The 53,617-nt window shown below is 70.5% G+C and carries 44 protein-coding genes and 2 pseudogenes; 23 read left to right on the top strand and 23 right to left on the bottom strand.

What is annotated here, in order from left to right:
* Positions 1 to 136: 136 nt before the first annotated feature.
* Complete coding sequence (locus ADK57_RS39795) at positions 137 to 937, bottom strand: EI24 domain-containing protein (protein ID WP_053754596.1); 801 nt, start codon at positions 935 to 937, stop codon at positions 137 to 139.
* A 45-nt stretch (positions 938 to 982) separates the two neighbouring features.
* A complete protein-coding gene (locus ADK57_RS39790) occupies positions 983 to 1,846 on the bottom strand; it encodes a hypothetical protein (protein WP_053754595.1) in 864 nt (287 codons plus the stop codon).
* A gap of 191 nt (positions 1,847 to 2,037) precedes the next feature.
* Between ADK57_RS39790 and ADK57_RS39785 the strand changes: the two genes are divergently transcribed.
* Together ADK57_RS39785 and ADK57_RS39780 are read left to right on the top strand one after the other, a co-directional pair.
* Positions 2,038 to 4,599 carry a M14 family zinc carboxypeptidase gene (locus tag ADK57_RS39785; protein ID WP_053754594.1) on the top strand — a complete coding sequence of 854 codons (2,562 nt, stop codon included), beginning with the start codon at positions 2,038 to 2,040 and terminating at the stop codon, positions 4,597 to 4,599.
* The gene (locus ADK57_RS39780) at positions 4,596 to 5,747 is read left to right on the top strand and encodes a serine hydrolase domain-containing protein (RefSeq protein ID WP_053754593.1); all 1,152 of its coding nucleotides are present in this window, start codon (positions 4,596 to 4,598) and stop codon (positions 5,745 to 5,747) included. Before ADK57_RS39785 ends, ADK57_RS39780 begins: the two co-directional genes overlap by 4 nt.
* A 203-nt stretch (positions 5,748 to 5,950) precedes the next feature.
* Here the strand turns inward: ADK57_RS39780 and ADK57_RS39775 are convergent, their stop codons facing one another.
* Positions 5,951 to 6,379, bottom strand: coding sequence for an organic hydroperoxide resistance protein (locus ADK57_RS39775; RefSeq protein ID WP_053754592.1), 429 nt, complete (start codon positions 6,377 to 6,379; stop codon positions 5,951 to 5,953).
* Between the two features lie 105 nt (positions 6,380 to 6,484).
* Positions 6,485 to 7,507, bottom strand: a complete 1,023-nt coding sequence (locus ADK57_RS39770; protein WP_053754591.1) for an NADP-dependent oxidoreductase — start codon at positions 7,505 to 7,507, stop codon at positions 6,485 to 6,487.
* A gap of 92 nt (positions 7,508 to 7,599) precedes the next feature.
* Between ADK57_RS39770 and ADK57_RS39765 the strand changes: the two genes are divergently transcribed.
* Entirely contained in the window at positions 7,600 to 8,043 is a 444-nt protein-coding gene (locus ADK57_RS39765; RefSeq protein WP_053754590.1) for a MarR family winged helix-turn-helix transcriptional regulator, read from the top strand.
* Between the two features lie 135 nt (positions 8,044 to 8,178).
* Here the strand turns inward: ADK57_RS39765 and ADK57_RS48405 are convergent, their stop codons facing one another.
* Entirely contained in the window at positions 8,179 to 9,261 is a 1,083-nt protein-coding gene (locus tag ADK57_RS48405) for an SCO2400 family protein (RefSeq protein ID WP_053754589.1), read from the bottom strand.
* Between the two features lie 342 nt (positions 9,262 to 9,603).
* Here ADK57_RS48405 and ADK57_RS39755 point away from each other — a divergent pair, with 342 nt between their 5' ends.
* The 8 genes and pseudogenes from ADK57_RS39755 (at position 9,604) to ADK57_RS39720 (ending at position 19,842) form a co-directional block, all read left to right on the top strand.
* A complete protein-coding gene (locus tag ADK57_RS39755) occupies positions 9,604 to 10,761 on the top strand; it encodes a mandelate racemase/muconate lactonizing enzyme family protein (RefSeq protein ID WP_053754588.1) in 1,158 nt (385 codons plus the stop codon).
* The gene (locus ADK57_RS39750) at positions 10,758 to 11,762 is read left to right on the top strand and encodes a zinc-dependent alcohol dehydrogenase (protein ID WP_053754587.1); all 1,005 of its coding nucleotides are present in this window, start codon (positions 10,758 to 10,760) and stop codon (positions 11,760 to 11,762) included. The genes ADK57_RS39755 and ADK57_RS39750 overlap by 4 nt, the downstream gene beginning before the upstream one ends.
* A 109-nt stretch (positions 11,763 to 11,871) precedes the next feature.
* A complete protein-coding gene (locus ADK57_RS39745) occupies positions 11,872 to 12,840 on the top strand; it encodes a hypothetical protein (protein ID WP_053754586.1) in 969 nt (322 codons plus the stop codon).
* A gap of 144 nt (positions 12,841 to 12,984) precedes the next feature.
* The gene (chvE, locus tag ADK57_RS39740; protein WP_420711962.1) at positions 12,985 to 14,097 is read left to right on the top strand and encodes a multiple monosaccharide ABC transporter substrate-binding protein; all 1,113 of its coding nucleotides are present in this window, start codon (positions 12,985 to 12,987) and stop codon (positions 14,095 to 14,097) included.
* 33 nt (positions 14,098 to 14,130) lie between these two features.
* A complete protein-coding gene (gene mmsA / locus ADK57_RS39735) occupies positions 14,131 to 15,681 on the top strand; it encodes a multiple monosaccharide ABC transporter ATP-binding protein (RefSeq protein ID WP_053754603.1) in 1,551 nt (516 codons plus the stop codon).
* Positions 15,678 to 16,922 (top strand): multiple monosaccharide ABC transporter permease, encoded by a 1,245-nt coding sequence (gene mmsB, locus ADK57_RS39730; RefSeq protein WP_053754584.1) that lies wholly within the window; start codon positions 15,678 to 15,680, stop codon positions 16,920 to 16,922. Before mmsA ends, mmsB begins: the two co-directional genes overlap by 4 nt.
* A gap of 52 nt (positions 16,923 to 16,974) precedes the next feature.
* Positions 16,975 to 18,039: pseudogene (locus ADK57_RS39725) on the top strand (aldose epimerase family protein); the annotation flags it as partial.
* A 162-nt stretch (positions 18,040 to 18,201) separates the two neighbouring features.
* Complete coding sequence (locus ADK57_RS39720) at positions 18,202 to 19,842, top strand: pyridoxal phosphate-dependent aminotransferase (RefSeq protein ID WP_053754582.1); 1,641 nt, start codon at positions 18,202 to 18,204, stop codon at positions 19,840 to 19,842.
* 69 nt (positions 19,843 to 19,911) lie between these two features.
* Here the strand turns inward: ADK57_RS39720 and ADK57_RS39715 are convergent, their stop codons facing one another.
* From ADK57_RS39715 to ADK57_RS39700, 4 genes are all read right to left on the bottom strand, one after another.
* Positions 19,912 to 21,345, bottom strand: coding sequence for a family 43 glycosylhydrolase (locus tag ADK57_RS39715; RefSeq protein ID WP_053754581.1), 1,434 nt, complete (start codon positions 21,343 to 21,345; stop codon positions 19,912 to 19,914).
* Positions 21,327 to 22,340 carry an arabinan endo-1,5-alpha-L-arabinosidase gene (locus ADK57_RS39710; RefSeq protein ID WP_053754580.1) on the bottom strand — a complete coding sequence of 338 codons (1,014 nt, stop codon included), beginning with the start codon at positions 22,338 to 22,340 and terminating at the stop codon, positions 21,327 to 21,329. Before ADK57_RS39710 ends, ADK57_RS39715 begins: the two co-directional genes overlap by 19 nt.
* Positions 22,341 to 22,461: 121 nt before the next feature.
* Positions 22,462 to 23,784, bottom strand: coding sequence for a DUF3500 domain-containing protein (locus tag ADK57_RS39705; RefSeq protein ID WP_063786084.1), 1,323 nt, complete (start codon positions 23,782 to 23,784; stop codon positions 22,462 to 22,464).
* A gap of 201 nt (positions 23,785 to 23,985) precedes the next feature.
* Positions 23,986 to 24,282: a hypothetical protein gene (locus ADK57_RS39700; RefSeq protein ID WP_053754578.1), complete on the bottom strand. Its 297-nt coding sequence runs from the start codon at positions 24,280 to 24,282 to the stop codon at positions 23,986 to 23,988.
* Between the two features lie 183 nt (positions 24,283 to 24,465).
* On the opposite strand from ADK57_RS39700, the gene ADK57_RS39695 reads away from it, so the two are divergent.
* The gene (locus tag ADK57_RS39695; protein WP_053754577.1) at positions 24,466 to 25,248 is read left to right on the top strand and encodes an intradiol ring-cleavage dioxygenase; all 783 of its coding nucleotides are present in this window, start codon (positions 24,466 to 24,468) and stop codon (positions 25,246 to 25,248) included.
* Between the two features lie 42 nt (positions 25,249 to 25,290).
* On the opposite strand, the gene ADK57_RS39690 is transcribed toward ADK57_RS39695, so the two are convergent.
* Positions 25,291 to 25,779: an ATP-binding protein gene (locus ADK57_RS39690; RefSeq protein WP_053754576.1), complete on the bottom strand. Its 489-nt coding sequence runs from the start codon at positions 25,777 to 25,779 to the stop codon at positions 25,291 to 25,293.
* Positions 25,780 to 25,909: 130 nt separating this feature from the next.
* Here ADK57_RS39690 and ADK57_RS39685 point away from each other — a divergent pair, with 130 nt between their 5' ends.
* Entirely contained in the window at positions 25,910 to 26,749 is an 840-nt protein-coding gene (locus ADK57_RS39685; protein ID WP_053754602.1) for a helix-turn-helix domain-containing protein, read from the top strand.
* On the top strand, positions 26,746 to 26,988 hold the full coding sequence (locus tag ADK57_RS39680) for a DUF397 domain-containing protein (protein WP_053754575.1): 243 nt from the start codon (positions 26,746 to 26,748) through the stop codon (positions 26,986 to 26,988). Before ADK57_RS39685 ends, ADK57_RS39680 begins: the two co-directional genes overlap by 4 nt.
* Positions 26,989 to 27,033: 45 nt before the next feature.
* Here ADK57_RS39680 and ADK57_RS39675 read toward each other — a convergent pair whose 3' ends face one another.
* From ADK57_RS39675 to ADK57_RS39665, 3 genes are all read right to left on the bottom strand, one after another.
* The gene (locus tag ADK57_RS39675) at positions 27,034 to 27,687 is read right to left on the bottom strand and encodes a DUF4360 domain-containing protein (RefSeq protein ID WP_053754574.1); all 654 of its coding nucleotides are present in this window, start codon (positions 27,685 to 27,687) and stop codon (positions 27,034 to 27,036) included.
* 226 nt (positions 27,688 to 27,913) lie between these two features.
* Entirely contained in the window at positions 27,914 to 28,825 is a 912-nt protein-coding gene (locus tag ADK57_RS39670) for a sulfite exporter TauE/SafE family protein (protein ID WP_053754573.1), read from the bottom strand.
* A 115-nt stretch (positions 28,826 to 28,940) separates the two neighbouring features.
* On the bottom strand, positions 28,941 to 29,399 hold the full coding sequence (locus ADK57_RS39665) for an RrF2 family transcriptional regulator (RefSeq protein ID WP_053754572.1): 459 nt from the start codon (positions 29,397 to 29,399) through the stop codon (positions 28,941 to 28,943).
* 82 nt (positions 29,400 to 29,481) lie between these two features.
* Here ADK57_RS39665 and ADK57_RS39660 point away from each other — a divergent pair, with 82 nt between their 5' ends.
* A complete protein-coding gene (locus ADK57_RS39660; protein WP_053754571.1) occupies positions 29,482 to 32,499 on the top strand; it encodes a glycoside hydrolase family 35 protein in 3,018 nt (1,005 codons plus the stop codon).
* 18 nt (positions 32,500 to 32,517) lie between these two features.
* Here ADK57_RS39660 and ADK57_RS39655 read toward each other — a convergent pair whose 3' ends face one another.
* The 5 genes from ADK57_RS39655 to ADK57_RS39635 all read right to left on the bottom strand — a co-directional run bounded on the left by ADK57_RS39655 (position 32,518) and on the right by ADK57_RS39635 (position 38,258).
* Positions 32,518 to 34,029 carry an alpha-N-arabinofuranosidase gene (locus ADK57_RS39655; protein WP_053754570.1) on the bottom strand — a complete coding sequence of 504 codons (1,512 nt, stop codon included), beginning with the start codon at positions 34,027 to 34,029 and terminating at the stop codon, positions 32,518 to 32,520.
* A gap of 93 nt (positions 34,030 to 34,122) precedes the next feature.
* Positions 34,123 to 35,091: an arabinan endo-1,5-alpha-L-arabinosidase gene (locus tag ADK57_RS39650; protein ID WP_053754569.1), complete on the bottom strand. Its 969-nt coding sequence runs from the start codon at positions 35,089 to 35,091 to the stop codon at positions 34,123 to 34,125.
* A gap of 22 nt (positions 35,092 to 35,113) precedes the next feature.
* The gene (locus ADK57_RS39645; RefSeq protein WP_053754568.1) at positions 35,114 to 35,974 is read right to left on the bottom strand and encodes a carbohydrate ABC transporter permease; all 861 of its coding nucleotides are present in this window, start codon (positions 35,972 to 35,974) and stop codon (positions 35,114 to 35,116) included.
* Complete coding sequence (locus ADK57_RS39640) at positions 35,971 to 36,912, bottom strand: carbohydrate ABC transporter permease (protein WP_107091761.1); 942 nt, start codon at positions 36,910 to 36,912, stop codon at positions 35,971 to 35,973. The genes ADK57_RS39645 and ADK57_RS39640 overlap by 4 nt, the downstream gene beginning before the upstream one ends.
* Positions 36,909 to 38,258 carry an extracellular solute-binding protein gene (locus tag ADK57_RS39635; protein ID WP_053754567.1) on the bottom strand — a complete coding sequence of 450 codons (1,350 nt, stop codon included), beginning with the start codon at positions 38,256 to 38,258 and terminating at the stop codon, positions 36,909 to 36,911. Before ADK57_RS39635 ends, ADK57_RS39640 begins: the two co-directional genes overlap by 4 nt.
* Positions 38,259 to 38,507: 249 nt before the next feature.
* Here ADK57_RS39635 and ADK57_RS39630 point away from each other — a divergent pair, with 249 nt between their 5' ends.
* The 3 genes from ADK57_RS39630 to ADK57_RS39620 are packed head-to-tail and all read left to right on the top strand — an operon-like array spanning position 38,508 to position 41,807.
* A complete protein-coding gene (locus ADK57_RS39630) occupies positions 38,508 to 39,116 on the top strand; it encodes a toxin-antitoxin system, toxin component family protein (protein ID WP_199830783.1) in 609 nt (202 codons plus the stop codon).
* Between the two features lie 38 nt (positions 39,117 to 39,154).
* The gene (locus ADK57_RS39625; RefSeq protein ID WP_053754599.1) at positions 39,155 to 40,411 is read left to right on the top strand and encodes an MAB_1171c family putative transporter; all 1,257 of its coding nucleotides are present in this window, start codon (positions 39,155 to 39,157) and stop codon (positions 40,409 to 40,411) included.
* Positions 40,404 to 41,807 carry an NAD(P)/FAD-dependent oxidoreductase gene (locus ADK57_RS39620; RefSeq protein WP_107091760.1) on the top strand — a complete coding sequence of 468 codons (1,404 nt, stop codon included), beginning with the start codon at positions 40,404 to 40,406 and terminating at the stop codon, positions 41,805 to 41,807. The genes ADK57_RS39625 and ADK57_RS39620 overlap by 8 nt, the downstream gene beginning before the upstream one ends.
* A 114-nt stretch (positions 41,808 to 41,921) precedes the next feature.
* On the opposite strand, the gene ADK57_RS39615 is transcribed toward ADK57_RS39620, so the two are convergent.
* The 5 genes from ADK57_RS39615 to ADK57_RS50695 form a co-directional block, all read right to left on the bottom strand.
* Entirely contained in the window at positions 41,922 to 42,770 is an 849-nt protein-coding gene (locus tag ADK57_RS39615; protein ID WP_053754566.1) for an SMP-30/gluconolactonase/LRE family protein, read from the bottom strand.
* On the bottom strand, positions 42,767 to 43,540 hold the full coding sequence (locus tag ADK57_RS39610; RefSeq protein WP_053754565.1) for an IclR family transcriptional regulator: 774 nt from the start codon (positions 43,538 to 43,540) through the stop codon (positions 42,767 to 42,769). Before ADK57_RS39610 ends, ADK57_RS39615 begins: the two co-directional genes overlap by 4 nt.
* Positions 43,541 to 43,671: 131 nt before the next feature.
* Positions 43,672 to 43,881 carry a hypothetical protein gene (locus ADK57_RS39605; protein ID WP_053754564.1) on the bottom strand — a complete coding sequence of 70 codons (210 nt, stop codon included), beginning with the start codon at positions 43,879 to 43,881 and terminating at the stop codon, positions 43,672 to 43,674.
* Positions 43,882 to 43,904: 23 nt separating this feature from the next.
* Positions 43,905 to 45,155 carry a PucR family transcriptional regulator gene (locus tag ADK57_RS39600; protein WP_053754563.1) on the bottom strand — a complete coding sequence of 417 codons (1,251 nt, stop codon included), beginning with the start codon at positions 45,153 to 45,155 and terminating at the stop codon, positions 43,905 to 43,907.
* Between the two features lie 3 nt (positions 45,156 to 45,158).
* The gene (locus ADK57_RS50695) at positions 45,159 to 45,311 is read right to left on the bottom strand and encodes a hypothetical protein (protein ID WP_199830782.1); all 153 of its coding nucleotides are present in this window, start codon (positions 45,309 to 45,311) and stop codon (positions 45,159 to 45,161) included.
* A gap of 189 nt (positions 45,312 to 45,500) precedes the next feature.
* Between ADK57_RS50695 and ADK57_RS39595 the strand changes: the two genes are divergently transcribed.
* The 5 genes and pseudogenes from ADK57_RS39595 to ADK57_RS39575 form a co-directional block, all read left to right on the top strand.
* On the top strand, positions 45,501 to 46,487 hold the full coding sequence (locus ADK57_RS39595) for a DUF3068 domain-containing protein (protein ID WP_053754562.1): 987 nt from the start codon (positions 45,501 to 45,503) through the stop codon (positions 46,485 to 46,487).
* A 200-nt stretch (positions 46,488 to 46,687) separates the two neighbouring features.
* Positions 46,688 to 47,842 (top strand): glycosyltransferase family 4 protein, encoded by a 1,155-nt coding sequence (locus tag ADK57_RS39590; protein ID WP_053754561.1) that lies wholly within the window; start codon positions 46,688 to 46,690, stop codon positions 47,840 to 47,842.
* Positions 47,839 to 48,582, top strand: coding sequence for a class I SAM-dependent methyltransferase (locus tag ADK57_RS39585; protein ID WP_234390553.1), 744 nt, complete (start codon positions 47,839 to 47,841; stop codon positions 48,580 to 48,582). Before ADK57_RS39590 ends, ADK57_RS39585 begins: the two co-directional genes overlap by 4 nt.
* Positions 48,579 to 52,844: a DUF3367 domain-containing protein gene (locus ADK57_RS39580; RefSeq protein ID WP_053754560.1), complete on the top strand. Its 4,266-nt coding sequence runs from the start codon at positions 48,579 to 48,581 to the stop codon at positions 52,842 to 52,844. Before ADK57_RS39585 ends, ADK57_RS39580 begins: the two co-directional genes overlap by 4 nt.
* Positions 52,841 to 53,617, top strand: a pseudogene (locus ADK57_RS39575) (hypothetical protein); the annotation flags it as partial. The gene ADK57_RS39580 and the pseudogene ADK57_RS39575, both read left to right, overlap by 4 nt.

Here is a 53,617-nt window from a genome sequence, read left to right as displayed (position 1 = left end):
CCCCTGCACCCCTGCACCCCTGCACCCCTGCACCCCGCTGAGGCTGCGCCCCCCGACCCCGGTTCGGCTCGGAGGGGCTCGTGCTCGAGTGCCGGGCAGGCTGGGACAGGGGGCCGGTGTCTGCGGGTGTGGGTTCTCAGACGCCGTACGGGCTGGGGTTGTCCGCGTCCTCTGTGGTCTCCTCCTCGGTGGTCTCCTCGCCGAGGAGGTCCCTTGCCATGAGTGTCGCGCCCGCGACCGCGCCCGGCATCAGGAAGACCGCGACGAAGGGGATCAGGAAGGACACGGCGAGGGGGGTGCCGAAGCCCCAGACCAGGGTCTTGCGCGAGCGCAGGAGGGTGAGGCGGTCGCGGAGTTCGACGCGGCGGCGTTGCAGGGCGACGGAGGTGAGTTCCTGGGTGAGGAAGAAGCCGGTGACGAGGAAGCCGATCGCCGGGACGGCCGTCTGGCCGACGACCGGGATGAAGCCGAGCGCGAAGAGGAGGACTCCCCAGAGCGCGGCGCGCACGAGGATGCGGAGGCTGTCACGGGCCGAGATCCACAGCTCGCGCCCGAGCGACAGGCCGGACTCGGGGGCGGTGCCGTCGGGCGAGACGTCCCGGTCGACCTTCTCGGAGAGGTTCTCGTAGAAGGGCTGGCCGATCAGGAGGGTGACCGCCGTGAAGGTGATGACGGAGAGGAGGAGTGCCAGGGCGAACAGCACGACGGTGAGGAAGCCGCGGAAGAGGCCGAGCCACGGGCTCGTCCAGTCGTCGGCGAACGGAGTCGCCCACGCCACGAAGTCCTCGCCCCACAGCGCGAGGGCGACGAGTGCCGCCGCGTAGAGGACGAGGGTTATCAGGCCCGGGAGAAGGCCGAAACCGAACTGCTTGCCGTGCCGGGCCACCCAACGTTGGCCCCTCATGAGGTACTTGAATCCCGCCCCGAGATCGCGCATGGGGAAACTCTATCCGGGAGCCTTTTCGGGGCTCCGGCACCCCGCTCACGCTGGAGACACGGCCACCACAACACCCCGCTCCGCCGCGGGCGACACCGCCGCCGACACCCGCACCGCCGCGTCCCGCGCGAAGCGCCCCGCGCGGGACGCGGTCGTCAGGAGGAGCGGCTGGAGGTGTTCGAGGCCGGAGACGAGGAGTTCCTCGCCGGCGATCAGGACCGGGCGGGCCGCCTTGGTGGTCGCCGCTGCCGCCTCCGTGAGGTCGGCCAGCGGGGCGAGCGTCGTCCGGGCCACGTTGGCGCCGGCCTCGGCCGCGCGTTCCGCGAGGGCCACCTGGAGCGGCATCAGCGGGGCCAGCGCGGCCGTCAGGGCGTCGGCGATGCGGCGGAGTTCGGGGGACGAGTCGCGCAACACCTCCGCCGCCACCCGGATCACGGGGGTGAGGGCGAGCAACGTCCCCGCGGCCAGGCCCGCTGCCGCCGGCAGCAAGGGTGACGTCGCCTCGACCAGGTCGCCGAGCGCCGCCGCGAACTCCTCCACGGCCGGCTCCACCGCGTCCAGGACGGGGAGGAGGCTGTCGCCCAGGGCCGTCAGCAGCGCCTGGGCCGGTTCGCTCACGGGGTGCACGGCCAGCGGCGCCCCGGACGTCCCGAGGCGCATCAGGGTGTCGACGATCCGGTAGAACGCCTCCTGGGCCTGCGGGGACGCGCTCGCCTCGGCCAGTTCCGCGGTGGTCTCGCGCAGCACGCGCAGCGCCTCGCTGCCCGAACCGTCACGCGGGTCGAAGGTGTTGATGGCGATTCTGGTGATGTTCCCGGCCGTGTCGAGGAGTTGACCGGTGATGTCGCTGGTGTTGCGGGCCATGCGCAGTACGTCGTCCCTGCTGGGGAGCGAAGGGATCGTTGCCATGGGCTCTCTCCTCGCCTCACACGCCGGCGCCGGCGCCGAACTCCTGGGTGTTCCGCCCTCAGCATGCCCACTCCGCACCCCTCGGGATGCGCCATCCGGGGCATCCGCGACACCGACTCCCTCTTGTTGCGGTTGAGTCGAACAGGTACACCTCGCCGTACCGATCTCAGGAAGCCCCGGAGGAGGTACGCGTGCGCACCACGAGAACCGTTCCTGCGAGACCTGTTCTGATCACCGCCCTCGCCGTCACCACGGCGGGCTCGCTCCTGCTCACCCCCCACACCGCCGCCGCGGAGCCGAAACCCCCCGTCACCCGCGAGGGCCCCGCCGTCGACGAGTACGCCGCCCGCGCCCCCGAGAGCGCCGCCGAGCGGGCGCTGACCGATCGGGCCGCCCCGACGGCCGACACCGAGCACGGTTATCCGCGCGAGCAGGTCCTCGCCCCCGACCCGGAGAACCCGGCCGACAAGTCCGTCAAGCTCGGCCTCACGCCGTACCACGCGATCGCCCCGAAGCTGAACGCGATCCAGCAGCTCGGCGACCGGGTGAGCGTCGAGGTCGCGGGCAGGTCGGCCGGCGGGCACCGGCTGTACCTCGTGACGGTCACCGCGCCGGAGAGCGCCCGCCAGGCCAGGGCCCAGGAGCGGATGCGGGAGCTGATCGAGAACGCACCGGGCAGGGCCGCCAAGGACCCGTCGATCAGGGCGGGTTACAAGGCACCCGTCTTCTTCAACAACAACATCCACGGCAACGAGTGGGAGGGCACCGACGCCTCCCTGAAGCTCATCGAGCAGCTCGCGACCGCGAACGACGCGAAGACGAAGGACCTCCTCGGGCACAGCCGCCTCTACTTCAACATCACGGCCAACCCGGACGGCCGTATCGCCGGCACCCGCGCCAACGCCAACGGCTTCGACATGAACCGGGACTTCGTCACCGCCTCGCAGCCCGAGGTGCGGGCGATGCGCCAGATCGAGATCGACAAGCAGCCGGCCGTCATGCTCGACCTGCACGGCTACGTCAACGGCACGCTCATCGAGCCCACCACTCCCCCGCACGGCGAGAACTACGAGTACGACCTCTTCCTGAAGAACACCTACGCCAACGCCCTCGGCATGGAGTCCGCCGTCAACGGCCTCGGCTACACGCCCGCGAAGGACGGCGTGCAGCCGGCGCAGATCCCCTTCCGGGACCAGGAGGAGGGCTGGGACGACTGGCCGCCGATCTTCACCCCGCAGTACGCGGCCTTCCACGGCACGGTCGCCGCGCACACCGTGGAGATCCCGCTGGCGGTGAACAACGCGGCCTACGACAACCTGCCGGAGAGCGAACTGCGCCGCCGGTCCGCGATCAACGTGGACGTGGCCGGTGCCGCCATCCGGGCCACTCTCGACTTCGTTCGCAGGCACCGCGCTTCGCTCGTCGCCGACCAGATCGAGGTCTTCCGGCGCGGGGCTGCGGGCGCGGCACAGGTGCCGGTCTCGGAGGAGACGGTGCCGGGCGTTCCGGGCATCGGTCCGGAGGACGTCTACACCACGAACTTCCCGCGCGCCTATGTCATCCCCGGCGGGTCCACCGCCGCCGCCCGCCTCGTCGACCACCTCCTCGCCAACGACATCCGGGTCACCCGCGCCGCCCACGCCTTCCGGCTCGCCGGACGGTCGTACGCGAAGGGCTCGTACGTCGTCGACATGCACCAGCCCAAGCGGGGGCTCGCGAACGTGCTGCTCGCCGACGGGACGGACATCAGCGACAAGGTCTCGGTGATGTACGACATCTCGGGCTGGAGCCTGGGCCGCCTGTGGGGCGCCGAGGTCGAGCCGGTGACGTCCGGCGGTCTGACGGGCGTAGCGCTGCGTGCCGTCGACGAGGCCGCGCCGGTCGGTTACGTCGCCCCGCGCGGCGACCTGCGGCTGCGCCTCGACGACCCGCAGGAGGTCGCGGCCCTCAACTCCCTTCTCCAGCAAGGCGTTTCGGTGCGACGGTCCACGGACGGCAGCGCGATCGTGCCGGCGTCGGCGCGGGCGAAGGCGGCGGCTGCCGCACGGACGTACGACGTCGTCTTCGACGCGACGAAGGTGACCGGCACGACCGAGCTGCGCCGGCTGCGGGTGGCCGCGGCCGTCACGCCGGGCGAGCTGTTCGCGTTGCGGGAGATGAACTTCGAGGTCACGCCGGTCTCGACGGCCGTGCTGAACTCGGGCTTCGACTGGTCGGCTGCGGACGTGCTGTTCGTGTCGGCGGGGCTGGACCGCGGCGCCCTCGACGCGGCTGCCCGCACGGCGCTCGACGCGTTCCTCGCTTCCGGTCACGGGCTCGTCGGGCGCGGTGTCACCGGAGCCGACCTCGGCACCGCCACCGGGCTGGTGGCCGCGAAACCCGTCGAGGGCAACGGGGACGCCAACGGCGTGGTGCGGGTAGTGAATTCGGGACCGGTGACGGCCGGTGCGCCGGACCACGGGTTCGTGTACGCGCCCGTCTGGTTCACCGACCTCGGGCCGGACGTCCGGGTGGAGCAGAGGTACGCGACCGGGAACCCGCTCGTCTCCGGACACTGGCGGGCACTGGAGGACGGCTTCGGCGGTCCCGCACAAGCGGCCGGGCAGGCCTCGGTCGTCAGCAGCTCGGGGGCCGTTCTGTTCGGCACCGAACCCCTCTTCCGGGACCATCCGAAGGGGGAATTCGCGCAGGTCGCACGCGCGCTGTTCACAGTGGCCAACGCGCGCGGCGGTACAGGTGAGGAGAGCGGATGACGCAGGAGATCCACGGCATCGTCGCGGAGGGATTCGAGGCGGTGCACGAGGAGTTCACCGCGTTCGTGTCGGGGGAACGGCCCGACTACGAAGGGCAGTTGTGCGCATATGTGCACGGCCGCAAGGTCGTCGACCTGTGGACGGGGGACGGCGCCGACGCCGGGTCCCTCTACGGCGTGTACTCCTCCACCAAGGGTGCCGCCCACCTCGTGGTGGCGCTCCTCGTGCAGGACGGCACGCTCGAACTGGACCGCAAAGTGACGTATTACTGGCCGGAGTTCAGCGCCGAGGGCAAGGGTGCGCTGACCCTGCGCGACCTGGTCTCCCACCGCGCGGGCCTGGTCGGGCTCGACGCCGGGTTCTCCCCGCAGGAGCTGGCCGACGACCGGGCGGTCGCCGAACGGCTCGCCGACCAGCGGCCGTTCTGGCGGCCGGGCACGGCCTTCGGCTATCACGCGCTCGTCATCGGCGCGCTCACCGGCGAGGTCGTACGGCGCGCCACCGGTCGTACGCTCCAGGAGGTGTACGAGGAGCGGATCCGCGCCCCGTACGGGCTCGACTTCTTTCTGGGGCTGCCCGAGGCGCTGGAACCCCGCTACCGCCCGGTCCAGCCGATGACCCCCACGGCGACGCAACAAGCCCTGCTCGACTCGATGCCGACCGGCCCGCACACGCTCTCCGCGATCGCCTTCAACCAGCACGTCCCGGACTCGGGTGACCTGGTGGACTACGCCAACTCCCGTGCCGTACGCGCCAAGGGACCGGCGTCGGCGGGCGGGGTCGCCGCCGCGCGCGGGCTCGCCGGGATGTACGCGGCGGCGATCAGCGAGGTGGACGGGCGACCGCCGCTGCTGAAGCCGGACACGGTCGCCGAGGTGGGGCAGATCCATTCGGCCGGGTACGACCTGGTGGCCCGGGCGCACAAGTCCTACGGGCTCGGCTTCCAGGCGACGGCCGACATGTGGCATCCGTTCCTGGGCGCCGGGACGTTCGGGCACAGCGGCGCGGGCGGTTCGCAGGCCTTCGCCGATCCGCGCAGCGGGCTGGCGTACGGCTACACGCGCCGGCGGATGGCCTTCCCGGGCGGGGCGGCGCCGGAGAACGACCGGCTGGTGAGCGCGGTGCACAGCGCAGCGCTGGCGAGCTGATCGGAGGCAACAGCAGTCGGCGGGGGCGCGCGCCGACGCCCGCTGTCCCCACGCGCCGGCCGCGAGAGAGCCGTGGGGGCGCGCCGGTGCCGAGAGCCCGAACACGCGGAGGCCCGATCGCGCGAAGGCCCGAAGGGCCGGGCACGATCGGGCTCTCGACACCGGCCGAGGCGCCCCGTGGGCGAACGAGCCGTCAGCACGGCTCAGCCGAGCGTCACCGTGATGTTCCCGCGGGTCGCCTTCGAGTAGGGGCAGACCTGGTGGGCCTTCTCGATGAGGTCGCGGGCGGTCCGCGGGTCCACGTTCGGGATGGCGGCCGAGATCTCGACGATGATGCCGAACCCGTCGCCGTTCTTGCCGAGGCCGACCTTCGCGGTGACGGTCGAGCCGGAGATGTCGGCCTTCTCCTGGCGGGCGACGACGCCGAGGGCGCCCTGGAAGCAGGCGCTGTAGCCGGCGGCGAAGAGCTGCTCCGGGTTGGTGCCGGAGCCGGAGCCGCCCAGTTCCTCGGGCGGGTTGACGACGAGGTCGAGCGTGCCGTCGTCGGTGGCGACCCGGCCGTCGCGACCGTTCTCGGCGGTGGCGACGGCGGTGTACAGGACGTCAGAACGTCGGATGGCGCTGCTGGGCATGCGGTTGTCCTCCTCCTCGGTCCGCCGGGGCTCGCGCCCACGACCCCGACGGATTTCGGAAAGAAGTTACCGCATGCCGAAAACAGCAGGGAAGATGCGGGAGGCTTACAGCTTGACGATCATCTTCCCGGTGTTGTCCCCGCGCAGGACGCCGAGGAAGGCCTCAAGGTTGTTTTCGATGCCCTCGACGACGGTCTCGCGGTACTTGAGCGCGCCCGAGGCGACCCAGGGGCCGACCTCCTGGACGAACTGCGACTGGAGGTCGTAGTGGTCGCCCACCAGGAAGCCCTGGATGCGGCCGCGGGTCTGGATCAGGCGCGCGAGGTTCTTGGGGCCGGGGACGGGCTCGGTGCTGTTGTAGACCGAGATCATTCCGCAGACCGCGATCCGGCCGTCGCGGTTCAGCCGCCCGATGGCGGCCTCCAGGTGGTCCCCGCCGACGTTGTCGAAGTAGACGTCGACGCCGTCCGGCGCGGCCTCGCGGAGCTGCTCGGCGACCGAGCCGTTCTTGTAGTTGAACGCCGCGTCGAAGCCGTACTCCTCGACGAGGAGCTTGACCTTCTCGTCGGAACCGGCCGAGCCGATGACCCGGGAGGCGCCCTTGAGCTTGGCGATCTGGCCGACCTGGCTGCCGACGGCACCGGCCGCGCCGGAGACGAAGACCGAGTCGCCCTCCTTGAAGGCGGCGGTGCGCAGGAGGCCCGCGTAGGCGGTGAGGCCGGTCATGCCGAGGACGCCGAGGTACGTGGAGAGCGGGGCGGCCTCGGGGTCGACCTTGACGGCCTGCTGGGCGTCGAAGGTGGCGTACTCGCGCCAGCCGCCGAAGTGCAGGACGTGATCGCCGGCCGAGATGCCGTCGGCGTTGGAGGCGACGACCTCGCCGACCGCGCCTCCCTGCATGGCCTTGCCCAGCTCGAAGGGGGCCACATAGGACTTGGCGGCGCTCATCCGGCCACGCATGTACGGGTCGACGGAGAGGTACGCGTTGCGCACGAGCACCTGGCCGGGACCGGGCTGCCGGATCTCCGCCTCGGCCAGCTCGAAGTCCTCGGGCTTGGGCCAGCCGACGGGGCGGCTGAGCAGGCGCCATTCGCGGCTTACGGAGGGGAGCGTGGGAGTGTCGGACATGGAACCGGGCCTTCCTCAAAATACTTCAGTGCCTGAAACAACCATGCGCCTGAATATTTCAGGATGTCAAGTAACCGGGTACCCTGGATTCCATGGCCACACCCGAGAAGACCCGCCGACCCGACGCACTGACCATGGAGGTGGTCGAGCTCATCGGTGACGTCGTGGCGCGCTTCTACGAGGACTACGAGGAGGCGGCCGCGGAACACGCGCTGACCGGAGCGCAGGCGCGGCTACTGAGCCTGCTGTCGCTGGAACCCCTGCCGATGCGGAAGCTGGCCCAGAAGCTGAAGTGTGAGCCGTCCAACGTCACGGGCATCGTCGACCGACTGGAGGCCCGGGGACTGGTGGAGCGCCGGCCGGACCCGGCGGACCGCCGGGTGAAGGTGGCCGCCGCGACGGAGGAGGGGCGGCAGGTGGCCCGGGGGCTGCGGGAGGGACTGCGCTTCGCGCGGGAGCCGCTGGCCGGACTCTCGGACGAGGAGCGGCTGGCTTTGCGTGATTTGCTGCGGAGAATGCTGGAACAGGGCGCCTGAGGGCGCGTCCCCACAGAGCGGCACCGCGCTCGCCCGGCGGCCGAGATCCGCGGCGGTCCGGAACGACGCGTCACGCCTAAGGAGTTCCGGAACAACCCGGAACGCCTCAGGGGTTCCGGAACAACCCGGAACACCTCAGCTGCACCACCACAAGACCCGGTTGCATGTTTCCGACGGCGACGGGTCGGGAGTGGGGTCCGACGTCGTCGGGTCCGACGTGGGGGCCGGGGACTGGGCCGGGGGCGTCGGGTCCGAGGTCGTCGGGGACGTGTCGGGGGCCGTGCCCGCCGTCGCGGACTGCCCCTCAGTGTCGGGTTCGCCGTCCTTCGACTTGTCGTCCTTCGAGGACTCCGAGGCCGACGGGGAGGCCGACGCGTCCGGGGAGGCGGAGTGCGATGCGCCCGTCCCCGCTCCTGCCGCACCGGTCGACGGCCGGGCCGACTCGCCCGCCTCCGACGACGCCCCGCCCTCCGCCGACTCTCCGCCGGCCGCCGCGGGCTCGGGCTTGGAGCCCGGCGCGTCCATGCCGAGTTCCGCGAGGCTCAGTCCGCCGGCCGCCAGCACGAAGCCCGCGACGATCAGCAGGGCCCGGCGTCGGCGGCGCCGGTGCGCGGCCGCTTTGCGATCGCGTCGACTCGATCCGCCCACGGGACCGTCGTCGCTCTCGGAGTCGTCCTCCTCGCGGTCATGGCGGTCGTCATACCCCTCGGGGTCCTCGGAAGCCGCCGCGCCCCGGCCGCCGCGCCCCCGGGCCCGGCGGCGTGCCGCCCGGCCGCCCGACGGTTCCGTCACCGCCTCCGCCCGGTCGGCGGCCGCCTCGGCCTCCACCGGACCGGTGTCGCCGTCGCCGCTCTCGCCGGCCTCCCCGTACGAGGCGCCTCCGTGGCCGTCTCCGTACTCCGTGGCGGCCTGGCCGCCCCCGTAGGCATCGGCCGGGTCCGCGCTCCCGTAGGCACCCGTACGGCCGTTCTCCGCGTAGCCGCCGCCATACGTCCCGGCGTCATACGTCCCAGCGTCATACGTCCCGGCGCCGTACGCCCCGGCACCGTGCGCCGCGTCGGCTCCGTACTCCTGGTACGCCCCGCCCGGCGCCACCCCCGCCTGGACCGGCGCTTGCGGCTGCGTCGCGTACGCGCGCAGGGTTTCGGCCGCGGATCCGCACCCCGGGCAGGCGAGGGCGCCGTTGAGGTGCCGTCGGCACGGGAGGCAGTAGTCCATGACGCGGGAAGATTAAGTTCCTCTCAGGTGGCGTTCATAGTCACAGCTGTGAAAGTTGTGTAGGGAACCGCGCCGTCCGGCGCGGAATGTCGCGCCCGGGCCGGCCTTTCCCCGCCAACCTGCGACATCCGGGCCACCCGACACCTTCCGCCCCCATCGCGCCGAAACCATCTCCGAAAGTACTGTCGAAAGCAGTGTCGAAACTGTTATGTGCTGGACCCATTGACACTCGCCTCACCCCATCCTTACTGTCACGTCAGCATTTCGAACGTGTGACGAAATTTCGAACACACGCAAAAGTGAGCCGACGAAGCAGAGACAAAGCAGCAAGGGGCGACTGCCGTGCGCATCACCGGAATCAGCACACACGTGGTCGGGACGCCGTGGCGCAACCTGACATACGTCCTGGTCCACACCGACGAGGGCATCACGGGAGTCGGCGAGACCCGGATGCTGGGTCACACCGACGCGCTGATCGGCTACCTGGGGGAAGCCGAGGCCAATCACATTCTGGGTTCCGACCCGTTCGCCACGGAAGACCTCGTCCGACGCATGAAGTACGGCGACTACGGGCGGGCCGGCGAGATCGTGATGTCCGGGATCGCCGTCATCGAGATGGCCTGCTGGGACATCAAGGGCAAGGCCCTCGGCGTGCCGGTCTGGCAGCTGCTGGGCGGCAAGGTGACCGACAAGGTCAAGGCGTACGCCAACGGCTGGTACACCACCGAGCGGACGCCGGAGGCCTACCACAAGGCCGCCACGGGGGTCATGGAGCGCGGCTACAAGGCGCTCAAGATCGACCCCTTCGGCACCGGGCACTTCGAGCTCGACCACAAGCAGAGCCTGTACGCCGTCTCCCTCATCGAGGCCGTGCGCGACGCCATCGGGCCGGACGCCGAGCTGATGCTGGAGATGCACGGCCGCTTCTCCCCCGCCACCGCCGTCCGGCTGGCGAAGGACCTCGCGCCCTTCAAGCCGGCGTGGCTGGAGGAGCCGGTCCCGCCGGAGAACCTCAAGGCCCTGGAGAAGGTCGCCGCCAAGGTGGACATCCCGGTCGCCACCGGTGAGCGGATTCACGATCGCATCGAGTTCCGTGAGCTCTTCGAGAGCCAGGCCGTCGACATCATCCAGCCGGACGTCGGCCACATCGGCGGTATCTGGGAGACCAGGAAGCTGGCCGCCACCGCCGAGACGCACTACATGCTGGTCGCGCCGCACAACGTCGGCGGCCCGGTCCTCACGGCGGCCTCCCTCCAGGTCGGGTTCACCTCCCCGAACTTCAAGATCCTCGAGCACTTCAACGACTTCGCGGACTCGGAGATCAAGAAGGTCGTCAAGGGCGCGCCCCAGGTCATCGACGGGTACTTCCACCTCTCCGACGCTCCCGGTCTCGGCGTCGAGCTCGACGTCGACGCCGCCGCCGAGTTCCCCCAGCAGCAGGCCCGGTTCGACCTGTGGGCCGAGGGCTGGGAGCAGCGCAAGCCGAAGGGCGGCAAGTGAGCACGGCCGTCGTCGTCGAGTCGCCGGGCGAGCACCGGCTGATCTCGCACGAGCCCAGGCAGCCGGAGGCCGGTGAGGCGCTCGTACGCGTCCACGCCGTCGGCATCTGCGGCAGCGACCGCGAGCTGTACCAGGGCAACCGGCCCGAGGGATACGTCCGCTACCCGCTGACCCCCGGCCACGAGTGGTCCGGGACCGTCGAAGCGGTCGGCGCCGGCGTCCCCGAGTCCCTCGTCGGCCGGAAGGTCGTGGGGGAGGGCTTCCGCAACTGCCAGGTCTGCGACCGCTGCCACGCGGGCGAGACCACCCTGTGCACGGCGGGGTACGAGGAGACCGGGTTCACGCAGCCCGGCGCGATGGCCACCACCCTCACCCTGCCCGCCCGGCTGCTGCACGCCCTGCCGGACGACGCCGACCTGACGGCGGCGGCCCTGCTGGAGCCGGCCGCCTGCATCGCGGCCGCCGCGATCAAGGCGAACGCCCGGCCCGGTGAGCGGGTGGCCGTCGTCGGCACCGGCACCCTCGGCATGTTCGCCGTCCAGTTCCTGAAGGCGGGCTCCCCGGCGGAGCTGCTGGTCGTCGGCACGCGCACCGATCGCGAAGCGCTGTCCCGCCAGTTCGGTGCCACCGACTTCCGTACGAAGGACCAGCCGCTCCCCGACGACTTCGACGTCGTCATCGAGACCGCCGGGTCCGCGTCCGCCGCGGGCACCGCCGCCTCCCTGCTCAGGCGCGGCGGCCGCCTGGTCCTGACGGGCATCCCGGCGCCGGGCGCCGAGGGTCTCGACCCGACCGACCTGGTCGTACGCCAGCTGGAGGTGCACACCGTCTTCGGAGCACCGCCGGATGCCTGGGCGCACACGGTGCGGGTCTTCGGGGCCGGACTGCTCGATCCGCTGCCGCTGGTCACGCACGAGCTGCCGCTCGACGGGTTCCCCGAGGCGATCGAGCTCGTGGGGTCCGGCGATCCGAAGGTGGGCAAGGTGCTGCTCCGCCCCTAGACGTACGCCGGTACGCGGGCAACCTGACGGCCCCCGTACCGGCGTACACCAAGCCCCGCACGCGCTGAGCCGCGAACCTCGTCCGAAATATCAAACAGAAGGACAGCCAGTGACCGACGCTTCCGCCACGGCAGCCCGCAGGCCCGGTGAGCAGGCACTCACCTCCCTCGGCCTGGGCGCACCTGCCCTTGACCCCGCCGACGCCTCGCCGCACACCTTCCCCGGCGGCGGCCGCTGGCGCACCGAGATCCCCTCGTGCGAGGGCCCCGAAGCGCTGGCCGTCGTCCTGAAGGAAGCCTCGCGCCTCGATGTGCCGATCCACCGGATCAGCCAGGGCAGCGGCGTGTGGATGCTGACCGACGCCGAGATCACCGAGATGGTCGAGGCGACGGGTGAGCGCGACATCGAGCTCTGCCTGTTCACCGGCCCGCGCGGCACCTGGGACATCGGCGGCTCGACCCGTACCGACTCGCGCGGCGGCGGCCTGCGGGCCCGCGGCCACGACGCGGTCGCCGGGTGCGTCGAAGACGCCGTCCGCGCAACCGAGTTGGGCGTCAAGTGCCTCCTCGTCGCCGACGAGGGCGTGCTGTGGACGCTGCACCGGGCGCGCCGGGCCGGGATCATCCCGGCCGACACGACTCTCAAGGTGAGCGCCCTGATCGGGCCCGTCAACCCGGCCGCGTACGCCGTGTACGAGAACCTGGGCGGCGACTCGATCAACGTGCCCAGCGATCTGACGCTCGATCACCTCACCGAGATCCGGCGGATTTCCGCCGCCCCCATGGACATGTACATCGAGGCCCCCGACGATCTCGGCGGTTACGTGCGGATGTACGAGGTCGCCGAGCTGATCCGGCGCGGCGCGCCGCTCTACCTGAAGTTCGGCCTGTCCAAGGCCCCGGCGATCTACCCGTACGGTCACCACATGCGCGACGTGACCCTGAACACCGCCCGGGAAAGAGTGCGCCGCGGCCGGCTCGCTCTGGACCTGCTGGCACGGCACGGAGTGGGCGACGACATGGCCCCGCTCGGCTCACGGCTGCCTGGCGCACTGCACCGGTTCGATACGCCCTCATAACGTTCCGGACAACGCCCCTTCACAAAAGCAGACGCAGTCACACACAATCCAACACATCTTCTCCTCGGTCCCACCCCGCACCGCGCCACCCAGCGTCCCCGCACCGCCAGACCGAGCCCGTCCCAAGCATCAAGGATGATGATCATGCGTACTCGCCGAGCCGCACTCGCCGCCGTAGCCGCCTCCGCCTCTCTCGCGCTCACCCTGTCCGCCTGCGGCCAGAGCGGCGAGGGCGGTAGCGAGGAGAGCTCCGGCAGCTCCGAAGGCGCCACCATCGGCATCGCGATGCCGACCAAGTCGTCCGAGCGCTGGATCGCCGACGGCAACAACGTCAAGAAGAACCTGGAGTCCAAGGGCTACAAGACCAAGCTGGTCTACGGCGAGGACGACCCGGACCAGCAGGTCTCCCAGATCGAGAACCTGATCACGCAGGGCGTCAAGGCGCTGATCATCGCGGCCATCGACAACAAGTCGATGAACAACGTGCTCCAGCAGGCCAAGGACGCCGACATCCCGGTGATCTCCTACGACCGCCTGATCCTCGGCACCGAGAACGTCGACTACTACGCCTCCTTCGACAACGAGAAGGTCGGCGAGCTCCAGGGCAACTACATTCTCGAGAAGCTCGGCCTGAAGGACGGCAGCAAGAAGGGCCCGTTCAACATCGAGCTCTTCGCCGGCTCGAACGACGACAACAACACCCGCTACTTCTTCCAGGGCGCCATGAACGTCCTGCAGCCCTACATCGACAAGAAGCAGCTCGTCGTCCGCTCCGGCCAGACCAAGCTGACCCAGGTCACCACCCTGCGCTGGGACGGCGGCACCGCCCAGAAGCGCATGGACGACATCCTGACCTCCGCCTACAAGAGCGAGCGGGTCGACGCGGTCCTCTCGCCCTACGACGGCATCTCCATCGGTATCCTCTCCGCGCTGAAGTCGGACGACTACGGCTCCGCGAGCAAGCCGCTGCCGGTCGTCACCGGTCAGGACGCCGAGGTCGCCTCGGTGAAGTCGATCATCGCGAACCAGCAGTCGATGACCGTCTACAAGGACACTCGTGAGCTCGCCAAGGTGTCCTCGAACATGGTCGACGCGCTGCTGAACGACAAGAAGCCCGAGACCAACGACACCAAGACGTACGACAACGGCTCGAAGGTCGTGCCCGCGTACCTGCTGGAGCCGGTCGCCGTCGACAAGGCCAACTACCAGAAGGTCGTCGTCGACTCGGGCTACATCAAGGAAAGCGACCTCAAGTAACCGCCACACCCCTAGTGATTGGAAGGCACGACCATGGCGGGACCCGTCCTGGAAATGCGCTCGATCGTCAAGACCTTTCCCGGCGTCAAAGCGCTGTCGGACGTCACACTGACCGTCCAGCAGGGCGAGGTCCATGCCATCTGCGGGGAGAACGGCGCCGGCAAGTCGACCTTGATGAAGGTCCTCTCCGGCGTCCACCCGCACGGCACGTACGAGGGCGAGATCCTCTTCGAGTCGGAAGTCTGCGAGTTCAAGGACATCCGGGCCAGTGAGCATCACGGCATCGTGATCATTCACCAGGAGCTGGCCCTGGTGCCCTACCTCTCCCTCGCGGAGAACATCTTCCTCGGCAACGAGCACGCCACGCGCGGGCTCATCAACTGGAACGACACCCTCAAGCACGCCAGCGAACTGCTGCGCCGGGTCGGTCTCTCCGACCACCCCGAGACCCGCGTCGCCGACATCGGCGTGGGCAAGCAGCAGCTGGTGGAGATCGCCAAGGCGCTGTCGAAGAAGGTGAAGCTGCTCATCCTCGACGAGCCGACCGCGGCTCTGAACGACGAGGACAGCGGCAAACTCCTGGATCTCATCCTGGAGCTGAAGAAGCAGGGCATCACCTCGATCATCATCTCGCACAAGCTCAACGAGATCCGCAAGGTCGCCGACTCGGTGACCATCCTTCGGGACGGGCGCACCATCGAGACGCTCGACGTGAAGGCCGCGGAGACGACCGAGGACCGGATCATCAGCGGGATGGTCGGGCGCGACCTGGAGCACCGCTTCCCGGAGCGCTCCCCGCACCATCCGGAGGAGGGCCAGTCGCCCGCCCTGGAGATCCGCAACTGGACCGTGCACCACCCGATCGACCAGCAGCGCAAGGTGGTCGACGACGTGTCCCTGGCCGTGCGGCGGGGCGAGATCGTCGGTATCGCGGGCCTGATGGGCGCCGGCCGCACCGAACTCGCGATGAGCGTCTTCGGGCGGACGTACGGCCGGTACGCGGGCGGCCAGGTCTTCAAGGACGGCACGGAGATCCGTACGAAGTCCGTCCCTGAGGCGGTCAAGCACGGCATCGCGTACGTCACCGAGGACCGCAAGCACTACGGCCTCAACCTCATCGACACCATCGGGCGGAACATCTCGCTCAGCGCGCTGGGCAAGGTCTCCAAGCGCGGAGTGGTCGACGAGCACGAGGAGCGGCAGGTCGCCGAGGGCTTCCGCAAGTCCATGAACATCAAGGCGCCGACCGTCTTCGAGCCGGTGGGCAAGCTGTCCGGCGGCAACCAGCAGAAGGTCGTCCTCAGCAAGTGGATCTTCGCGGGTCCCGATGTGCTGATCCTGGACGAGCCGACGCGCGGCATCGACGTCGGTGCCAAGTACGAGATCTACACGGTCATCGACCAGCTGGCGGCCCAGGGCAAGGCGGTCGTCTTCATCTCCTCCGAGCTGCCGGAACTGCTGGGAATGTGTGACCGCATCTACACGATGGCCGCGGGGCGGCTGACCGGTGAGTTCTCGCGGGCCGAGGCCTCGCAGGAATCACTGATGCGTCAGATGACAAAGGACAAAGAGGTAACCCGATGAGCACGGACGTGACCGCCAAGACGCCGGCCCCCGCGCCGCCCGGCAAGGGCGGTTCGGCAACCGGTGACAGTCTGCTGCAGCTGATGCTGGACGGCATGCGCCGCAACATGCGGCAGTACGGCATGCTGTTCGCCCTCGGTCTGATCGTGGTGCTGTTCGCCGTATGGACCGACGGTGACCTGCTGCTGCCGCGCAACGTCTCCAACCTGGTACTGCAGAACAGCTACATCCTGATCCTCGCGATCGGCATGATGCTCGTCATCATCGCGGGCCACATCGACCTGTCGGTCGGCTCGCTGACGGCGTTCGTGGGCGCGGTGGGAGCCGTGCTGATGGTCAACCACGACGTCCCCTGGCCGCTCGCCCTGGTGCTGTGCCTGGCCATCGGAGCGGCGGCCGGTGCCGCGCAAGGGTTCCTCATCGCGTATTTCGGCATTCCGTCGTTCATCGTGACGCTCGCGGGCATGCTGACCTTCCGCGGTCTGACGGAGATCTTCCTTGAGGGCCAGACGATCGGCCCGTTCCCGGAGGGTCTGCAGAAGGTCGCCAACAGCTTCCTGCCCGAGGTCGGCCCGGACACCAACTACCACAACCTCACCCTGCTGCTCGGTCTCGCCGTGATCGTGTTCGTGGTGCTCCAGGAGATCCGCGACCGCAAGCGGCAGCAGGAGTTCGCCCTCGACGTGCCGCCCGCCAAGCTCTTCCTGCTCAAGCTCGTCGCGCTGGTGGCCGCCGTGCTCACCGTCACGATGCTGCTCGCCAGCTACAAGGGCGCCCCGATCGTGCTGCTGATCCTCGGCGTGCTGGTCGTCGGCTTCGGCTACCTCATGCGCAACGCGATCATCGGCCGGCACATCTACGCGATCGGCGGCAACCTGCCCGCGGCCAAGCTGTCGGGCGTCAAGGACAAGAAGGTCACCTTCCTCGTCTTCCTCAACATGGGCATGCTCGCGGCCCTGGCGGGTCTGGTCTTCGCCGCCCGCTTCAACGCGGCCTCGCCCAAGGCCGGCCTCAACTTCGAGCTGGAGGCCATCGCGGCCTCCTTCATCGGCGGCGCGTCGATGAGCGGCGGCGTCGGTACCGTCCTCGGCGCGATCATCGGCGGTGTGGTCCTGGGCGTGCTGAACAACGGCATGAACCTCGTCGGCATCGGCACCGACTGGCAGCAGGTCATCAAGGGCCTGGTCCTGCTGGCGGCGGTCGGCTTCGACGTGTGGAACAAGCGCAAGGTCGGTTCGTAACCGACTCGGCCAGGATCCAAGGGCCCCGCCGGCAGGCGGGGCCCTTTCCATGGGAGGAGGCAGGAAGCCCGTGAAATCGCTCTTCGGCAAGCTCGCCGACGGCACGCAGGTCCACAGCTGGGCGCTGGAGAACGGCGGCACCCGTCTGAAGGTCCTCTCCTACGGCGGCATCGTGCAGTCGCTGGAGATCCCGGACCGCGAGGGCCGGTACGCCAACGTCTCGCTCGGCTTCGACACCATCGAGGACTACGTCGCCAAGAGCCCGTACTTCGGTGCGCTGATCGGCCGCTACGGCAATCGCATCGCCGAGGGCCGGTTCACCCTGGACGGCGAGAGTTACCAGGTGGACGTCAACGACGGCGTCAACAGCCTGCACGGCGGCGCCCAGGGTTTCGACAAGCACGTGTGGGACATCGAGCCGTTCACCGAGGGCTCGGACGTCGGCCTGTACCTCTGCCGCACGAGCGTCGACGGCGAGATGGGCTACCCCGGCACGCTCACGACGAAGGTGACGTACACGCTCACCCGGCACGGCGACTGGCGCATCGACTACGAGGCCACCACCGACAAGGCCACCGTCGTCAGCCTCACCAACCACGTCTACTGGAACCTGGCGGGCGAGGGCAGCGGCTCGATCCACGACCACCGGCTGGAGATCGCCGCCGCGCGTTACACCCCCGCCGACTCGGGTCTGATCCCCACGGGCGATCTGGCGCAGGTCGCGGGCACCCCCTTCGACTTCCGCCGGACCAAGACGATCGGCGAGCACCTCCGCGAGGCCGACCAGCAGCTGCTGCACGCCCAGGGCTTCGACCACAACTGGGTCCTCGACAAGGGCAGCACGGCGCAGCCCGAGCACGTCGCGACCCTCCACGACCCGTCCTCCGGCCGCACGCTCAAGATCGCGACGACCGAGCCCGGCCTGCAGTTCTACTCCGGCAACTTCCTCGACGGCACCCTCGTCGGCAGCGGCGGCACCATCTACCGCCAGGGCGACGCCCTCTGCCTGGAGACGCAGCACTATCCTGACTCTCCGAACCAACCGTCGTTCCCGTCCACCGTGCTGCGGCCTGGGCAGACGTACAGGACCACGACGGTGCACTCGTTCCACGCGTGACCCTTCTTCACAGGTAGCGCACAAGTTCTTACCGATTTCTCAGCGGTTGAACAGCGCCACCCCAGCCTCCGTATGTAAGGGCGGCCCGTGCTCCCCCGCGCGGGCCACCCAAGACGACGGGCCCGGTCGTCCCCACCGGGCCCGCCCCCTACGGAGGCTCCCTTGGCTGACAACGTCACCTCGCTGTTCCGCAGCACCGCGGCGCACAGCCCGTCGATGGCGGCGCTGACCCGTGAGGGCGGCGAAGGGGCCGGTCCGGTCGACTTCTGTATCCCCTGCAACCCCTACTTCCCCACCCCCGCCATGTTCGACGACATGGCGGCCCGGCTGCGGGACATCATCACGTACTACCCGAGCAGCGCCGACACCATCACGGCCGAGCTGTGCAGCCTGCTCCAACTCCCCCCGCAGTGCGTGGCGATGGGCAACGGCTCCACCGAACTCATCACGTGGATCGACCACCTGCTGGTCCGCGAGTCCCTCGCCATCCCCGTCCCCACCTTCGGCCGCTGGACCGACCAGCCTATGGAGACCGGCAAGCGGGTCGACATGTTCCCGCTCCAGGAGTCCAGCGGATTCGCCCTGGACCTCGCCCAGTACGCCGAGTTCATCCGCGCCCGCGGCACCCGGGTCGCCGTCATCTGCAACCCGAACAACCCCGACGGCGGCTTCCTGCACAAGCACGCGATCGTGCAGTTCATGGACGCGATGGCCGACCTGGACCTGGTCGTGATCGACGAGTCGTTCCTGGAGTTCGCGGACGCGGAGGTCGAGCCGAGCGTCGTCCAGGAGGCCATGCTGCGGCCCAACGTGGTCGTACTGCGCAGCCTCGGCAAGAACTTCGGTCTGCACGGCATACGGTTCGGCTACCTGGTCGCCAACCCGGCCCTGGCGGGCCGGATCCGCTCGATGCTCCCCAAGTGGAACCTCAACTCCTTCGCGGAGCACGTGGTGTTCATTCTGAAGGAGCACGGCGCCGAGTACGCGCAGAGCCTGCAGCAGGTCCGTCGTGACCGACTGGACATGGCCGGCCAGCTCGCCGCGCTGCCCGGCCTGACCGTCTACCCCTCCCAGGGGAACTTCCTCTTCGTGCGCCTCCCCGTGGGCGCCGAAGGCACCGTGGTCAGGGACCGGATGCTCACCGAGCACCGGATCCTCGTCCGCGAGTGCGGCAACAAGATCGGCTCCTCAAGCCGCTTCCTGCGACTCGTGGTGCGCCCCCAGGTGGACGTGCGTCGCCTGGTGTCCGGCCTGGAACAGGTGCTCTACGGGACCAGGAGGGGAGCCGCCGTGCCCGAGCTGGCTACAGGGACCAGCTACAGCTCGGGTACGGCGGCAGTTGACCGGTTGGTCGGTGCCACCAACGGCGCCGGCATGCAGGGCCTTGCCGCTCAGGCCATGGCCGCCGCGCCGGGGCTGTCGTCCGCCCCGTCCGTCGGCGCCGGCATGCCGATGCCCGCCGCGGCCCAGACCGCACAGCCGGGTCAGCCGTTCGGGGCCGGGATGCCGATGCCGGCGGTGGCCCAGGCAGCCCCACAGCCGGTCGGCTACCCGGCCCCGACTCCGGTACCGGCGCCTGCGCCTGCCCCCGCTCCGGCCCCCATGGGCGCGCCGGTGCCCGCGGCCGCCGCGATGACCGGCCAGACCCCGCCGGGCGTACCCGCCCGGGGCGGCCTCACCGCCGCCCAGGTCCGCGGCATGACCGCCCCGACCGGCGTACCGGACCTGACAACGGCCCCGGCGACGGGCTGGCCCAACGCCCAGAGCTGGCCCAACGCGGCGGGGATGGGCCAGGCGGGCTGAAGGGGCCGTCCCGGGAGTGTTGACCGACGTAGGGCCCGGGTGCGCCCGGACCCTACGTCGAAGGACTGCCTACACGGGGTTCAGCCGCCACTGCTGGCAGTTGTTGTTCAGCCACGACCACTGCCGTACGTCGGCGGAGTCCGCGGTCGAGCAGTCGGCGACGTCGGCGACCTTGCCGGTGGCCTGGTTCACGATCCTGACGTAGCCGCTGTCGGTGGTGACGAACCGGAACCGCTGGCAGGTGTTGTTCAGCCAGGACCACTGGCGCAGGTCGGCACCGTCGGCGGACGAGCAGTCGGCGGTGTCGAGCACCTTGCCGGTGGCCACGTTCACCAGCCGGCTGGTGTCGTCGCCCTGGTCCTCGATCCGCCACTTCTGGTTGTTGCCGCCGCTGCAGGTGTACTGCTGCACGTTGGCGCCGTCGGCCGTCGAACTCCCGGCAACGTCAAGGCACTTGCCGCTGTTGCGGTTCGTGATCGTGTACGTCGTCGAGGCGGTCGACGGTTCGCCGGACGGGCCGGTCATGCTCGTCCCGAGCCGGACGGGCGTACCGAGGTTCGGTGTGCCGTCCGCGTTCCAGGTGAACTTCTGCGCCCGGGTCGTACGCCCGTTGTCGCAGCCGTCGGAGGCGGAGTCGTTGGCGTGGTAGACGATCCAGTTCTCGGTGCCGTCCGGCGAGGTGAAGAAGCCGTTGTGGCCCGGACCGTAGACGCCGTTCGCGTCGTTGCGCTGGAAGACCGGCGTGGACTTCTTCGTCCAGGAGGACGCGGAGAGCGGATCGGACCCGGTGAGCGTGAGCTGGCCGAGCTTGTAGTCGGGGGTCCAGCAGCCGCTCGCCGAGTAGATCAGGAAGGTCTTCCCGCCGCGCTGGAGGATCTCCGGCCCCTCGTTGACCGTGCCGCCGGACGTCTCCCAGGAGTTGGTCGGTGTGGAGATGGTGGAGAAGCCGGTGGCGAGGGTGTACGGGTTCGACATACGGGCGGCGACGAGGTTCTGCGTGCCGCCGCTCGCGCTGCCGAACAGGTACAGCTGGCCGTTGATGGTGGCGACCGTCGGGTCCAGCATCCAGGCGGAGTTGAGCTGGTTCTTGTAGGTGTAGGGCCCGGTGGGATCGGACCCGGCGCTCTCCAGGACGTGCGTCCGCTGGGTCGCGTTGTAGTCGGAGACGTTCTGCCCGGCGACGTAGTACAGATACCAGCGGCCGTTGAGGAAGTGGATCTCCGGCGCCCAGATGTTGCAGCATCTGCTCGCCGAATCGCCCTTCCACACCTGGATGTTGGGCGCGGTGGCGAGCCCGGCCAGGGTGGCGGACTTGCGCATGGTGATGACGTCGGTCCAGCTCGTCGTCACCATGTAGTAGTTGCCGTTGTAGTACGAGATCCAGGGGTCGGCGCCCTTCTGCGCCTTGACCGGATTGGCGAACGAGGCCGCGCTCGCCGAGGGTTGCCCGATCGAGAGGGCCAGCAGCAACGCTGCCAGCAGGGTCAGTATGCGACGGGCCATCCGCTGCTCCAGTTCAGAAGGTTGATGCCCAATTTGGGCGTGCCGTTGTCATTGCCGTCGTAGTAGTGGTAGACGATCAGGTCCCCGTCGGAGTCGTTCATGATCGACTGTCCGCCGGGCCCGACGATGCTGCCGTGCGACTCCAGCACGGGCGTCCCGCCGTTGTTCATCATCGAGACGCCGTTCTTGTCGTAGTACGGCCCGGTGACGCTGGTGGCGCGGCCGACCTTGACCTTGTACGTCGAACTGGTGCCGGCGCAGCAGGTGTCGTACGAGGCGAAGAGGTAGTAGTAGCCGCCCCGCTTGACGATGTAGGGCGCCTCGACGGCCTTGGTGCCGGTGGGGCGGGAGGCGATCGAGTACCGGGTGGTGTTGGAGGAGAGCTGTTTCCCGGTGGAGGGGTCGATCTGGATCATCTTCAGACCGGTCCACCAACTCCCGAAGGACAGCCACCACTTGCCGTCGTCGTCCACGAAGAGGTTCGGGTCGATGGCGTTGTAGTCGCTGGAGGTGGTGGAGGTGTAGACGGTGCCGTAGTCGGTCCAGGAGCCCGGCAGTCCGGTCGTCGAACCGGCCAGTCCGATGGCCGACTTGTTGGACCCGAAGGTCGAGACGGCGTAGTACATCAGGTACTTGCCGCCGTGGTAGGAGATGTCGGGCGCCCACGCCTCGGTGGCGTACGACGACCACCAGCTCGGCTTGACGGAGAAGGCGTCGGCGCCCGCGGCGAAGGCGGTCCGGTCCGTGGACGTCTTGTAGCCGAGGCCGCCACCGGTGCCGTACAGCAGGTAGCGGCCCGACGAGTTGCGGACCATCGTCGGGTCGTGGACGACGATGTCGCCGGTGACCCGGCCGGGGTTGGGGTACGCGGACGCGCTGCTCGGGATCAGGGCGAGCAGGACGGCCGCGGGGACGGCGAGGAGTGCGGTTCTGCGGGAGGTACGGGAGGTACGGGAGGTACGGGAGGTACGGGAGGTACGGGAGGTGCGGCTCACGTGGATCCTCCTTGCGTGGGGGTACGGTCCGTCCGGTGTTCGTTCGGTATTTCGATCACCGATCAGAACCTCGGACGGACCGTAGAATCGAACCCCTCGCGCGTCAATGGTCCGCGCAGCCTCAGTGGTCGTTCTCCAGGTGCAGCTTGAGGAGATCGACGCCGTAGTCACCGCCGTTGGGCGTGCGGATGATGGTGTGAATGTGCTGCTGACTGGGCGTGCCGCCGCCGGGGCCGCCCATGCCGCCGCTGTCGCCGCCGTCCTTGTTGCCGTAGGCGATCGGGGACTGGGCGTCGTACTCGATGAGCACGACCGGGCTGTGCACGCGGTAGTAGAAGGCGGAGGAGTCCTCGGTCTCGCCGATCCAGTAGAAGTACGTGTCGTCGAGGTGCTCCTCCACCTCCTTCATCTTCACCGCGGCCTGCGCGTCGGCCAGGTTGCCGACGTAGACCCGGACCAGGTCGAGGAGATGGTCGCGCTGGGTGCCGGTGAACCCGGAGGCGGCCAGGCCCTGGTAGGCGAGCTTGAGGTTGTCCTGGCCGGCACCGGCCTTCATGTTGTCGCCGGCCTTGGTCTCCGAGGAGATCACCTTCTTGCGCTGCGCGGCGGTCAGGGAGCGCAGGAGCGTGAGCCCCGCCTTGGTCTCCGGCCTGAAGAGGGTGATCTTCTCGCCCTTGTAGGTGGCGGACGTCGGCTCGGAGCCCATGAAGGTGGGCGTCATGACGACCTGGTCGCCCAGCACGAAGTAGTTGATGGCCACGTGGTGGCCCTCGTACTGGAAGCCCCAGGGCTTCGTCGTCGACGGGGTGCCCATGAAGGTGAAGTAGTAGTGGCCCTCGGTGAGCGTCTCCTTGTTGCCGCCGTTGTAGTCGCCCAGGTACGCGTTGAGCTTCATGATGTTGCGGGTCTGGGTGAGCCCGTCGGCGGACAGGGCCGCGCCCAGCAGCGCGTAGCCGAGGTTGCGCTGCTTCTCGGTCAGGTCGCCCATCCGGGCGCCCTCACGCGCGTACCCGTCGACATTGCTCCAGGCCAGCCACTCGTCGTCGTCCACGTCGAAGACGGAGGCCTTGCGCTCCTTCGAGGTGAGCCCGTCCAGGAAGGCCTGCGCGGCCTTGACCAGCTTGTCGGTGGAGACGTCCGTCGAGTGGATCGAGTACAGGTCGTCGACGACCTTGCCGTCGGTGGTGACGCCCACGAAGTCGGCGTACTTCACCTCGGAGGCACCCGGGCCCATGCCGCCGGCGCCTCCGGCGGGGCCTCCCGAGGGCATGCCGCTCGGGGCGGCGGAGGACGAGGCGGAGCTCGCCGTGTCGGAGGAGCCCGCCGAGCAGCCGGTCATGGCCGCCACTGCGGCGACACCACCGGTGAGCAGCGCCTTGTTCATGAACCAGCGGCGGCTGCGCTCGGTTTCGGGGGTACGTGGTCGGTGTCCGTGTCCATACATGAGCACCAAACTCCATGGCCGACCTGAAGCGCCCTTGGGGGAAACCTGTGCGTACCCGGTGCGCGGACGGTCTTCGCCCGGTTCAGGGCCGGGCGCGGCATCGCCTCGGCGTCGACCGGGCACGACGCAGGCGCGAGCGCGAAACAGACCGGCCGTTGCCGCGCGCGCCCCTCGGCCGGCCGATCCCTCCCCCCGCCCTTCTCACACCCCTGGCCCGAAGTCCGCCTCCAACTGCTCCCTCCACCCGGCGTCCGCCAGCCCGGCCCCCACCAGGACGTCCCGGGTGTCCTCCTTGGCCAGTTGGAGGGCGTCGAGGAGGCGGTCCATTCTTCCGCGGCTGCAGAGGAGCGTCGCGGCGGCGATGCGTTCCTTGTCCTCGCGGTCGCCGCGCTCGGTCAGGTGGCTCACGAGTTCGGCGAGGAGTTCCTCCACGACCTGGCCGTCCCGGCCGGGGAAGTCCTTGGCGATGCGCTTTTCGACGCGTCCGGTCAGCCTCATTCGTACTCCCATTCGCAAACCTTTCGAATCCTGCGAACCTATTGCCGCTTTTCACCCTTTTAGGACATAACGCTACCCCGCCCCACCCCCTCCGGACGGGCTGTCCCACAAGAGACTTGACGGATCGTCGCTTTACCCGACTGACAGCCGACCGACAGGATCCGCTTCTACGGTGCCGTGTCCATGACAGACACCCCAGTGGACAACAGAGCTGAAGCAGCCCACCAGGTCGGGCGTCGCACCGTGCTGATCGCCACCGGCGCCACCGCCGCCACCCTCGCCGTGGGCGCCGCCGCGCCCGAAGCGCCCACGGCCGACACGGCCACCGCAGTTCCTGCCGCCGCGGCGGCGGTCTGCACGCTCACCAAGGAGATGACCGAAGGCCCCTACTACCTCGACGGACAGTACGTCCGCTCCGACATCAGCGAGGACAAGACCGGCTTCCCCCTCCGGCTGACCCTCACCGTCGTCGACGACGACACCTGCGTGCCCCTGAGCGACGCCCTCGTCGAGATCTGGCACTGCGACGCGCTCGGCGAGTACTCCGGCTTCGTCGGCAACAACGGCCACAGCGAGCCCGACAACGGCACCTTCCTGCGCGGCGGTGTGCTGACGAACTCCAGCGGCGTCGCGAGCATCACCACCGTCTACCCGGGCTGGTACCGCGGCCGCTGCGTGCACATCCACATCAAGGTGCACACGGACGTCACCCTCACTTCGGACGGCTCGTTCACCGGCGGCCAGGAGCTGCACACCGGACAGCTCTTCTTCGACGAGACGATCACGGCCCGGGTCGGCGCCCTCTCGCCGTACTCGGCCAACACGGTCCCCCGCACCACCCTCGCCCAGGACTCCATCTACGACGAGGGAGGCGCGGCGTCCGGCCTCCTCACCCTCACCGCCCTGGGCAGCTCACCGTCCGCCGGCTACGCCGGCACGCTCACGCTGGGCGTCGAGCAGAGCTGACGCCCCGACGCGTCCCGGGTGACCGTACGTCCGGACGTACGGTCACCCGGGGCCGTCCCCCACGCCCTGCACCAGCGACAGCCACCGCGGCAGGTCCACCTCGGCCCGTACCGTCTTGCCCGGCGGCGGCTCCCGGTCGACCACCTCCCACCGGTCGGCGAGCGCGTCGACGAGGAGCAGGCCGCGGCCCCCCTCGTCGAGCGGTCTCGGCGTCCGTACGTCGCCGGGGGCGGGCGGACGTGGTTCCGCGCGGGTGTCGGTGACCTCCACACGCACGCTGCCGGTCACGAGCGCGAGCCGCAGCTCGAAGTCCCGGCCCGGGACGCGCCCGTGGGTCACCGCGTTGGCGGCCAGTTCGGCGACGATCACAGCCACGGCGTCGGAGGGGTCGCTGCCGTGCGGGACGCCCCAGGCGTCGAGCTGGTTCAGGGCGAGGTGCCGGGCGAGGCGGGCGCCGCGGGGCGTGGCACTGAGGCGCTGGGTGAACATACGTACGGTGACGGGGCCTTGAGCGGTGGGGGGTGTGGTCATGCGCCCAATCTGGCGGGCGTGAGGGCCACTTCACCAGGTCGGCGGCGCGTACGCTGCGCGAGCGTACGCGGTCACGGACTGGACAGTACTGGTGACTGCCCGTGACCATGTGTGCGGGAGGTGACCGGTGGTGGTCGATGGAGTGGTGGGCGCGGGCGGGAGCGAGCCGGAGTCGTCCGACAGTCTGCGGACGTTCGGAGCGGTCGTCCAGGCGTTGCGTGAGCACGCGCGACTGAGCCGGGAGGAGTTCGCGGACCTGGTGCGGTTCTCCAAACACACGGTGGCGTCGGTGGAGTTGGGGAGGCGGATGCCGGATCCGACGTTCGTGGACCGGGCGGAGGAGGTGCTGGGGAACACCGGGGTGTTGCGGAAGGCGTTGCCGACGCTGGCCCGCCAGCCGGGGTTGGCGGCTTGGTTTCGGCGGTGGGCGCGTTTGGAGGCGACCGCGATCACCCTGTACACGTACGAATGCCGTTTGATTCCGGGTCTGTTGCAGACAGAGGCGTACGCGCGGCAGCTCTTCGCCGATGAGCTGCCGCCGCTGGAGGACGAGCAGATCGAGGCCCAGTGGGCGGCTCGGGCCGAACGGCAACGACTGCTGCGGGAACGGCCCAACACCGCGTTCAGCTTCATCATCGAGGAGCAGTTGCTTCTTCGCCACACGGGCGGGAGGGAAACTACGCGGGAGCTCATCGATCACCTGCTGGAGGTCTCCGAGCTGCGGAACGTCGAGATCCAGATCATGCCGCTGGAGCGGGAGTCGCATGCCGGACTGCACGGCCCCATCCGCCTGCTGGAAACCCCGGAGAACCAGTGGTTCGCTTACAACGAGGGGCAGTTGAGCGGCCAGCTGATCTCCGACCGGAAAGTGGTCAGTGTGCTCCAACAGCGCTATGCCAGGATGCGCTCACAGGCTCTCACCATCCCGGACTCATTGAGCCTGTTGCAGCGGATGCGAGGAGACCTATGAGCACCGGCGAACTGGCCTGGTTCAAGAGCACCTACAGCAGCGGCTCCGGCGACGACTGCGTAGAAGTCGCCCTTTCCTGGCGCAAGTCGAGCTACAGCAGCAGCGCTTCCGGCGACTGCGTCGAGGTCGCCACCTGCCCCGCCACCATCCACGTCCGCGACTCCAAGGACAGGCAGGGCCCTCAACTCGCCCTCTCCTCCGACGCCTGGGCCGACTTCCTCACGCACGTCGCGAACTGACCGACGGTGGCCCCGCCACTCACGGGGGGCCACCGGGGTACGTCGCTACGACTCCGGGCACTCCTTCCACGCCAGGTGGTACACCGTGCTGATGTCCCCGTCCGTCGAGTCCATCGTCATGAAGCTGACCTTGGCGGGCGACTGCGTCCCGGCGTTCACGCGGAGCTCCGTGTTGATGTTGAAGTTGCGCTGGACTCCGCAGGGCGCCCAGACCAGTTGGGCCCAGTCCGTGGTGTCGGTGGCCTGCCAGTTGTCGTTGTAGGGGCCGGCGAAGGGGTGGTTCTTGAAGACCGTGTTCGAGGAGCCCTGGAAGTAGTACGACGCTCTCTGCGTGCCGCTCGCCCCGGACTGGAGCGCGGCGAAGCCGCGGTAGTCGGCGCTGGCGACGGCGTAGGTGAAGCCCTGCGGCACGTGGACGATCAGGTTGAGCTGGCAGTTCTTGCGGAACGCGGTGGGGTCGGAGTTGCCGCCGGCCTGGGCGAGGTAGTCGCTGTAGGTCACGGTGAAGGCGGTGTTGTCCTCGGAGACGGCGACCGCGGCCGTGCCCTGCGGGCAGCCCGAGCCGTTCACCGTGGCGACCTTGATGACGATCTTGTCCGGCGGCGGGTCCTCGAACCCGGAGGACGGGCCCTGCGCGGGCAGTGCGGCGGTGAGGAGCGCTGCGGTCGCGGCGCCACTCAGGAGCAGGCCAGTAGTCACGGTCTCTCCCCTTCGGTGGGATCGGTGGGGGGTGGATGCGCCCGGCTCCGGATTCCAACTCTGTGGAGAATCTGTGCAGTTGCTGTGGAGACTCGGGGCGATCGCATCGTAGGGAGACCTGGCATGACATGGACAGGTCGAACTCCGGCCATTCACCCCGGCCCGTTCACACCCGCACGGATCACACCTCCGCGGATCGCACCTCCGCGGATCACATCCGCACGGATCACACCTCCGCGGGCTGCCGCTCCGTCAGGGTCACGGCCGACGCCGCCTTCTCGTTCAGGTGCGCCCGGATCGAGTACGCCAGCGCCGCCGCCCACAGCGCGTACAGCACGACGTACACCAGCGTCGCCGGCGTCCCGGACACCGCGAGCCAGTCGCTCTTGAGCAGCGTCCGGACGTTGGTGACGAGGATGACGCCGCCCACCGCCGACCCGAGGACGCGCGGCGGCATCAGGCGCACCAGCCACGCGGCGAGCGGCGCCGCGACCAGGCCGCCGAGGAGGAACGCGGCGACCCAGAGCAAGTCGATGCCCTGGGAACCGAGGGAGAAGAGGAAGCCGAGGCTCGCGGCTACGGCGACCAGGAACTCGCTGGTGTCGATGGAGCCGATCACCTTGCGCGGCTCCATGCGGCCGCTGGCCAGCAGGGCGGGCGTGCCGACCGGGCCCCAGCCGCCTCCGCCGGTGGCGTCCAGGAAGCCGGCGACCAGGCCGAGGGGGGTGAGGAAGCGGCGGCGCAGGGGCTTGCCGAGGTTGCCCTTGGGCAGGCCGCGGAAGGTGAAGCGGGACATGACGTAGACGCCGAGGCCGAGCAGGATCAGGGACATCACCGGCTCGGCGACCTCGGTGGAGAGCTTGGAGAGGACCGTCGCGCCGAGGAAGGAGCCCACGGCTCCCGGCACGCCGATCCTCGCGACGACCTTCCAGTCGACGTTCCCGAAGCGCCAGTGCGAGGCGCCCGACATCAGCGTGGTGCCGATCTCGGCGAGGTGGACGGTGGCCGAGGCGGCGGCCGGATTGGTGCCCAGGGCCAGCAGCAGGGTGGTGGAGGTGACGCCGTAGGCCATGCCGAGGCTGCCGTCCACGAGCTGGGCGCCGAGGCCCGCGAGGGCGAGCAGTATCAGCGTGCGCATGGGTCGTCCCATCGTTTCCTGGGTTTCCTACCGGGTGAGTAGGGATGAACGGGACGTGACCCTAGGTCGTCATTCTGAGTGGAACCTGAGACCCGGATGAGGAGCACTCACAGGCTCAGGGGTTCTCCCAGGCCGCCGGTTCCGCCGCCAGCGCCTGTACCGGCTCGGGCAGGGCGTCCGCCGCGATGTCGGCGACGGTGACGCCCTCCAGGATCTTGCGGACGTTGGCGCGCAGCGCGATCCACAGCGGCAGCAGCGGCTGGGCCGATCCGGTGTACGCGAGGCCGGTGGGCCGCTCGCCGCGCACGGACACGATGGGCCCGTCGACTGCGCGGATGACGTCGGCGACCGTGATCGCGGTGGCCTCGCGGGCGAGCCGGTAGCCGCCGCCCCCGCCACGCCGGCTGTCGACGATCCCGCCGCGCCGCAGGTCGCCGAGAATGCCCTCCAGGAACTTGTGCGGGATGCCCTGGACGGCTGCGATGGCCTCCGCCTTCACCGGCCCGCCGTCCTGTCGTACGGCGAGCTCCAGCACCGCCCGTACCGCGTAGTCCGCCCGCGCAGAGATCCTCATACGACAATTGTGCGGCGTCCGACCGTACAGAATGACCCAGCACCCTCGGTCGCGGACGATCAGCACAACAGGAGGCGCTCCCTTGGGGCTCAGCAGACGTACTTTCAGCGCCCTCGCCGGCACCACGGCGCTCGGCCTCGCGCTGACCGGCAGCGGCGGCTTCGCGACGAACGCCCGCACGTCCCGCGGCGTGCCCACGGGCCCTCCGCCGAGCCCGCCCACCGCCGACGGCCGCCTGCACTCGGTCGGCTTCGACCGGTACTCGCTGATCATCGACGGGCGGCGGCTGGTCCTGTGGTCGGGCGAGATGCATCCCTTCCGGCTGCCGAGCCCCTCGCTGTGGCGGGACGTCCTGCAGAAGATGCGCGCGCACGGCCACAACGCGGTCAGCGTGTACGTCGCCTGGAACTACCACTCCCCCGCGCCCGGCGCGTACGACTTCACGGGCGTCCGCGACCTCGACCTGTTCCTGCGGACGGCCGCCGAGACCGGCCTGTACGTCATCCTGCGCCCGGGGCCGTACATCAACGCCGAGGTCGACGGCGGCGGCTTCCCCGGCTGGCTCACGGCGACCGGGGGCCGGGCCCGCACCTCGGACCCGACGTATCTGAAGTACGTCGACGAGTGGCTGACCGAGGTGAACGCGATCGCCGCCCGGCACCAGTTCACCAAGGGCACGGGCACGGTCCTGCTCTACCAGATCGAGAACGAGTACGACTCCTTCGTCGGCGCAGACGCCGACGCGACCGGGCGGGACTACATGTCCCACCTGTACAGGAAGGTGCGGGCCGACGGGATCGACGTACCGCTGTTCCACAACGACAAGGGCCGGAACGGTCGCTGGATCCCCGGCTCGTTCGACACCGGGGGCGAGAAGGGGCGTTGGCTGTACGGCTTCGACGGGTACCCCGATCCCGCCCAAGTGCCGCCGGACTGGGGGCACTTCGGGATCGGCGGCCGCAAGGGCGGGGCCACGGCCAGTCCACGGACGCCCGGGTTCGTCCCCGAGTCCGGCGGGGGGTGGTTCGACTCCTGGGGCGGTGCCACCTTCCGAGGGAAGGGGTACGAGGAGGCGCGGCGGACCCGGGACGCGGCCTACGAGCGGCGTTTCCACCTCACCAACCTGGCCAACGGCATCACGCTGAACAACGTCTACATGACCTTCGGCGGCACCTCGTGGGGCTGGCTGCCCGCGCCGGTCGTCTACACGTCGTACGACTACGGGGCGGCCTTCGACGAGGGGCGGGGCGCCACCGGCAAGCTGGCGCCCATGCACCAGCTCGGGCATCTGCTGCAACGCGTACCGGACTTCGCGAAGCTGGACCGGGCGGCGGCGGTGAAGGCGACGGACGGCCGGCTGAAGGTGTACCACCTCACCAATCCGGACACCGGCTCCCATGTCTACGTCGTGCGCAACGACACCGACGAGGACATCTCCTCGACCATGCCGGACGCCGGGATCCCGGTGCCGTTCACCGTGCCGGCCCGGGACGCACTGCTGCTGACCGCTGAACTGGCCCTTGGGCGGCGGAAGTTGAAGTACTCCACCGTGCAGCACATGTTCTGCCTCACCGCGGGGCGGCAGGACATCGCCCTCTTCGCGGGGCGGCACGGCGACATGGCGCAGATCGCGGTCGAGAGCCCACAGGACGTGGAGGCGACGCGGCTGGACGCCGAGGCCGCGTGGAACTACGACCGCGGTCTGCTGCGGGTGAACGCGCCGCTCGGCGTGGGCGGACTGACCCGGGTCAGGGTCGAGGCCGCCGGGTCCGAGCGGCCGCTGCTGCTGCTCTTCGCCGACGACGCGACCGCCCTGCGGATGTGGCCGTTCGACACCCCGTCGGGCACGGTGCTGGTGTACGGCCCCGCGCTGGTGCGCGAGGTGACCGTGCGCGACGGCACGGTGCACGTGACCGGCGACACGACCGACGAGACCGGCCTGGAGGTGTGGGCTCCACGGGGTGTCGGTGAAGTCACCTGGAACGGGCGGCCGGTGCGCACCAGGCTCAGCGTCACCGGCAGCCTGCTGGCCGAGCGGCTGCTGCCCGGCGTGGGCCCGGTGACGCTGCCCGCGCTGGACTCCGGCTGGCGGCGGCGTGCGGAGGACCCGGAGTCCGAGCCCGGCTTCGACGACTCGGCGTGGACGCCCGCCGACAGGAAGACGTCGTACAGCATCACGCCCGTGCCGAAGGGGCACCCCGTCCTCTTCGCGGACGACTACGGCTTCCACTACGGCGACGTCTGGTACCGGGGGCGCTTCACGGACGCGGCCGGCGTCGAATCGGTCTCCCTCGCCTACAGCACGGGCACGCAGGGCCTGCTGATGGCGTGGCTGGACGGGACGGCCCTGGGCACGCACCGGATGCCGGTGCCGGACAGCGGCACGGTGGGTCAGGGCAGTTGGGCGGACACCGCCACCTTCGACCTGTCCGAGAGGCTTCGCGAGGCGCTGCGCGCGGGGGACGGTGAGGGGGACGGTGACCCGCACGTCCTGTCCGTCCTCGTCCGGCGGATGCAGCACGACCAGGACGGCGGGGCGGACGACGCGCACAAGGCGGCCCGCGGTCTGACGGCGGTCACCTTCAAGGGAGCCTCGCCGGAGCCGAAGGTGAGTTGGCGGCTGCAGGGCGCGGCCGAGCCCGACCCCGTGCGCGGGCCGCTGAACAACGGCGGGCTGTTCGGGGAGCGGGAGGGCTGGCACCTGCCGGGCTTCGCGGACGGCGAGTGGAGGACGGTGGACCTCCCGCACGCCGACCACGGCCAGGGCGTCACCTGGTACCGGAAGACCTTCCGGCTGGCCGTCGACGCCGGGACCGACGCCTCGATCGGGCTCACCCTCGACGACGACCCGGACCGCGCCTACCGCGTCCAGATCTTCCTCAACGGCTGGAACATGGGCCAGTACGTCAACGACGTGGGCCCGCAGCACACCTTCGTCCTGCCGAACGGGATCCTGCGCACACGTGGCACCAACACACTCGCGCTGGCGGTCCTGTCCGACGGGACCACACCGTCGGGCCTGCGGGACGTACGCCTGACCCTGCTGGGCGCGGCGGCCGGAGGAGTGCCGGTGACACCGGTGGACTCCCCCGGCCGCTGACCGCGGGTCCTGCGAGCCCTACGCCAGCCGGATCACGTTCCAGGACAGCGGCTCCAGTACGGCGCTCAGGGTGCCGTCCGTCAGGGCCGTGCCCTCGACCGCGTGCGGGGCGACCCGCTCGGGGTCGGTGAGGGTGTTGCGGGCGTCCGGGTCGGCGTCCGCGAGGGCGCTGTGCTCGACGACCGAGGTCAGGTCGAGGCCGTTCAGGGCGACTTCGAGCGGCAGCGCGTCGGACCGGCTGCGGTTGACCGCGAAGACGGTGACCGTGCCGTCCTCGGCGCGCACGGCGGTGGCGTGCAGCAGGTCGGCCTCGCCGTACTTCTTCGTCTCGTACGTCGGTGAGTCGACCCGGACGTCGAGGACCCGGCCGCGGCCGTACTTCGAGGCCTGCGCGAACGGGAAGAACGTCGTCTGGCGCCAGGCCGGGCCGCCCGGCTCGGTCATGATCGGGGCGATGACGTTGACGAGCTGGGCGAGGCAGGCGACGGTGACGCGGTCGGCGTGCCGGAGCAGGGCGATGAGGAGGGAGCCGAAGACGACGGCGTCGGTGACGCTGTAGTTGTCCTCAAGGAGGCGGGGGGCCTCCGCCCAGTCCCGCGCGCCGGAGTTCTCGATCTCGTGCCACTCCGAGATGTACCAGACGTTCCACTCGTCGAAGGAGAGGTTGATCTTCTTCTTGGACTTCAGCCTGGCGCCCACGTGATCACAGGTGGCGACCACGTTCTCGATGAAGGACTCCATGTCGACGGCGGAGGCCAGGAAGGAGTCGATGTCACCGTCCTCGGGCTGGTAGTAGGCGTGCAGGGAGATGTAGTCGACGAGGTCGTACGTCTCCGCCAGGACCGTCGCCTCCCACTCGGCGAAGGTCGGCATGGACTGGCTGGAGGAGCCGCAGGCGACGAGTTCGACGTTCGGGTCGATCTGGCGCATCGCGCGGGCGGTCTCGGCGGCGATCCGGCCGTACTCCTGGGCCGTCTTGTGGCCGGTCTGCCAGGGGCCGTCCATCTCGTTGCCCAGGCACCAGAGGTTGATGCCGAGGGGGTCCTTGTCGCCGTGCGCGGCACGGAGGTCGGACAGGGCCGTGCCTGCGGGGTGGTTGGCGTACTCCTGGAGTTCGAGGGCCTCGGCGACGCCCCGGGTGCCGAGGTTGAGGGCCATCATGGGCTCGGCTTGGGGGCCGACCTTCTTCAGGAAGGCGATGTACTCGGAGAGGCCGAAGCGGTTGGTCTCGGTGGAGCGCCAGGCGAGGTCGAGGCGGCGGGGGCGGTCCTCGGCGGGGCCCACCGAGTCCTCCCACTTGTAGCCGGAGACGAAGTTGCCGCCCGGGTAGCGGATGGCTGTCGCGCCGAGTTCGCGGACCAGGTCCAGGACGTCCGTGCGGATTCCGTCCTCGTCCGCGCAGGGGTGGCCGGGTTCGAAGATGCCGGTGTAGACGCAGCGGCCGAGGTGTTCGACGAAGGATCCGAAGAGGCGGGGGTTGACCTCGCCGATGGTGAAGGCGGGGTCGAGGGTGAAGCGGGCGGTGCTCATGCTTTCCTTTCGGGGGTTCGGTTTCGTCTGCGGGTGATTCGTGGCCGGTCGCGCCCGTGCGGCGGAGCAGCACATAGATGCAGCCCCGCGCCCCTAGAGGACGACTGGCCAGCCGTTGGCTTTCCAGCGCAGTCTGTTCAGCCCCAGCTTCGGTGTGCCGTTGTCCTCTGCGTCGTAGTAGTGGTACGCCAGCCAGTCCCGGCCCCGGTCCTGGAACACCGACTGGCCTCCCGTGCCGATGTACCTGCCGTGCCCGGCCAGCAGCAGGTCGCCGCCGCCCGCCAGCATCGGTGTGCCCTTGCTGTCGACGTACGGGCCCGTCACCGAGGTCGACCTGGCCACCCTGATCTTGTACGTCGAGTTCACCCCGGCGCAACAGGCGTCGTAGGACGCGAAGAGGTAGTAGTGGCGGCCGTGTTTGACGACGTACGGGCCTTCCACCGCGTATGGCGCGTCCGGGCGCGTCGCCAGGTGGTGAACCGTGGTGCCCTCGACCGCCTTGCCGGTCCGCGGGTCCAGCTCCACCATCCGGATGCCCGTCCAGTACGAGCCGAAGGTCATCCACAACCTGCCGTCCGCCCTGATGAGCGCGGGATCGATGGCGTTCCAGGTGTCGGTCGTCTCGGAGGTGAACACCTTGCCGTGGTCGGTCCAGGTGCCGGGAAGGCCGGTCGGGGAGGTGGCGGCGCCGATCGCGGAGTGGTTGGTGCCCCAGGAGGAGACAGCGTAGTAGAGCCAGTACCGGCCCGCTCGATACGAGATGTCGGGGGCCCACGGGTCGCCGGTGTCGTTGTACTCGTACCACCAGCTCGGCGGCTCGGCGAAGGCGTTGCCGGCGTCGTCCCACCGGACGCGGTCCTTCGATGTGCGGGCGCCGATCACTCCGCCGGTCGAGTAGGCCACGTAGCCGCCGGACTTGAGACGGATGACGGTCGGGTCGTGGATGATCTGCTGGCCGGTGACGGGCTGGGGGTCGGGGTAGGCGGCGGTCGCCGAGGCCGTGGTGGGCAGCAGGGCGAGGAGGGCTGCGGCGACGATCACCGCGAGTCTGTGGCGCTTCAACTGTGTAGCTCCTTCGGGGGAGTTACTGGCCGGCGAGGCCGGTGTGCGCGACACCCGCCACGATCTGGCGCTGGAAGAAGACGAAGACGATGATCAGCGGCAGGCCTGCCATGAGGCCGCCCGCCATGAGCTGGGCCCACTGGATGCCGTAGGAGTTCATCACGGTGGCGATGCCGTTCGGCATGGTCATCAGGTCGGGGTTGTTGGTCACCATGTACGGCCACAGGAAGTTGTTCCAGGAGGCGATGAAGGTGAAGATGCCGACCGCCGCGAGGGAGGGGCGGGACAGCGGGAGCACGATGGTGAAGAAGACGCGCCAGCGGCCGGCGCCGTCGATGAAGGCCGCCTCCTCCAACTCGCGCGGGATGCCCTGGAAGAACTTGTAGAGGATGTAGACCATCGCGGCAGGCGCGCACTGCGGCAGGATCATGCCCCAGTAGGTGTCGACCATCCCCATCTGCTGGACGGTGGTGAACAGCGGCACGCCGAGCACGGCGGGCGAGACCATCAGGCCGGTCATGACGAGGCCCATCAGGGCGCCCTTGCCGCGGAACTCGGTGCGGGCGAAGCCGTATCCGGCGAGCGCGCTCACGAACAGCACGACGGCCGTCACGCACACCGAGACCACCAGCGAGTTCACGAACCAGTTGGTGATGTTGCCGGTCTCGAAGATGGCCTTCCAGGCCTGACCCGTCCACACCTTCGGCAGCCAGTGCGGCGGCACCTCGACGGCCTCGGTCTCGGACTTGAGGGAGGTGAACAGGGCCCAGGCGAGCGGCGCGAGGAACACCGCGGAGACGGCGGCGCCGAGGAGGGTGAGCACGATCTGGCTGGGTGTCCAGGACTTGCGGGGCTTGACGCGTATCGGTGCGGCGGTGGTCATCGGCCGCTCTCCTCACGGTTGCGCAGCAGCCACATCCGTGCGAGGGCGACGGCCGCGATGATCACGAAGAAGATGATGGAGATCGCGGAGGCGTAGCCCACGCGGTAGCTGGTGAAGCCCTCTTCGAGGGTGTACTGCACGAACGTCCTGGTCGATTCCTCGGGGCCGGGGGTGAAGTCCATCATCACGACGGCCTGGTCGAAGACCTGGAGCGAGGCGAGGATCTGCAGGGCGATGACGAGGCCGGTGATGTGGCGCATCATCGGCAGCGTGATGTGGACCATGCGGTGCCAGGCGTTCGCGCCGTCCAGCTTGGCGGCCTCGTAGAGGTGCGCGGGGATGCCCTGGAGGGCGGCGAGGTAGAGCAGGAAGCTGAAGCCGACCGTCCACCACAGGGTGCAGATGACGACGGCGAGCATGGCGTACGACTTGTCGGTGAGCCAGGGCGTCTCGACGCCGAAGACGTGGTTGATCATCCCGGTGCCGGGGTTGAACAGCCACTGCCACAGGTTGGCGGCGACGGTCGACGGCAGCAGGAACGGGGCGAAGAAGCACAGCCGCCACAGCCACTTGGCGCGCTCGATGTGGTGGGCGAGCATCGCGAGGAGAAAGGCGAGGACCGTGATGCAGGGCACGACCAGGAGCGTGAAGTACGCGCTGTGGCCGAGCGAGTCCCACATCAGGGGGTCCTTGAGGGCCTCGCGGTAGTTGTCGAGGCCGATGAAGTTCGCGCCGTCGCCGGAGATGTTGGCGTCCGTGAAACTGAGGTAGAGGCCGCGCAGCAGCGGCCAGACCACGAACAGCGCGAACAGCGCCAGGAACGGGGCGACGAACCAGCCGCCGTGCTGGAAGCCCTGTTTGCGGCGGAGCGTGGCACTCCGTGCGGCGACCTTCCCCCGCGCCGGTGCGATCACGGTCTGGGCGCTGGTCGCCATCATGCGGCCGTACCTCCTTGCGCGGCGGTCTTGCCGTCCATGGGGTTCTTCATGGCGAGCAGTTGGGTGAGTGTGCCCTTCATCCGGCGGGCGGCGGCCTCCGGCTTTGCGGAGCCCATCGTCGAGGAGACGACGATCGGGCCGACGCGCTGGGCGAGGATGCCGGTGGAGCCCGCGAACCACACCTTCGGCTCGGTGGCCTGGTGGTCCATCGCCGAGACGTACTCGTTCTGCGGGCTCAGCTTCTTGTAGGCGGCCGTGGACAGGGTCGGCGTGTAGGCGGGGATGTGGCCCCCTGCCGCCCACTGCCGGGCGTGCTTGACGACGTAGGCGGCGAGCCGGTGCGCGCCGTCGTCGGTGGCGCCGCCACGGTCGGACTGGTGCGGTAGCACGAAGGAGTGCGACTCGGCGTGCGTGGCCTGCTTGCCGAAGACGGGCGGCAGCGGGGTCGCGCCGTAGTCGAGCTTCGCGCCGGAGAAGACCGGCACCGACCAGTTGCCCTCCCAGGTGAAGGGAGCGCCGTTGATGAACTGCTCGCCGTCGGCGGCGCCCGCGACGCAGTATCCGTCGGTGACGTGCCGCCGCAGGAACTCCAGGACCTGGACGGCCTTGTCGGTGTCGAAGGTGACCTCGGTCTTGGCGTCGTTGAAGTACGTGCCGCCGAGCTGGGTGTAGAAGGCGACGAAGAACCACCACATGAAGTTCTGGTCGTTGGCGTGCAGACCGAGGGTCTGCAGCCCCTTCTTCGTGGCCTTCTTCGCCTCCTTCAGCACGTCGAACCACTCCTCGGTGGAGGTGACCGGGACCATCCGGCCGTCGTCGCCGAGCAGGCCCGCCTTCTTCAGCACGTCCTTGCGGTAGAAGCAGAGCTGGACGTGGATGTCGAGCGGGAGGGCGTACAGCTTGCCGTCGATGACCGCGCGCTTCCACAGCTCCGGGTTGAAGTCCGCCTCCCGCACGCCGTACTTGGCCAGCAGGTCGACGTCCCAGGGGTCCAGGAGGCGGCCGGGCGAGAAGCCGGTCACCCGGCCAAGGTGCATGACGCCGAGGTCCGGTGCGCGGTTGCCCGCCGCCGCCATGGCCAGCTTGGTGTAGAAGGGGCTGCCCCACTGGAGGGTGGAGTCCTTCACGTCGATGCCGGGGTTCTCTTCACGGAAGGCGTCCAGCATCGCGATCATGTTGTAGCCGTCGCCGCCGCTGAAGAGGTTCCAGTAGCGCACGCGGGTCTGTGAACCGGATGCGAGCGCGTCGGCGCCGGTCCCGAGTGCGGCGAAGCCGAAGCTGCCCGCGACCGTGAGGCCGCCCGCCGCGGCCAGTAATTGCCTGCGGTTGAGGCCAGGTTGTCCCATTCCTGCCCTAACTGTTCGATATGCCGAATGATGCCCGTAACTTCGAACGGGACCGTAAGTTCGAAGCGCTTGCGCGTCAATGGTTCGGGCAGAAATGGACCGCACCGAAAACCGGACCGAAAAGAGGCCGCAAGGCTTTCGAAAAGCGATCGTTCCCGGTTGAACCACGGTCGCGGGATCGCATGACGCGGACACTTCCGGGCGCGTAATCTCGAACGAGCCGCCGAACGGCGGTGAGAAGGGGGAACGATGGACATCGCGGGCGCGCGGAGGACTGCGTCCCGGATCGCCGCGGCGCTGCGGAGTCCGCGGCGCGGCGCCACGATGCGGGGCCTGGCGGCCGATCTCGCCACCGCCCTGCGTGCCAGACCCCGTCCCCCGGCCGGCATCCGCGAGTTGTGCGCGGCGCTGTGCGAGGAGATGAGCGCCCGCCGCGGCGGGCGGCCCCTCGAACTGCGCTTCGAGCGGTTCCCCGACGAGATCGAAGTGACCGGCCTGTGGGTGGAGTTCCAGGACTTCGACCTCGTCATCGTCGAGGAGCGGGCCGAGGCCGTGCAGCAACTGGTCATCCTCGGCCACGAGTTGTGGCACATGCACGCCGCGCACACCCACCACCACGCGGCGGGTACGGCGGCGGCGCACGCCCTGACCGACCGGCCCGGCTGGAAGAACGTGGCGCTGACCGTGGCCGCCCGTGACGGCTCGCGGGAACAGGACGAGGCCGAGGCCGACGACTTCGGCCACCGCCTGGCCGCCGTCTTTCGGCCCCTGCTCTCCCGCGACGCGGACACGAGCGCGCCCCTCGACCCGGTGCAGCGGTCCATGGGCTACCGCGGACGCGGAGGTACGGCGCGGTGATCACCGCCTTCGCACCAGTGGGCGGTTCCCCCCACCTGGTGGCGGGTCCGGCGGCCCTCGCCCTGGACTCGGCCGGCCTCCTCAACGACCTGCACATCTCCTTCTGGCTCCCGACCGCGGTCCTGACCGCCGCCCTGGCGATCAAGCTGCCCAGCATCGTCAGGATGTGGCGGGACCCGCTGCTGCGCGCCGTCGGCGGCCTGCTGCTCTTCGCCTGCGCGGTGTTCGTCTTCGCGGCCCCGGGCACCATCGCCTGGACCAACCGGGTCACCGGCGTCCCGAACATCTCGTCGCCCTGGGTGTACTCCCTGCTGACCACGCTCTGCGCGTCCTGGCTGCTGCTGATCATCACCTGGCGCAACGGCCTCACCGACCGTGCGGACCGCACGCGCCGCGCCACCCGGTGGGTCGTCTCCGTCTACGCGGGGGTGATCGTCGCCCTGTGGGTGCTCTTCGCGCTCGCCGACACCCCGGTGGAGCGGCTGCGGGACCTGGACACGTACTACGCCAACACGCCGTTCATGCGCGAGCAGATCGTGCTCTACCTGATCGCGCACACCGTGGCCTCCACGGTCACGGCCCGGCTCGTCTGGAACTGGATCCGCACCGACGGCCTGGACGCCTGGCTGCGCTGGGGGCTGAGGCTCCTGGGTATCGGCTTCACGACGAACCTGTTCTTCGCCGTGTTCAAGCTCACCGCCATCGTCGCCCGCTGGACCGGCCACGACCTCGACTGGCTGTCCACCAACCTGGCGCCGTCGGCCGCCTGTGTCGCCGCCACCCTGGTCGCGATCGGCTTCATCGTCCCGCACGCCGGGCAGTACCTGCAGGAACGCTGGCGCGTCCGGGTCCGCCACCGGCGGCTGCGGCCCCTCTACCTGCTGATGCGGACCGCCACGGGCGGCCGCGAGCCGTTCACGCTGCGCGCCACCGCGGAACTGCGCCTGATCCGCCGCGAGACGTTCATCCGCGACGGGCTGCTCCATCTGTCCCGGCACCTCGACGAGGACCTGCGCGCACGGTCCTACGACGCCGCCGTCGCCCTCGGCTTCGAGCGCGGCCAGGCGCAGGCCCTCGCCGCCGCCGTGACGATCCTGGACGCCGCCGCCGGACCACAGCGGTCCGCGGAGGGGGCCCCGGAGGCCGGCTCCGAGGAGCGGTCAGCGGAGCCGGACACCACGTATCTGCTGCGGGAGATCCAGGCCGTCTCCGAAGCCCTTCGCCGCCCCGACGACATCAAGGCGGTGCGCGCCCGCGCCGCCGCCCCGGCAGAGAGCGTGTCCGCGCATGACTGAACCGCCCACCCCCGCCAGAACCGCCGTCGTCCTGGGGGGCTCCCACACGGGCATGCTCGCGGCGCGCGCACTGGCGGAGTTCGCCGACCGGGTCGTCGTCGTCGAACGCGACGTACTGCCCGAAGGCCCCGGGCCCCGCAAGGGCCTGCCGCAGGCGCGGCACGCCCACATGCTCTGGTCGGGCGGCGTACGGGCCGTGGAGGAGCTGCTGCCGGGAGTCACCCGGGTGCTCCGGGAGGCCGGGGCGCGCCGGGCGCCGGTGACGACGGACATGGTCGTCATGGGCCCGCGGGGCTGGTTCCGGCGCTGGCCCGAGTCCCACCACGTGATCCTGGCCGGCCGGGACCTGCTGGACGCGACGATCCGCGCGCGGGTCCTCGCGGACGAGCGGATCCAACTGGTCGACAAGGCGGAGGTGTCGGGGCTCGAAGGGACGGCGGACGCGGTCACCGGGGTGCGCGTGCGGGTGCGCGACGAGGGCGAACGTGTCATCGAGGCTGCCATGGTCGTCGACGCCACCGGCCGCGGCTCCGGGGCCTCCCGGTGGCTGACGGCCCTCGGGCTGCCCGAGGCGGAGCGGCGCGAGGTCGACTCGGGGCTGGTGTACGCCAGCCGCCTCTACCTCGCCCCCGAGCAGGCCCGGGACGGCTACCCGGTCGTCAACGTGCAGCCCGATCCGCGGGACGGGGTCCCGGCCCGGGCGGGTTTCCTGCTGCCCATCGAGGACGGCCGGTGGATCGTCACCCTGAACGGCACCCCCGGCGGCGAACCCTCCGCCGCGAGCGAGGACTTCGTGCGGTTCGCCCGCGAGGAGCTGCGGCATCCGGTGATCGGCGAACTGCTGGAGCAGGCCGAGCCGTTGTCCGACGTCTCGGTCACCCGCACGACCCTCAACCGCCGTTACTTCTACGAGCGGATGCCGGCCTGGCCCGAGAACTTCACCGTCCTCGGCGACGCTCTCGCCGCGTTCAACCCGCTCTACGGCCACGGCCTCGCGGTCGGCGCCCAGAGCGCCCTGATCCTGCGGGACGTGATACGGCGTCAGGGCTGGGGTGCGCCGGGACTGTCGCGTCGGATCCAGAAGGCGGTGGCCCGGCCGGCCGGCGCGGCCTGGGACCTCGCCATAGGCCAGGACGTGTTCTATCCCGGTGCGACGGAGCACGGCCCCACGCTCAGGGACCGGCTCCTGGCCGCGTACGTCGGCCGGCTCATGTACACGGCCACGGGCAACGGCCGTATCGCCCGCCGGGTGACCGACGTGACGTCGTTGGAGCGGGGTGCGGCGGTGCTGCTGACGCCGTCGGTGTTGTTGGCGGCGGCGGCCGGTCCGCTCAAGCCTGCGCTGAGCGGACCGCCGTTGACAGAGCTGGAGCGAAAGGCGGCGGGGCTTAAGTGACGCCCGTCGAGCTGCGGGCAGTCGTGCCGCTGGGGCGGGCGGCTCCCGACCCGAAGAGGCGCGGCACCCCCTCAGCGCCGGGCTGCGCGACCCACCCCCTGGCGCCGACCGGCCTCAGCCTTCGAACGCCGGTTGCTGCAGCCCCTTCCCCGCGCCCCGCACGACCAGCAGCGACCCCGCCACCGGATGCGGCGCGGACAGGCCCACGCGGGCTGTCGTGATGTACAGGTCGGTCAGATCGGCGCCGCCGAAGGCACAGGCCGTCACCCTCGGTGTGGGCAACTCGATCACGCGGTCCAGTCCGCCGTCCGGCGTGTAGCGACGCACCGCCCCGCCGTCCCACAGCGCGACCCACACACAGCCGTCGGCGTCGACCGTGAGGCCGTCGGGGAAGCCGGCGCCCTCCTCGATCTCCACCAGCGGGCGCCGGTTCAGCGCCCGGCCGTCCGTGAAGTCGAAGACGTCGACGCGGCGGGTCGGCGAGTCTATGTAGTACATCAGCCGGCCGTCGGGGCTCCAGCCCGTGCCGTTGCTCACCGCCACGTCGTCGAGGACGACCTCGGCCGTGCCCTCGCCGGTGATCCGGGACAGTGTGCCGCCGCCGGGCGCCTCGTCGTAGCGCATGGTGCCGGCCCACAGGGAGCCGTCGGGTGCGACGGCGGCGTCGTTGGCGCGGCGGCCGGGGACCGGCTCGTGGCGCAGCCAGCGGAAGGTGCCGTCCTCGTCCAGCAGCGCCACCCCGTCGCGCAGGTTGAGGACGAGCCCGCCGCCCGCGCGCGGTTTGACCGCGCCCACGTGCTGGTCGGTGGTGCGGGAGGTGCGACGGCCGGACACCGGGTCGTAGGTGTTGATCCGGGAGCCCAGGATGTCGATCCAGACGAGCCGGCCGGCCGCCGCGTCCCATGTCGGGCCCTCGCCGAGGGTGGCCTCCGCCCGGACCGCCACCTCGTACGCGTACGTCATGCCACGCTCCGGTGGCCGAGCCGCTCGGACAGTTCGGCGGCGCCCTTCGCGGCGAGCTGTTCCAGCTCGATACGGCGGTCGTCGCTCCAGCGGATCATCGGCACCGAGATGGACAGCGCGGCGACGACCCGGCCGGTGCGGTCGCGGACCGGCGCGGCCACGCAGGAGACGTCCGGGTTCGACTCCTGTCTCTCCACGGCGATCCCGCGCGCCCGGATCCCGGTCAGGGCCTGGCGCAGGGCGTCCGGGTCGGTGATGCTGTTGGGCGTCATCGCGAGCAGGTCCGCGTCGTCCGGGATGCGCGCGGTGAGCTCGTGCTCGGGGAGCGAGGCCAGCAGCATCTTGCCGACGGAGGTGCAGTGGGCGGGCAGGCGCCGGCCCGCCGCGGAGACCATGCGCACGGCGTGCGTGGAGTCCACCTTGGCGATGTAGATGACGTCGGTGCCCTCCAGGATGGCCACGTGCACGGTCTCGTCGCAGGTCTCGGCGACCGAGCGGGCCACGTGCTGGCCCTCGGCGGCGAGGTCGAGCTGCTCGGCGTACCGGCTGCCCAGCTGGTACGGCCGCACCCCCAGCCGGTAGCGTCCGGGCTGACCGGACACCTGGACGATGTACTGCCGGGCGGCGAGCGTGGTGACCAGCTCGTGCACGGTGGTGCGTGGCAGCTGCAGCCTGCGCACTATGTCGGGGGCGGACAGCGTGCCGTCCCCGTCGAGGAAGAGCTCAAGAATGTCGAGAGCCCGGGTCACCGCAGGTACAAGACGTCCCACGACCGGCCCCCTCCCTTGCGTCTAAGGCGCCTGTGTTCGAAATTTCAACAGACGATCGGCATGACGAACACAGGCTAGTCACATGCCTTTGCCCGGGCAATGGGCGTGCGTGATCGGCACCCCTGATCGTTTCAGAACAGCTGCGGATACGGGCACCGCTCCAGCGCGCCCTCCGGGCGGTCGGACCACCGCCACCAGACGTGCCGCCCGGCGCAGCGCAGGACCACGCGGCAGACCCGGCGGGAGTCCTCCTCCCGGCGGGCCAGGAGCATGCCGCCGCTGGTCAGCGGCCCGTCGCAGTCCGGGCAGGCGGGGTCGGCGGGGCCGGCTTCCGTGGACATGCCGTGCAGCGTACGCCCACGGCTCACCCCCGCTCCCGCATCTCCCCCAGCGTCCCGCGCAGCCGCTGCGCCCGCAGCACCAGTTCCAGCTCGAAGCGGCGGTCCGGGTCGTCGATCTCGGCGCCCCACAGCTCCCTGATCTGCCGGAGCCGGTACCTCACCGTCTGCGGGTGGACCCCCAGCCGTGCCGCGACCTCCGGGGCCCCGCCCCTGGTCTCCAGCCACGCCAGTAACGTCTCCGCGAGTCGTCGGCCGTGGGTGGGGCCACAGTGGGTCAGCGGGGCGAGGCAGCGAAGGGCGAGGTCGTCGATGAGTTCCTCGGGCTGGAGGAGGACGAGGGCCTCGGTGTGCTCGGTGCAGTAGAGGACGCCGCCCACCGGGAGCAGATCGCGTTCCATCAGGCGTACGGCCGCCTCGGCCCAGCGCAGCGACTTCGCCGCGTCGGCGAGCGGGACCGGCGGGCCGATCGCCCCCGCCCATCCCGTCAGGGCCCGGTGCAGCAGTTCCGGGCGGCCGGCGGCGGCCGGCTCCGGGACGACCATGCGGGGCTGCTCGTACTCCATGTCGAGCAGGACCCCCTGCCCCACCGCGGGCGCCACCGCCTCCCGCGCCGGGCGCAGCAGTACGCCCACCGCGACCTTGCCGGGCAGCGGCCAGCCGATGCGGGCGGCGCGTTCGGTGAGGGCGTCGGCGGGGTCGCCTCGGTGGTGTTCGGCGAGCAGCAGTTCCATCAGACGGCGCTGGAGCCTGAGGCGCTCCCCGGCCTGCCGTGCCGCCGCCTCCGCGTAGCCCCGTACGGACTGGTCTACGAGGCCGTCCAGGTACTCGTAGCCCGCGTCCACCAGCTCGTACATCGCCGGCGGCGGGATCTCCACGCGCTGGCCGATCTCCGCGAAACGGCGCCAGGCCAGCCGTACGCCCATGCGGTAGATCGCCTGGAGCGAGTCCAGGCTGCGGCCGCCCAGGCCCTCGCCGCGGCCGAACTCCTGGAAGACGCCGGGCGGTACGGTCGGGCGGCCCTCGGAGTGCTGGGAGTGCTCCAGGTGCTGGACGAAGACCTCGATGGCCCGGCGGATGCCGATCAGGGCCATCGGTTCGCCCGACTCGTCGAGGACCTCGGGCAGATGCGGGTACTCGCGGCGGATCTCGCGCAGGATCTCCTCGGCGAGCGCGGGCGCCTCCGCCATGGCGATGGCCGCGAACCGGCGGACCTTGGGGCGGGGCACGTCCTGCCAGGCCGAGCGGGTGGTGACGGTTGCCGGGCGAGGCGTCACGGGTCAACTCCCCTGGCCCGTTTGCTCGTACGTGATCAAGGGGGAGTTGGGCTGGTCGGGCGTCGCTTCGAGCAGCGCGACGACGCCGAGTGCCGCGCCCACGGCGAGGGCGGCGCCGAGCGCCACGGCGAGGGCGGCGGCAAGCAGTCTGGACATCGCAGGGTCAGCCTCTCTGTCCGGCTCGATCCGGAGGTCCCACCCCGGCGTCCCACCCTGCCTGTGAGGCCCAGTGTCGACAAGCCGTCGCGGTCCGTCAAGAGATTGACACTCCGTGAAGAGGCGCCTACGGTTCCCGGCCCATAGAGCGGCCCGAACTCCGTCATCCCACGCCCCAGGAGTGCCCGGATGCGCCGTACAGCCTCATCTCTCTCTTTGATTCTGCTGGGACTTGGCACGTTTCTGCTGGTCCTGGCGCCCCTGCTCGCCTGGTACGTGGAGCCCCGGGCCGCCGTGAATCCCATCGACATCGACACCACCGCCGTCTACCGCGGCACGGGCAGCGTCTTCGACACCGAGCGTGTCGAGACCGTGCCCGACCAGCGGATCACCGTCACCCAGCGGGTGCGCGGCAACGTCGCGGACAGCGAGCGCAGCGGCGCCGCCGTGTGGGACGTGACGACCACGGTCGACACGGACAAGTCGCTGCCGGCCGCCGACCCGCACGACGCGCTGGACTTCGTACCGCACCGCTGGGTGATGGACCGGAAGACCACCGAGCCGGTGCACTGCTGCCGAGAGACCCCGTACATCGAGGGCGAGGCCTATCTGAAGTTCCCCTTCGACGTGCAGAAGCGCTCCTACCGCTGGTGGGACAACTCCCTTGGTTCGACGGTCACGTTGAACTACCGGGGTACGAAGAAGGTCCAGGGGTACACGGGTTACCGGTTCACCGGCACCGTCCCGCCGTCGAAGGTCGGCTCCCGGCTGGTGCCGGGCAGCATCGTCGACCAGCCCGACCGGCCGCAGGTGCTGGCCGAGGAGTGGTACTCCAACCACGGCGTCGAACTCGTCGTCGACCAGGCCACCGGCCGCGTGATCTACGCGCAGACGGGCCCGCGGCGGACGCTTCGGGCGCCCGGCGCGGACGAGGACGCGGCGGTCCTGCTGGACAGCCGGAAGATCGCGTTCACCACCGCGACGCAGCGGGAGGCGGTGCGGCAGGCCGAGCGGGACAGCGGTCAACTGCGCGCGGTGGGCAGGACGTTGCCGATCGGGGCGGCTGTGGCCGGATTCGTGCTGGCGGTCGTGGGGGGCGTTTTGGTGGCACGGGGACGCAAGCGCCCCGAATCAGAGGAAACATCCGATACGCCCAGGGTTCCTCTCACGATATGACGTGACGTCAGCTCTAACAAAGCCGGAAATTGTCACTTCCGTGAGTAGCCGTGACGAACGGCGGGGCGAAAACTGTCCACCCCACCCCGAACACAGTCCGTCCACACCCACCTCGCAACAAGCACCCAGATCCCCCACAGGAACCGAAAACCCTCTTCCCCCACGCTGAGTTCCGCACCCTGAGACGAGTTGGAGCACCCATGCCCCAGCACGTGCCATCCCCGCTGCGCGCCCCGTTCCCCCGGGCGTCGCAGCACCCTTCGGCGCTCCCCCCACCGCCGCGCCGAATCGTTTTCCTCGCCCATCGAGATCTGGACAACCCGGCCGCCGGCGGCTCCGAGCTGCTGGTCGACCGGCTCGCCGACGGCCTGACCCGGCTGGGTCACCAGGTGACCCTGCTGTGCGGCGGTCCCGCCGCCTACCGGGACTACCGGGTCGTGTCGGCGGGCGGCGAGTTCGGCCACTACCTGCGCGCCCGCTCGGCCTTCGCCCGTCAGGTCGGCGACTGCGACCTGCTGGTCGAGGTCTGCAACGGCATGCCGTACCTGGCACCCCTCTGGCACCGCGGCCCCACGCTGTGCCTGGTCAACCACGTGCACACCGACCTGTGGAAGATGCGGTTCGGCGGCGCACTGGCCCCGGCCGCGCGCATCGGCCGAAGACTCGAGCACTGGGCCCTGGCCGGTGCCGCCCAGCACCGGGGCCTGCTGGTCGCCGTCTCCCCCTCGACGGCCCACGCCCTGCGCGGGATCGGCGTCGACCGCGATCGCATCCGGGTCGTGCACAACGGCGTGGAGGAGCCGGGCCCGCGGGCCGACCGCTCGCCCGAGCCGCTGTTCGTCGCGGTGGGCCGGCTCGTCGAGTACAAGCGGATCGATCTGCTGCTGAGACTGTGGGAGCGGGTGCGGCCGGTCACCGGCGGCCGGCTGGTGATCGTCGGCGACGGGCCGGAGCGGCAGCGTCTGGAGCAACTCGCCGGTCCCGGCGTGGAGTTCACCGGGCATGTCTCCGAAGCCGAGAAGCACCGCCTGCTGTGCGAGGCCTGGCTGCTGCTGCACCCCTCCGCGGTGGAGGGGTGGGGCCTGGTGGTCACGGAGGCCGCCGCCAGGCAGACCCCCTCCATCGCCTTCGACGTCCCCGGCCTGCGCGACTCGGTCGTGGACGGCGAGACGGGCGTCCTCGCCCACGGCGAGTCGTCCTTCGCGGCGGCCTGGTGCACGCTCGCCCTGTCCCACCACCACCGCGAGCTCATGGGCAAGGCGGCCCGCGACCGCGCGGCCCGCTACCGCTGGCACCGCACGGTCAGGCAGTTCCGCGCGGTGGCCGCCGAGGCGGTGCGGAGCTGGCCCCCGTGACCGGGGCACCGGGTCTGAAGGACCCCTCGATACGCCGTTCCCTGGCCCTCTTCCGTGCCTTCCTGCACGAGCAGGACGACCCGGAATCCTGTTACTCGCTGCTCGCCCGGGACGCCGTCGACCAGGTGGAGGCCTACGACGGTCCGGTCGCCGGCCGCACGGTCGTGGACGTCGGCGGCGGCAGCGGCCACTTCACCGCGGAGTTCCGCAGACGCGGCGCCCAGGCCCACCTCTTCGAGCCGGACGTACGGGAGCTGGGTGAGAAGCCGCCCGAGGGGACGGTGATCGCCGACGGCTATCTGCTGCCGCTGTACGACGGGGTCGCGGACGTCACCTTCTCCTCCAACGTCCTCGAGCACGTGGCCGATCCGCAGACCTTCATCAGCGAACTGGTGCGGGTGACCCGGCCCGACGGACTGATCTACGTGTCGTTCACCAACTGGCTGTCCCCGTGGGGCGGTCACGAGTGGGCGCCCTGGCACTACCTGGGTGCCGAGCGGGCCCGCGCCCGCTACCGGCGCCGTACCGGAAAGGCCGCCAAGCACACCCTCGGCGAGAACCTGTTCGCCGTGCACATCGGCCCGACCCTGCGGCAGGTGCGCGCCCGTGACGACGTCAGGGTCGTCTCGGCGCGCTCCCGCTACTGGCCGTTCCTCGCGGAGACCGTGGTCAGAGCTCCCGGGATCCGCGAGGTGGCCACCTGGAACCTCCTCCTCATCCTCCGGCGGTGTCCACCATGACGACGTCCACGGTCCAGGCCCCCCCTCCGGCGGCCGTCCCCACCACCGCGATCATGTCGGGCCCGCCTGAGGGCCCGAGGTCACGGCGTTGGCTGCTGGGGTTCTGGGCCGTGGTGTTCGTGCTGCTGATGGCGGTGCATCCCGGCCGCCAGACCTTCGACACCAAGCTCGGTGTCACCACCGACCCGGGCCGGTTCCTCTCCGACCTGGGCCAGTTGTGGCACGACCAGGGCTCGTTCGGCGGGATCGCGGACCAGTACGTCGGCTATGTGTGGCCGATGCTGCCGTTCTACTGGCTGGGCCACGCCGTGCAGCTGCCGGTGTGGCTGGTGGAACGGCTGTGGCTGTCGCTGGTCGTGTCGGTGGCCTTCTGGGGTGCCCTGCGGCTCGCCGAGCGGCTGCGCATCGGCGGCGGCGCGTCCCGGCTGCTCGCCGCGGTGGCCTACGCGCTGTGGCCGGTGTTCACGATCGTGGTCGGCTCCACGTCGGCCGCCGCGCTGCCCGGCGCGTTCCTGCCCTGGGTCCTGCTCCCGCTCGCCGACGAGCGCTACAGCGCCCGGATCGCGGCCCTGCGCTCGGTACTGATCGTCCCCTTCATGGGGGGAGTCAACGCGTCCTCGACCCTCGCGGCCCTGCTCCCGGCCGGCCTCTACCTCCTCTCCCGCCCGCCCGGCCCCAGGCAGCGCAAGCTGATCGCCTGGTGGGTGCCGGGCGTGATCCTGGCGACGGCCTGGTGGTGGATCCCACTCCTCCTGCTCGGCACCTACGGCGAGAACTTCCTTCCGTACGTGGAGAGTTCGCAGACCACGACAGAGACCATGTCGGCGACGGAGGCACTGCGCGGCGCCGGCAACTGGGTCGCCTATCTGCACCTGGTCGACGCCTGGCTGCCCGCGGGCTGGACGGTGGCGTCCGCGGTGGTCGTGATCCTCTGCTCGGCGTTCGCGGCCGGGCTGGGGCTCGCGGGGCTGGCCCGGCGGGACATGCCGGAGCGGCGCTGGCTGGTGCTGACCGTGCTGGCGGCGGCGCTGGTGCTGCTCGCCGGGTACGGCGGCCCGTTCGGGGCGCCCTTCCACGAGACGGTGCAGGACTGGCTGAACGGCGGGCTCGCGCCCTTCCGTAACATCTACAAGTTCCAGGCGGGCCTCGCCCTCGCCCTGGTCCTGGGCCTCGCCCACCTGGTGGGCGTGGCGGCCGAGTCGCGCGGCGCACGCGAGGTGCGGGGCCGCCGTTTCGCCCCGCTGATCGCGGCGGTGCTGATCCTGCCCGGCCTGATGTGGCCCTACCTCAACGGCTCGATCCTGAATCCCGGTTCCTTCCAGGAGCTCCCCAAGTACTGGCAGTCCACGGCCGACTGGCTGGAGAAGTACTCGCCCGACTCGCGCGCCATGGTCGTCCCCGCGACCGCGCACGGCATCTACACCTGGGGCTCCCCCATCGACCAGCCCCTCGACGTGCTCGCGGAGTCCCGCTGGGCGCAGCGCGATTACGTCCCCTTCGGCACCCCCGGCAACCGGCGCGCCATGGACGCGGTGGAGGAGGCGCTGCTGACCGGGGGTGAAGTCCCGGGCCTCGCCGACTACTTGAGCCGGGCCGGCGTCTACTACGTCGTCGTCCGCAACGACCTAGACCCCGACCAGATCGGCAACGTGCCGACCTCGACGGTGAAGCGGACCCTGGAGCAGTCCGGCTACCAGCGGGTGACGGGCCTCGGCCCGCTCATGACGGGCGGCAAGATCCAGCCCGACACCCCGCTCCAGGTGGAGGGGCTGTATCCGAGGCAGCGGGCGGTGGAGATCTACCGTCCGGCGAGCGAGGACGTGCGGCGGCCCGGGCAGGCCGGGCTGACGCCGGTCGCCGACACGGCGGTCGTCTCCGGCGGGCCGGAGGCGCTGCTGCCGCTGGCGACCGAGCTGCGGGGCCGGGCCACCGTCCTGACCGGCGACAACCATCCCGGCCTCGGCACCCCGCCGCTCCAGGTGGTCGGCGACGGACTGCGCCGCGCCGACACCCGCTTCGGCCTGATCAACGCGAACACGTCGTACACGTACACCCGCGACGAGCGCAACGCGTCCGGTGCCGCCCAGGACGCCGGTGACAAGCCGCACCAGATCCTGCCGACGACCGGCCAGGACCACCAGACGGTGGCCGAACTGCGCGGCGCCCGCACGGTCACGGCGTCCTCGTACGGCAACTGGCTCTTCCACCTCCCCCAGTTCGACCCGGTGAACGCCTTCGACGGCAACCCGGACACGGCGTGGGCGGAGGGCGTGGCGGGCTCGCCGAACGGGCAGTGGCTGCGGATCGGCTTCACCGGCAAGCACGACATGCCGTCGTCCTTCAAGGTCACGCCGTTGCCGCAGGAGACCGTGCGGTCGGCGGCGACGCGGGTGCGGGTGGAGACGGAGAACGGGTCGGTGACCAGCTTCCTCCGGCCCGACGGTTCGACGCAGAGCGTCAAGGCGCCCGAGGGCTCGACGAGCTGGATGAAACTGACGATCATCGACTCGGTGGCCCGGCGGACCGGCCTCGCGGGCGCGGGCTTCTCCGAGATCGACCTGCCGGACGTCCAGGTGACCCGCCTGCTCCGGCTCCCCACCGACGCCGGGAACACGGACGCCTCCGCCGAGGTCGTCTCCCTGCACCGCACCGCCGACCCGGCCGGATTCTCCCCGACGGGCACGGAGGCGGGTCTGCACCGCCGCTTCGCCACGGCGACGGCGGGGACGTACGACGTGAAGGCGAGCGCGGTCCCGGTGACCGGCGAGGAACTCGACCGGATGCTGTACGAGATCGCCCCCGACCAGGCGGGCCGCATCACGGCGACCGCCGATTCCACGGCCGCGCTCGGCGCGGGCCTGTCGGCGCGCAACCTCACCGACGGCGACCTGACCACGGCGTGGATCGCGGGCGACCGCCCGACCATCCACCTGCGCTGGCCCGACAAGCAGCCGGTCGGCGAGATCGTGCTGCCCGCCGCGGGCGGCCTGTCCGCCCGTCCCGCCGAGGTCGACATCAGCTCCCCCGACGGCGCGGTGATCGCCGGCGTCGACGAGAACGGCTGGGTCCGCTTCCCGCCGATCACCACGGACCGCCTCGACATCACCATCACCAAGGCCGCCCCGATGACCCTGCACAACCCGGTCGCCGACGAGGACCTGCAACTGCCGGTCGGCCTCACGGAGGCGTACATCCCGGCCCTCGACCGCTACCGCACACCCCAGCCGAAGGCGACTCGCACCTTCTCGCTGCCGTGTGGGAAGGGGCCGGTGCTGGCGGTGGACGGGGAGCTGTACCAGACGAGCGTGAAGGGAACGGTGCGCGATCTCACCGAGCGCCGTCCGGTCGAGGTGACGCCCTGTCAGTCGGGGCGCGACAACAGCGAGTTGGAGCTGTCGGCGGGCTCGCACCGGGTCGAGGGCGGCGACGCGGGACCGCTCACGCTGACCGACGTGACACTGACCCGGGGCACGGTCACGCAGCCCACGCCGGTCGCACGCGATCTGCGGATACGGGACTGGCTCGGCGACCGGCGCGCGGTGACCGTCGGCTCGGGCGCGGCGTCCTACTTCACGACCTACGAGAACTACAACGACGGCTGGAAGGCCACCCTGAACGGCAAGGAACTGTCGTCGGTGCGGCTGGACGGCTGGCAGCAGGGCTGGCGGATCCCGGCGGGGGCCGGCGGCACGGTGAAGCTGTCCTACGAGCCCTCGACGACGTACGACGCCGGGCTGATCGGCAGCGGGGTGGCGCTGGTCGCCCTGCTGGGCCTGGTGCTGTGGCGGCGGCACGCCCCCAACCCGGACGACCCGCAGCCGCTGCCGCCCCCGCCCGGCGTGTGGCTGGGCACGGTGGCGCTCACGCTGGTGGGCGCGGTGATCGCCGGGTGGTTCGCGCTGCTGGTCCCGGCGCTGGCCCTCCTCGCGTACCGACGGCACTCGCTCCTCGTACCGATCGCGTTCGTGGCCCTCGCGGGGGCGGGGATCGCGGCCGCGGTGGGGGCCGGGGAGCCGGTGGGCGCGGAGGAGGGGGCGTTCGGCCCGGCGGCCCAACTGCTGGCACTGATCGGGCTGTTCGCGGGGCTGGTGAGCGTGCGGGACCTGAGCGGGACACCGGCGGCGTCCGAAACACCGGCAGCGGCCGAGGCACCGGCAGGGTCCGAGGCACCGGCAGGGTCCGAGCCGCCGGCAGCGTCCGAGGCTCCGACGCGGCAACTGCCCCCGGTCGAAGTGAACAAGGGGAGGGGCGAACCCGCATGACCAGCACACCGCTGCGCATCCCGTTCCCGGTGGTGGACGAGGTGGCCCGGCACTGCCTCCAGGAGGAGGAGCCGGAGACGGTCCACATCGAGGTGCATCTGCCGGGGCACCTGGACCCGGCGCGCCTGCGGAAGGCCTTCACGGAGGCGCTGCACCGGCACCCGCGCATCCTGATGCGGGAGGCGCGGGGCCGGTGGTACCGACGCCGCTACGAGTGGGAACTGACGGCGGATCCGGACGTGGAGGTGGTGAGCTTTCCGGCGCCGGGGAGGGACGCGCTGCGGGATGCGCGGACCAGGGCGCTGATGGAGGCGCCGTCGCTTTCGGCTTCGCCGCCGGTGCGGTTGGAGGTGGTGGAAGGGGCGGGGCCGGCTGAAGGCAGCGAGGCGACGGACGCAGTCGGTGCGGCTGCCGCGGCTGCGGGTAGCCGCGCCGCCGCATCGGCGCCCGTCCCGGCAGCGGCAGGCAGCGCCACGCGGCCAGCCACAACCACAACCACAGCCGCATCCGCAACCGCAACCGCAGCCGCAGCCGCAGCCGCGGGCAGTGGTGCCGCCGGGGCGGCTCCCGACCCGCAGAGGGCGGCACCCCGCGAACGCGGGCAGGCACCCCCACCCCCCGCCGGCAGCCCCGGCCGGCGTCCGCCGGGCACCGTCCTCTTCCTCACCATCAACCACACCGCCCTCGACGGCCCGGCCTGCCTCCGGGTACTCGCCACCGCCGCGGAGCTCTACGGCGGCAAGGACAACGCCCCCGCGGCCCCGCCCCTCCGC

It is taken from the genome of Streptomyces sp. MMG1533 (assembly GCF_001279775.1).
Lineage (GTDB): Bacteria > Actinomycetota > Actinomycetes > Streptomycetales > Streptomycetaceae > Streptomyces.
This window is presented reverse-complemented; position numbering and strand designations above follow the sequence as displayed.

Bases quoted from the DNA above. Each gene is read 5' to 3' on its own strand.
- ADK57_RS39795 (WP_053754596.1), bottom strand. From the start codon at position 937: ATGCGCGATCTCGGGGCGGGATTCAAGTACCTCATGAGGGGCCAACGT.
- ADK57_RS39790 (WP_053754595.1), bottom strand. From the start codon at position 1,846: ATGGCAACGATCCCTTCGCTCCCCAGCAGGGACGACGTACTGCGCATG.
- ADK57_RS39780 (WP_053754593.1), top strand. From the start codon at position 4,596: ATGACGCAGGAGATCCACGGCATCGTCGCGGAGGGATTCGAGGCGGTG.
- ADK57_RS39775 (WP_053754592.1), bottom strand. From the start codon at position 6,379: ATGCCCAGCAGCGCCATCCGACGTTCTGACGTCCTGTACACCGCCGTC.
- ADK57_RS39770 (WP_053754591.1), bottom strand. From the start codon at position 7,507: ATGTCCGACACTCCCACGCTCCCCTCCGTAAGCCGCGAATGGCGCCTG.
- ADK57_RS39765 (WP_053754590.1), top strand. From the start codon at position 7,600: ATGGCCACACCCGAGAAGACCCGCCGACCCGACGCACTGACCATGGAG.
- ADK57_RS48405 (WP_053754589.1), bottom strand. From the start codon at position 9,261: ATGGACTACTGCCTCCCGTGCCGACGGCACCTCAACGGCGCCCTCGCC.
- chvE (WP_420711962.1), top strand. From the start codon at position 12,985: ATGCGTACTCGCCGAGCCGCACTCGCCGCCGTAGCCGCCTCCGCCTCT.
- mmsA (WP_053754603.1), top strand. From the start codon at position 14,131: ATGGCGGGACCCGTCCTGGAAATGCGCTCGATCGTCAAGACCTTTCCC.
- mmsB (WP_053754584.1), top strand. From the start codon at position 15,678: ATGAGCACGGACGTGACCGCCAAGACGCCGGCCCCCGCGCCGCCCGGC.
- ADK57_RS39715 (WP_053754581.1), bottom strand. From the start codon at position 21,345: ATGGCCCGTCGCATACTGACCCTGCTGGCAGCGTTGCTGCTGGCCCTC.
- ADK57_RS39705 (WP_063786084.1), bottom strand. From the start codon at position 23,784: ATGTATGGACACGGACACCGACCACGTACCCCCGAAACCGAGCGCAGC.
- ADK57_RS39700 (WP_053754578.1), bottom strand. From the start codon at position 24,282: ATGAGGCTGACCGGACGCGTCGAAAAGCGCATCGCCAAGGACTTCCCC.
- ADK57_RS39695 (WP_053754577.1), top strand. From the start codon at position 24,466: ATGACAGACACCCCAGTGGACAACAGAGCTGAAGCAGCCCACCAGGTC.
- ADK57_RS39690 (WP_053754576.1), bottom strand. From the start codon at position 25,779: ATGACCACACCCCCCACCGCTCAAGGCCCCGTCACCGTACGTATGTTC.
- ADK57_RS39680 (WP_053754575.1), top strand. From the start codon at position 26,746: ATGAGCACCGGCGAACTGGCCTGGTTCAAGAGCACCTACAGCAGCGGC.
- ADK57_RS39670 (WP_053754573.1), bottom strand. From the start codon at position 28,825: ATGCGCACGCTGATACTGCTCGCCCTCGCGGGCCTCGGCGCCCAGCTC.
- ADK57_RS39665 (WP_053754572.1), bottom strand. From the start codon at position 29,399: ATGAGGATCTCTGCGCGGGCGGACTACGCGGTACGGGCGGTGCTGGAG.
- ADK57_RS39655 (WP_053754570.1), bottom strand. From the start codon at position 34,029: ATGAGCACCGCCCGCTTCACCCTCGACCCCGCCTTCACCATCGGCGAG.
- ADK57_RS39645 (WP_053754568.1), bottom strand. From the start codon at position 35,974: ATGACCACCGCCGCACCGATACGCGTCAAGCCCCGCAAGTCCTGGACA.
- ADK57_RS39640 (WP_107091761.1), bottom strand. From the start codon at position 36,912: ATGATGGCGACCAGCGCCCAGACCGTGATCGCACCGGCGCGGGGGAAG.
- ADK57_RS39635 (WP_053754567.1), bottom strand. From the start codon at position 38,258: ATGGGACAACCTGGCCTCAACCGCAGGCAATTACTGGCCGCGGCGGGC.
- ADK57_RS39630 (WP_199830783.1), top strand. From the start codon at position 38,508: ATGGACATCGCGGGCGCGCGGAGGACTGCGTCCCGGATCGCCGCGGCG.
- ADK57_RS39620 (WP_107091760.1), top strand. From the start codon at position 40,404: ATGACTGAACCGCCCACCCCCGCCAGAACCGCCGTCGTCCTGGGGGGC.
- ADK57_RS39615 (WP_053754566.1), bottom strand. From the start codon at position 42,770: ATGACGTACGCGTACGAGGTGGCGGTCCGGGCGGAGGCCACCCTCGGC.
- ADK57_RS39605 (WP_053754564.1), bottom strand. From the start codon at position 43,881: ATGTCCACGGAAGCCGGCCCCGCCGACCCCGCCTGCCCGGACTGCGAC.
- ADK57_RS50695 (WP_199830782.1), bottom strand. From the start codon at position 45,311: ATGTCCAGACTGCTTGCCGCCGCCCTCGCCGTGGCGCTCGGCGCCGCC.
- ADK57_RS39595 (WP_053754562.1), top strand. From the start codon at position 45,501: ATGCGCCGTACAGCCTCATCTCTCTCTTTGATTCTGCTGGGACTTGGC.
- ADK57_RS39590 (WP_053754561.1), top strand. From the start codon at position 46,688: ATGCCCCAGCACGTGCCATCCCCGCTGCGCGCCCCGTTCCCCCGGGCG.
- ADK57_RS39580 (WP_053754560.1), top strand. From the start codon at position 48,579: ATGACGACGTCCACGGTCCAGGCCCCCCCTCCGGCGGCCGTCCCCACC.